The sequence below is a fragment of the Amedibacillus sp. YH-ame6 genome, from assembly GCF_053848845.1.
The window spans coordinates 287,843-345,513 of sequence record NZ_JBSPEZ010000001.1; the positions used below are offsets into that span (position 1 = coordinate 287,843).

The window sequence follows — 57,671 nt, forward strand, 5'->3', positions numbered from 1 at the left end:
CGAATAATCTGTAACTAAACAATCACAAGCACATAACAACATATATAAATCTTCATGACTCACATTCACAATGCGTTCTCCCTCTTTTAATGAGGCGTCCGCCAACAAAGGATGCATCTTATAGAACATCACATAGTCATCCGGAAGTTGAGACATCACACTTGCCAAGTCTAAATCATCATAACGTAGTCCCTTTATGATATTCCCACGAAAAGTTGGCGCATATAAAACTTTGTACTGATGTCTATACTGCGGATACCTTTCATAAAACTGTTCTTTATAGGAAGACACTACTTTTTCATCACAAAGTTTATCAACTCTAGGCATTCCTGTAATAATTACTTGCTCGTGTTTTACGCCAAAGGCCTCATGATAAGCATCTTTCCAATAGGCACTATTCGACAAAACTCCATCATAGTTTCTTACTGGATATTGGCGTTCTATTTGATTACCAAATCTTTTAATGGCACCACATGCATGCCATGTTTGTAATACATAAGTTCCCTCTCGTTTGAACGCACTTACCACAAAATTGTTATCGTTTAATATAATCAATTTTGAAACATTAATTTCATATAATTGTCGAATACAATTCAACATATACATAAAATCATCTTTTAATGTCTTTTTAAACACGATGAGATTATAGTGTAAATCATATTTATTATTTTCTCTTAAAAGCTTATCAATTTCTAGAAAATCTTGTTCTAAATGATCGGCAGTAAGTGAAATAAACGTAATTCTATTTTGTTTAATCGAGCACATGCGTAAGAAGAAATTGCATACCTGTAGTAGGCATGTAAGGACTGCTTTTTTTAATCCCATAAGTTTCCTCCTTATGAACACATAATATCAATGACCCGCTGTGCAGCGTGTCCATCTTCTCGATTATTGAAACGTTGATTAAAGGTTTCAAGTTTATCATAATCAAAAAGATGATTGGCTATTGCTTGTAACATTGCTTCTTCTATTTTGAATACTTCTCCAGGAAGATCTTTATGAATATCTAAATAAAATCCTCTTAATTCATCTGCGTACTCTTCAATATCGTACATATAAAAGTACATTGGTCGTTTTAATACAGCATAATCAAAGAATACACTGGAATAATCTGTTACCATCATATCAGAGATTACATACAAATCACTGATATCTGATTTAGCATCTATATCATAGACGAAATTTTCAAGTTCTGGTTCATGTTTATACGTAGAAGTAATTAGGTAATGAGGCTTAAATAGGATAACATACTCTTCTCCTAGGACTTCTTTCCACTTCATGAAATCCACCTTTAATTCAAAGGTATAACCTGCCATTGTAAATTGATTATCACGCCAAGTAGGGGCATATAGAATAATCTTTTTGTTATCTGGAATATATAACTTCTTACGAATCGCTTGTTTTTCTTCTTCTGTTACATTGCTTAAATAATCATTTCTAGGATAACCTGTTTCAATCAAACGTTCTCTATTGATTTGAAAGGCACTTTGAAATACCTCTGTACAAAACTTATTTGGTGAAATCATGTACGTATATTTCATTACATCGTTGTCATAGGTTTTACGCATTGCATCTGCGCTCATATGAGAACGATAGAAGGTTGTTCCTTCTGGAACAATGATATCATGCGCTAAACGCTTCAACGGTGTTCCATGCCATGTCTGTAAATACACTTGTTTCTTCTTGCGTACGATGTACTTCTGTAATTTACAGTTACATACCCAATATTTGCTACGTGCTAAATGAAAAAAATAGACAGGCGTAAAGTAAGGAATTACTTTCGCTCCCTCTATTTCTATCATATTTTCTTTTCTAAGCGCCCATACAAAGACATAATCTTTGAAACGCTCATCTTTTTTCATCTGTAGAAAGATTGCTTTGGGATTATCTGAATACCCTCTTCCATGAAAAGATATAAAGAGTACCATCTTCTTATGGATTGGCACTAATCGAAAGAGTACTTCAAATGTCCATCGCATACCATTCACAAGAATCTTTTTTATTTTATTGACCATAGTCGACTCCTAAATAATTCCATCTTTCTTCATGAATTCTATCAATCGTTGTGTATTGTGTCCATCATGATAGGTTACAAGATGTTGATATCGCTCTACATACTCCAAAACCTGTGAATCTTGTAAGCTCTTTGCTAAGATACGTTTTAGATTCCCTGCATCATAACAGATATCTCCAAATACATTCTCTTCATTTAACATCAATTTTGTAGTAGGCCCATAAGCTTCCATACATTCTTCTTTTTCTTCCCAATAGAAGATAACATTACTACCACGATAAAATGCATCATAGGCAATGGAAGAATAATCTGTAATCAAAACTTTCGTTTCTTTTAATACGTCGTCATACTTGCTTTCTGTGTTTAAATAAGGACGCAATTCAAAATCCGCATCTTTCACTGCATCCCAAAACAAAGGATGAGGTAAAATAACAACGCGTTCTCTATCTTTCTTAGGAATCGCATGAAATATACATTCAATCATTTGATAGTACTTTGTAGTACTAAAATCATATCTTGCTTCATTGTATTCCCATGGTCTCCAAGTAGGCATAATTGTAATTTTATTTGCATCTTCTTGTAAGACATTACGATCATATTTAGGTAGACCACTAATATAAATATATTCTGGTCGATAGTTTCCTAGTTCTGTAAAATGACGTGCTTCTTCTTTTGAAGATACGACTACACGATATTTCCCTTTGGTATGTTTAGGCTTAAAGAATCTTCTAGATTCACTATCAAGTGATACCATGTACATAACCCCATGTTGTAAAAAGACATAATCATTATCTTTTCTAGCAAGTTTCTTTTGTGCACAACGATTGGAAATTCTTAAATCAATCGCATGTACCATTGCTTCAGAACCCAAGAATGTCTTCGATTTAAAGAAATAGAAATAGTGTTTAAAACTCGTTTTATAAAGAAGGTTCTTCTTATATTTTGGATCGATACGATCGATATGTGGATAGTTTTTATCTAAGATAAAATACGTGTTGGTATATCCATTATCTATGAGTTCTTCATAAAGTACAGATGCACTTTCCTCATAGCGACTACCTTCTTTTTCAAATAGTAAGATACGCTTTGGAAAAGGCACGATTTTCGCTAAATAATAGGCCAAGTTCAATTTACATTGTTCCTTTGTCGCATCCGTTGCATTTTGTTTACGTACCGTAAGGTAGAGTACATTGTTTACTGTTTGGCGATAATATGCAGATGTTGAAGTTGCTGGAAAAACATGGATTGGTCCTCTTCTGTTTTTTCCTTTACGAAGGCTAAATAAATCAAATTTGATACCTGTACAAATTCCATATCCCTCTGTATCCGTAAATACAAGATTGACTTTGTTTTGTATTTCTAAAGTTTTTACATCTTCATAAGGTATGGTTAAGGAATAATGTGTCAAACGAACTCCTCTTCCAATATGTAATCCTTCTTTCAAATGTGCTTCATACACTTGCTGAGCAACTTGTATTTTTAAGTTCTTTAAGGAAAATGGCAAGACAGTGTACGCTAAGGCAATACCAGAGATATGCAATCCCTTTTTTGTATTAGATACATAGTAAAAGAGATTTCCCATCTTTAAACATTTGTTGTAATAGTTCTCTTTGTCTTCCCATAAGTGATGTACATCATCAAAACGATGATCAACTACTTTTGTATAATGCGCATTCATATATTTGTACATAATGAGATTAGAGGTTGCACGTGCCGAAATACCCATAACATTGTTATGATGTATATGCCCCTCTTTCTCACAAGAAAACATTGACATGATTTTATACATGTAATGTGGATTTCCTGAATAATACACCACTTTTTCTGGTGTTAAATGATAAAATAAACGCTGACGTTCTTCTTTAAAGAAATCTTTACTATGAGACGCAAATTTCTTTGCGAAATAGAAGTTACGCATAGCGATAGCAGATTTGATTTTCTCTTTTAAAGGGAATTCAAATTTTGTCACAATCGCATAATAATTGATACCTTCTGGTAAATCATTTAAGAATTCAACTTTTTTCGCAGTTATTTTCCCTCGGAATGCTAAAATAAGATTCTTTTTAGGATTTTCTTTCTGCAATTGTACTAGATATTCTCTTAATAGGATATTAAGTTGTGGATTTTTTAGTTTTCCACCATAAACAAGAATAGAAGCTCTTTTATTATCCAATCCCTTATGAATCTGCAAGCCCTTTGTTTTTCCATGCACCAAAAGATTTAAAATCTTTTCTGGCGTATGAACATCGGCATATGCACCATACGTTTGTAAGAGTTCATCATACGCTTTATGTTTTGTCTTCTTATTGATTTCTTTGATCAATTTATCCACAGTTTCCACGATTGGAAAAGGTAAATCACTCACCGCAAAATAAGTCCCACGATCTCTCATATAATCTTCTAGATCATAGGTAAATAAAATGATTTTCTTTTTTGATACAGCAAAATCAAAGAATACACTAGAATAATCAGTAACCAGCATATCACAGATTGCTAAAAAGTCATACGTTTCATAATCTGATGGAAAAGGTTTAATATGCTGATATTGACTATAGTCTAAAATATCTCCCAATAAGAAATGTAAGTTTACATAGAAGATTTGATCATCCTTTAGTTGTGCATCAATTGCAGAAAAATAGTGTTCCATTAGTTCTTTTTGGATACGTGTATCTGCTTCACGTCCACTTCCACGCCATGTTGGCATATAGGCAATTAGCTTTTTATCTTCAAGTCCTAATTTTGCACGAAGGTTTTGATTGGCTTGTTCATCAAGGAATACACGATTCCTTGGATAATCCGCAAGCACTACTTTACCCTTGTATATATTTTCTAACATATAGTCTTTCATAAAGACATTTTCTGTAAATTCATTTGGAAATAATGCATAATCACTCATCAAATAATTTTTCTGAATGTTTGCTAAACTAGCCGCATTCTTAAGATCACTTTTCCCAAGAGTTTTTAATGGCGTTCCGTGCCATGTATTTAAATATATTTGTTCATCTCTTTTATGAAAGTATGGTGGAAAAGAATTATCCGTTAACAAATATTTACAAGTTGCCAAATAGTCTTTATACACATCTGAATTTCGAATCACCAACTCTACATGATAACCATAGAACGCAAAACGTTTTTGTGCTGCTTCTTTTGTATCTTCAGTTACAACAAAAACTACTTTGTAGTCATGAAAAGATTCATTCTCACAAAGTTCTCGAACCATGGCAAACATATTCCCATTCAAATTTTTACCTTGTCCAGCTTCTAATAATATATGTTGTTCCCTAATCGCTTTTTCTTTACAAGAAAAATAAACATTCTTTTTTAACTTCTCAAAAAGCTTCCTAACCTTCATATAGCACCTCTTATTTTTTTAATTCTTTTTTTAATTGCGTTGTGCTAATACCTTCTGTACGAGGTAAATAAACAACATCGCAATATTCTTTTAGAAAATCAAACTTTCCTTCCCAGTCATCTCCCATAACAAATACATCAACATCGTATTTCACAACGTCTTGTACTTTTTGATCCCATCCTTCTTCAAGGATAACTTCATCTACGTAACGAATTGCCTTCACAATTTCCATACGATCAACATCACTGATTTGACATTTCTTCCCTTTTTCATTCCAGTTAAACGCATCACTTGAAACTGCGACAATCAAATAGTCCCCAAGTTCTTTCGCACGTTTTAAAATATTCAAATGCCCGATGTGAAATAAATCAAATGTTCCATAAGTAATTACTTTCTTCATAGTTCTATTCCTTTCTTACCAAAACAATTTCTTTTTATAGTTTTGTATAATTCGTTCTTGAAATTTCTCTTCACGCTGTTTCTTCTTATCTGCTTCACTTAAAGCGTTATATTCATCTACATAGGTAGAATAGTGATCGCATACAGTATCAATATCTCCTATTTCAACCAATTTTCCACCTTCAATCCACATACCAGTATGGCAGAAATCGCGTACCTGTTGAAGTGCATGTGAAATAAAGAAAATTGTTTTTCCTTCTTCATCACGTAGTTTTTGCATGCGTGTCATACATTTTTGTGCAAACCCTTTATCTCCTACGGACAAAGCTTCATCCACAATGAAGATATCAGGATCTAGTGCCAAAGAAATCGAAAACCCTAAGCGTGATTTCATCCCGCTTGAATACTTCTTCACTGGTTGATAAAGAAAATCTCCCAATTCTGCAAATTCAATGACACTCTGTTTGATATTTTCAATTTCTTTCTTCTTTAAACCCAACAATGCCCCTTTAAGTTCAATATTTTCTTCACCAGTTAACTGCATATTTAGTCCAGTGTTAATCGCAATAAGTGCTTGTTCTCCATTCACAAGGATACTTCCGCTATCTTTATCGGAAATACCAGAAAGGATTAGAGATAAGGTAGATTTTCCTGAACCATTGGTACCAAGGATTCCTACGCAATCTCCTTTTTCAATTTTAAAATTAATATTATGTAAAGCATAAAAATGTTCATCTGAACCTTTTACATTTTTTCTTGCTTTCTTCTTTAAACGATATATTTTGGAGACATCTTCCATAACAACTGCATATGGTTCATGTTCTTTTTTAATTTTAGCCATTCTTGTCTACCTCCTAGATCATATCGATAAACTTCGTTTTGAATTTATACATCAGATAACTTCCAATAGAGAATAATGCAATAATCAACAACCAGAAGTATAGTGTTAATGCAGGGTGTGCAAAGATAGATTTTTCAAACAATAAACAATCTCGATACCCCTGTACAATATAGTACACTGGGTTCAATTTCATAAACACATCCAAAATCGCAATCCCAAAGTTTTCCGCAAACAATACAGTTGATAGATACAATAACATACGCATCAAAGAAGTAACAAGCTTCTTTACATCACGCCATAACATAGTTAATACGGATGTAATTAAAGCCAAGGCTTCTAAAAGCGCAATTGCACAGATCATATAATAAATAATACCTAACCAGTAAATGTTTGGATAAAACCCAAATAACAACAGTACCACAAAACCAATACATAGCATACAAAAGTGATTGAACAACTCTTTTGCGATTACGGTCATTGGCAATACGCTTACAGGAAATTTCATCTTGGTAATCACATTGGTCTTCGCAAAGATTGCACTACACCCTTGGACAATACAAGGCTGAATAAACCACCATGCACAGAATCCAACGACAACCCATGGAAGGTACTCCACATTTTGTTGTCCCTTACGATGCAAAGCAACACCAAATACAAGGTAAAATGTTGCGACCTGTATAGCAGGAGAAGCAAAGTTCCAAAACAATCCAAATTTTGAATCTCGGATTTCCCCAAGCAATTCATATTTGGCAATACAGTAAATACGATATATATTGGTCACATTCTCTGTGATGACATAACGAATACTTTTAAACATGAAGATGTCTCCTTTACTGTCTTTTATAAGGCATAGCAATTTAGCTAGACCAGTCATATTATACAACAATTTATATTGGTTCACTAGTGTTTTCGATGATTCTACATATTTGACACCCTTTTTAAGCCATCATCAAAAAAAGGTGTGAACATAAATTCACACCTAAGGATTCTAAATTTATAATAAAGTTTACACAATTATTGGAATTCATGTAAACTCATTACAGAATCTCTTTGATACTCTTTTCCAAATCTTTTGCGCATAAATGAAACTCCCCCTGTAAAAACTCAGGAGTTCCTACTTGACCAAAGCGTTCCTTCACACCATGTCTTTTAAAAGGAACATGAATGTTGTTTTCCACCATCACTTCCGCAACTGCACTTCCCAATCCCCCAGTAATCGAATGGTTTTCAAAGGTAACGATGGCTTTCTTATCTTTGGCTTCTTTTACAATGAGTTCAACATCTAATGGTTTTATACAGAACATATCAATCACTTCTGTAGAAATCCCTTGTTCTTCCAAAGACATTGCACAATCATATGCATCACTTACAAGTTGTCCAGCTGAAATAATTAAAACATCATGCCCTTGTTTAATAACATTGCCTTTCCCTAGTTCAAAAGTAGATCCTTCCTCATAAAGATTACGAACACCTTTGCGATTTGCACGTAAGTAATGTACCCCTTCATGTTTTGAAAATTCACGAACAATCCATGAAGTTTGCACAGCATCCGCTCCATCACAAATTACAACGTTAGGAATTGCTCTTAGAATTGCGACATCTTCCCAAGTGGTATGTGTCCCTCCATTTGGTCCTGCACAAAAACCAGGATCTGAACCATAAATATTCAATGTTGTATTTGCATAAGCACCAGATAAGAAAATTTGATCATATATTCTTCTTGAAACAAATGGTCCAAAGCTGTGGATGTAAGGTTTATATCCCAAAAGAGATAAACCAGCGGCTGCACCTGTCATATTTGCTTCAGAAATACCACATTGAATAAAACGATCTGGATGCGTTGCTTGAATTTTTGTAAACCCACTTGCTCCACCTAAATCTGCTTCCATGGCGACCACTTTATCATCTGTTTTCATCAACTCCTGTAGTGTTTCTACTACCACTCCACGAAGTTCTTTTCCAACTACCTTTCGATTTTCTACTATCTTAAACATTTATGCTTCCTCCTTTGCGATAAAGGTTTCTAACTCTTCTATTGCAAGATGTGTGGCATTCTTTTCTTCTTCCCCAAATTTCACGGAGTGATTCGATAACATTTCTTCAAAGTATGGTATCCCTTGCCCTTTTATTGTATCTAACACTATACAAACGGCTTGATCTTGTACTTCTTTGGCACGGTTAATTGCGCTATCAATTGCCTCGACATCATCCCCCTTAACACATTGGGTATGAAAACCAAAAGCCTCCATTTTATCCACAATACTAAATGGATTTATAACATCTTTTGTGTAGCCATCCAGTTGTCGTTTGTTATCATCAATGAAGACGATACAGTTGTTTAATTTATAATGCGCGATGAATTGAAATGCTTCCCAACATTGCCCTTCATTTAGTTCTCCATCTCCAACCATCAAATACACATAACGATTACTTTTGTTCATTCTCAATCCCATAGCAATACCTGCCGCAGCACTTGTTCCTTGTCCTAGAGAACCCGTCGTCATATCTACACCAGGAGTCTTTAATCGATCAGGATGACTTGGTAATATGGTTCCTCCTTCATTTAAGGTATATAGCATTTCTTTATCGAAGTATCCCATTTGAGCGAGCACACTATACAAAGCTGGTCCTGCATGTCCTTTCGACAAGACCAAACGATCACGATCTTCCATCTTAGGCTGTTTTGGATTGATATGCATTTGTTTTCCATACAATACACTCAATACTTCTACAATAGACATAGCACCACCTAAATGGCCATACCCTCGATGTTCCAACATTTGTAGAATATGAATACGTATCTGTGCCCCTAACACTTGTAAATCTTTCTTCTCTTTTATCTCCATATTGCCCTCCTTTTATCTATTTTTATAAATTTTTTCGTAAAGAAAAAGAAGACAGAGCCTTCTTCTTCTGAATCTTACAGGTTGAATGCCTCTTTTAATTTTGTTTCGATTTCATTCATATCCATTAATTGATTTAAAATTATCTTACTTTTAAAATGCGTCAACTGTGGAGCTAAATCTGCACCGATAACAAATAGATCAGCATCACCTTCTCCAACTTCAGATAATGCAGTGTGTGATACACTTACACCTGTAATATTTAATTTTTTTAATACTTTTTCTACGTTCATACTAACGATCATGCTACTACCTAAACCTTGACCGCAACAACATACTATTCTTCTAATTTCCATGAGTTGCCTCTTTCTTTAAGCGTCTTCGCTTTTTTTAACTTTCTTTGGTGCTACATAGTTGTACACGATTGGTGCTAAGAATACGACAGCACATACAATGAGCAATCCGCTACCTTGTATAAATTGAGCGATGTTACCAAATACAATTCCCATCCATGAGAAGTCTGCATCTGAGAATGTACTGTTTGCGAAATTCAATGCACCCATAACTGGCATACAAATTGCAGGTAGGAATGTAATTAATAAACCATGCATGAAACTTCCAAATACACATCCTTTTAATCCACCTTCTGCATTGGCAAATACACCTGCTGTTGCCCCACAGAAGAAGTGAGGAATAACGCCTGGTAAAATTAGTGCTACACTTACCAAGTTTGCATCGATGAAGCCAAGAATAAATAATCCAACAACACCACCTAAGAAAGAAACTAGGAATCCAATCAATACGGCATTTGGAGCATATGGGAATACAACTGGACAGTCGATTGCTGGAACTGCACCAGGTACAAGTTTTTCAGCAATACCACGGAACGCTGGAACAATTTCTCCTACAATCAAACGAACACCACTTAAGATGATATATACACCACCTGCAAAGCTTAATCCACTTGTAATAGACCAAACAGCCCAGTGTGTTTTTGTTTCTGCACCTACATTTAATAATCCACTTAAATTTGGATGAATTTTTAAAATGGAAGCTGCATCTGCACTTAAGATACCTTTTGATACTGCTACTGCGGTTACAATTAGGAAGAATGCCATCATCGTAATCCCAATTGCTACTGTTGTATCGCGTAGGAAAGTTAATCGTTGAGGAAAGTTTACTTCCTCTGTAGATTTTCCTTTTCCTTTGAATAATTTTCCACATTGTGCTGCAAACCAATACCCTGCACCACCGAAGTGGCCAAACCCTAATTCATCTGTTTTAACAATCTTACGCATCGTCGGTTGACAAATAGCTGGTGAGAACGCCATGATAAATCCGAGCAATAACCCTCCACCTAACCATAATTGTACACCCTCAAGACCACCTACATTTAATAACACAGCTAACATACATGCCATATAGAATGTGTGATGACCTGTTAAGAAAATGTAATGTAATCTTGAAAAACGAGCAATTACAATATTTAGGATCATACCTAAACACATGATATATGCGGTATCTTTCGCAAAATCTTGAAGTGCGAGAGATACAATCGCTTCGTTGTTTGGCACAACACCTTGCATATTAAACGCATAGTTGAATAAATCTCCAAATGCATTTAATGAACCAGATTGTAGAAATGCCGCACCAGCGGATAGAACTAAGAACCCTACAATTGTTTTTACGGTTCCTTTCATTACGTCTTCAAGTGGCTTGCGCTGTAGCAACAATCCAATTAAAGCCATGAGACCTACAAGTATTGCAGGCGTCGATAGAATGTTTACAATAAATTCTAACATATGATAAAACTCCTCCCATTATTGTTAACGCTATATTTCACATGCATTAGAAACAAACAATTCGTATATTTGTTTTGCGCATGTTGCGTCCAGTATTTGTTGGACTTTGTTCTCATCCATGAAGATATTTGAAATAGCTTGAATACCTTCCATGTGTGATTCACTATCCTTTGCCACTAGTGTTACTAGAACTCTTACATCATAACCATCTGGTTTGAATTTAATTGGCTCTTTTAATATGGTGACACTCATCTGTGTCTCTACAACACCCTTTTCATTACTCGCATGTATCAGTGCTAAATTTTCACATATGACATAATAAGGACCAAACTTCTCTGTGTTTTCATATACCGCCGTTTCATAAGCTTCAGTACAGTAGTTTTGTTGTATCAGTGGAGCACAAGCAATATGAACTGCTTCTTTCCAATCGACAACACTTTGTCGTATATAACAGTTTTCTTCTTTTAATAAATGGCTCATTGACTTCATTTTATTTCCCCTTTACATGTTCATTATCCATTTTAATTGGCGCTAATACAAGGCCAATTCTTTTCTTGTTTATGTGCAATCCAATAGATGAATGTAACCAAATAATTGCACCAATTTGTGCAAGTTTTGGTTACACTGGCAACCTTTGCCTACTTATGTTCTTTATTCATCCTCTGCTTGCGTATGCGTTTGTATATAAGTTTGTATTTCTTTACTAGATGTAAGTGCAGCAATTTGTTCAATGCTTTTCTTCTTAGAAAATATGTTCAATACATCGTTTAAAATATGAATATGTTTTCGTTGATCTTCCGCACATAATACAATAATAATGCGTGCTTGTTTACCGTTTAAAAAGGTAACTGGATGTTTGAATGTACACATGGATACATCAAGCTTTCGAACACCCTTCTCTATTGCAGCATGCGCCAACACCAAACCATCCGCAAGGAACATCATAAGACCACGTTGCTTTTGATCTTCCAGAATTGCTTCTACATATTCTTGCGATATAGATTCATCCTCTAACAATGGTGTACAGGAATAGCGAATTGCCTCTTCCCAATCGCATTCTTCATCATACTGCTTAATATGGGAGAGTTTTAAATAATACAATAAGTTGTGTCCATAGTTGTGATGTGGTACTACATGAGATTGCATACTAGCATAATAATTTTGTAGATCTCTTTCAAATGCATTTAGTTTTGAACTAGGAATATAGTTAGTCGCAAGTCGAACAATTTCTTGTATTTGAAGGTTCGCATGAGGTTCACTTACCATACAGTTGCGTAGTATGGTTACTCTATCTTGATCTGTCAAAATCGGATGCACAACAATAAGCTTCTTCTCTTCCGCTAATACAACTGTAGATATGACTACATCAAACCCATGATCCTTCTGATATTGGCTCAACGGTAGATTGATAATTTCTGTTGCTTGTGGAACAAGTGAAGCTACTTCATTACGAAGCATATTCCCAGTTCCTATCCCATTTGGACAAATGATAAGAATACGAAGATTTCTACTTTTAGTTTCTCGCATCGTCATAAAAGCACCAAAATGTAAAGTTATATAAGCAACTTCTGCATCGGATATCAAGTATCCAAGTGTTCGTTCTAAATATTCACAAGATTTCTTCGTAATCTCATATAGCTCCTCATACTCTGTTTCAATACTATCCAACATTGGGTTTCCTAACTGAATTCCATAACGATAACGATATAAGGATGTTTTCAAATGTGCATTAATAGCATTGATCAACTCTTCTTCTTGATCAAAATAAACACACGTCAAACGTTCAAATTCATGCACTAAGTTTTTTGAAATTTCATACGTCTCATCTTGATCCTTCATTACATTTACAGGTATGGTTTGTAAACGCGACCCCAACAAATGCAAGGTCACATAAATTTTCTCTTCAGGCGCAAGACGTACAAACATTTGTGATACTAAATAATATTCTTTTGTTTCTACTATTTCTTCTTCATCCATATCATTAAACGTCAAACGATCATTTCTTTTATCTACGGAAGATAAGAAGAGTGCCAAGGAAGGCAAAATACCACTTACATATTCTGCTTGTAATTCTTGTTCAATTTGCTTTAGAAGATGTAAATTATGTTGCATACTCTCTTCATCTACCGCTGGGATAAGTTTTCTTTCATAGTATTCCCACAAAGATGGAAACAACATAAAGAACAATGCACGCTTCCTAATAATATCTCCAACGATTCGATATCCTCGTTTGATATCATAGGACAATGTTAGATTGTAGATTTCTAGAAACTGTGCAACACTCTTTAAATCATTGATAATCGTATTACGGCTTACCTGACAGGACTCCATAAAATCTTCTATATATAATGGATTGGATCGTATGATAATGGAACAAATTTGTATCTTTACTCGTTCATCACGTGTAAACAAATGATTTGTATCACTGCTCGTTTCAGATAATGCATCTTGAATAGCTTTAATCTGTGTGTGATTTACAATGATTCCTTTTCCTCTTTCTTGTATTAATTCTTCTATACCTCGCTCTTGAAGCCAGTCGTTGATTTTATTAATATCATAATATACACTTCGCTTTGAACTTTGCATTTCATCTGCTAGCTCTTGTATCTTTAAATAGCCACCAGCATACATGATTCTCTTTAATATGTCGTAGCAACGCTTATCAAGATTTGATACTGCATTCATGTAATTCCTCCCTTGTTTCAACTATAAAGTTGTTTTACTTTTTTGTAATAAGGTGTTCCCTTTAAATTCCCCTTTGCCTTATGTACATATGCTTCCATCATCTTACGATCTTTCTTATAAGAATATTGCAAAGCTAGTAGATACTGTAATAATCCCATTTGTACTTGATGATCAGCTTGATAATCCTTTTTTACTTTGGCTTGCTCCATATCTACAAGCATACGTTCTAATGGTTCTATATCCTCATACTTCTTTTCAATCATGACACGATAAAGCATACTATTATAACGAATCGTATTCTCATCCGCCTTATTCTTTATGAACTCTAGTATTTGAGAACATATCTCTTTATTACCTTTTTCTAAAAAATAAAAATACGTTTGACTGGCAACTTGATATGCCTGTTGTTCACTTAATTTCATCGCTAATAGTATCTTTGTTTGTTCTTCAATCTTTTTATTCTCTGATTTTGCTAGATATACTCGTAAACAATTGTATTGTCGATCATACTCACTAAAAAACAGTTTGAATGCGTTACTATGAAGATTCTTCAATACATCCTCATATTGTCCTTTATGCAAATATTTCAAAACACGATTCCATAATAAACTCCTAATAATGAATGGTATAGCAATCGCCATCATAACAATGGATATTAAAACTAGTAACATTGCGTTGTTCATTACATCACTCCCATTTCTAATGTTCCTTCTAGTATAAAATAACAATCCATCTAAGATAAATCAAATACAATTTATTTCACAACGTATAACATTATTTGTACAGGATACAAGAAAAGCACTCCAGTTTCTAGAATGCTTTATCCCTATATAAATATTACATATATAAAAAGGAGGAATACTTAGAAAATAATCCTCCTTACATTTCAGTTTTATATATGCATTTTATAAATTGATTTCCGTTTTCAAATCACGCAACATCAAAGTCTTTGCGGATTCACTTGGTTTTTCATCTTCAAATAACACACGATATATTTCATTTACAATTGGCATATCAATTCCTGCTTTTACAGCTGTTTCATGAACTGCTTTCGCAGTACGCACACCTTCTACAGTTTTTGTATTGTTATCCCAGAAATATTTCGCACTATCGTGTTCTCCTATTTCATAACCAGCTTGGAAATTACGTGAATGCTTACTTGTACAAGTAACAATTAAGTCACCTATACCAGTCAAGCCCATGAATGTTTCTTGACGTCCACCCATAGCAACTCCATAACGTGTCATTTCCATAAGACCGCGAGTAATCAAAGCAGCACGTGTATTATCTCCATAACCTAAGCCAGAAAGCACACCACTAGCAACTGCAATCGCATTTTTAATAGCGACTCCAATTTCACTACCGATTTCATCATTTCCTGTATAGATACGTAGATAATCATTAGAGAATGTCTCTTGAACAACTTTAGCGTCTTCTTCATTTAAAGAAATAGCACAAATGGTTGTTAACATACGAACCACTACTTCTTCCGCGTGACTTGGTCCAATAAGAGATACGACACTACTCAAATGTTCAGGACTGATATGTTTACGAATTACGCAAGACATACGTTCAAAAGTTTCTGGATGGAAACCTTTTGATGCATTGACGATGATTGTCTTCTTATCTAATAGAGGATCTATTTGTTTACAAACACTTTCTATCGCAATGGTAGGTACCGTTAATAACACAATATCTGCACCTTTGACCACTTCAATATCCATCGTTCCCTTTAAATCTGGATTGATATCTACATTCTCAAAGTATTTTGAATTTCTATGATTCTCATTGATGTCCTGTATTTCACTTTCACAGTTTCCATAAATGGTTACATCTACTTTGTTATCACATAACACTTGTGCTAGGCCAGTTCCCCAGCTTCCACTACCGATGACTACTACTTTCATAAAATCCCTGCCTTTCGCTTAAAGCATTTGCAATTATTATACACAGGTTGTGCTGAATTAGCAAACGATCATTTCTTAACATTCTTGGTAGCTTTAACAGCCGTTTTCTTTGTTGGCGTGGTCTTCTTTATTTTATACTCTAAAAGCACTCCACCAAAGGCTGGTACATCAACCGCAATACGATAAGGTTGTTTGTTACATTCTTCTTTCTCTGCTTTCACTTTTTGTAACCCTGTTATCTCTCCACCATAAATATCTAATTCGGTATTTAAGATTTCGTTGTAGGTTCCCGCAAAAGGTACACCAAACACATGTTTTTGGTAAGCATTTGGGGAGAAATTTAAAACAACTACATAATTTCGATCTTCATTTTTACGCAAGAATGAAAATAGATTCTCATCTGCATTATCCGCATCAATCCATTCAAAAGATGCACAATCATAATCTTTTTCATAAAGTGCAGGAATCGTTGTATATAATTCTCCTAGCTTTCCAAAGTACTTATTGAATGCATCATGCATTGGATATTTCAATAAATCCCAATCACATTGTTTCGTTTCATCCCATTCACGGAAATGTGCTAATTCATTTCCCATAAAATTCAATTTCTTTCCAGGGTGTGTGAACATATATAGGTAAAGAGTTCGTAATTGTGAGAATTTCTGTTCATAACTTCCCCACATTTTATCTACGATTGTTTTTTTACCATGTACAACTTCATCATGGCTAAATTCCACCATAAATCGTTCAGAATAGAAATATGCCATAGAGAACGTAATACTACTTTGGTGCCATTTACGATAAATTGGGTCTTTTTCAAGGTATTGCAAGGTATCATTCATCCATCCTAAATCCCATTTGTAATCAAACCCTAATCCGCCATCTAAGGTTGAGGCTGTTACTTTCGGGAAGTCACTTGAATCTTCTGCGATTAACATAACACCAGGATATTCTTGTGATAGGTTGTAATTCATTCGTTTGATAAAATGAATAGCTCCTTCGTTTTCTCCTAAATCTTTGTTACCATGCCAATGAATAACATTGGAAATCGCATCCATACGTAATCCATCAATATGATATTTATCAATCCAGAAAGATGCCGCAGACATGAGGAAAGAGCGTACTTCTTCACGCCAAAGGTTAAAGTTTGCAGTCCCCCATTGTGAATCCGCATCTACTGCTTTTTCATATTCATAAAGTGGTGTTCCATCAAAATATGATAAGGAGAAATCATCTTTTACGAAGTGCACAGGCACAAAATCTAAAATAACTCCTATATTAGCTTTATGTAAAGCATTGATAAGATACATTAAATCTTTCACGCTTCCATAACGAGAAGTAGCACTGAAATATCCACTACACTGATATCCCCATGAACCATCAAATGGGAATTCATTTAAAGGCATCAATTCCACATGTGTAAAGTTATGATCTTTTAAATATGCAATTAATTCCTTTGCGATAGTTTTATAATTCACCCATTCGATTGCTTCATCTTTTTTCCATGAACCAAGATGCATCTCATAAATATTCAAAGGTTTATCAAAGTTTTTTGTACGTGTGGACATCCATTTTTCATCTGTCCACTTCATACTGTCAATATCCGCTACAATACTTGCGGTGTTGGGACGTAACTCGCTATAAAAAGCATAAGGATCCATTTTATCCACAACACGATCGGTTGCTTGGGTGATACGATATTTATACATATCTCCCTCTTTTACATCTTTGATAAATAAAGACCATACCCCTTTATCATCTTTACGTTTCATTTCATGACCTTTACAACTCCAATCATCAAATGACCCAATGACTTGAATGCTCTTCGCATGTGGAGCATAGGTTGTAAATCGAACACCTTTACAATCTCTTTCTACACACACATGTGCACCAAATGTTTCATATGCATGAATATCATTCCCCTTGTAATATTCTTGTAAATTATGTTTTTTCATACGTAATCCTCCAGTTTCTTTATATCTTCTATTTTACTCTATTTTCCGTATAAAACATAGCGTTTTATGTCATATTTTACATTTATGTAAAGGGTTTCATTATAATATGTGGAAATTGTATGAAATAGAAAAAAGATGGTCAATAAATCGACCATCCCGAGTTCTATACAATACCGAAGAATGTTCCAATACAAGATATAATAATTAGAAACACTAATATTGTTGTTGTTTTAATATTCTTTCCTAATAACCAATACATAATACCAAACGCTAACACAGGTAGTAAGCATGGCATTATTTGATCAATGTACGTTTGAATAGGTTGTGTTGCACCTGCAACTCCTATCTCATAAGGAATTGTGATATTAACAGTAGTAGCAATCATCGCACCAATTACCATAAGCCCAAGAATAGAGGCTGCTTTAGTAATGTTTTGAATGATTGCATTATCATTTAAATCACTAAAGAATTTAACCCCATACTTGAATCCAGATTTTAAGCAATAATATCTTGCCAAAAAGCCAGGTATATTAATGATTAAGATAAATGCAATTGGTCCAATAATACTTCCTTCTTTTGCAAAAGAGACACCAATACCAATAGCAATCGTTAGTAGAGTTCCCCAGAAGAATGAATCTCCAATACCTGCCATAGGTCCCATAAGAGATGTTTTTACAGCACTGATACTAGCTGCGTCGAAATCGGGATTGTTTGCATTTTCCTCTTCCATCGCACCTGTAATACCTCCTAACAAAGTAACAATATGAGGGGTACATGACATAAACTCTAGATGTCTTTGAAGTGCATCCGCCATTTTTTCTTTATCATCTGAATAAAGTCGTTTCAAAATTGGAATCATCATGAAACAATACATTAGGTTTTGTTGACGTTCATAGTTCCATGCGGAATCTAAACAACATGAACGGCGAAATACTTTCCAAAAATCACCCTTTGTTATGCGAGAACCTTCCATCAATGTCTCAACTTTAGAATTCGTTTTCATCAACAAAAACCTCCTTTTGATTTTTACTGTCTTTAAAGAATATGATACTAGCAATCGCTAAACCTGATAATGCAACGCCGAATACAGGCACTTTTAAATATGCTGCCAATAAGAACCCTATCAATAAAAATGGTGATAATTCCTTTGAAACAATCATTTTCGCTAACATTGCAAAACCAATCGCAGGAAGAATACCAGCTGCAACATTCATTCCATCAATGATAAATTTAGGTACAAAGTCTAGAATATCTTTAATTACTGGAACACCGATATAAAATCCAATTCCAACAATAATAGCTTGTGCAAGTCGATACCCTAAGCTTGTCGCAATAGCAACCATATTTACTTTGTTGCAATCTCCATTTTTTGCATAGCGATCTGCTAAATGAACTGCTTCAGGAACCACAAACATCATGAATACATTACCAATTAATAAAACTAATGTAGCTACAGGGATTGCCAACGCAACTGCTGCACCAATTTCTTGTCCACTTAATATTACGAAAGATGTCCCTATAATCGCTCCTGATGTAGTATCAGGGGGATTACTTGCTCCAATTGGAACTGCTCCTAAGAATATTAATTCCAACGTTGCTCCTGTAATAATACCTGTTGTTAAATCTCCTAATACAAGTCCTGTCAAAGCTGAGACAACAATTGGACGATTCCACATAGTTGAACCCAACCAATTGTGCATGTAACCAAATAAAGCAACTAACGTTATTAAAACTGTTTGTAACATTAAATTATCTGTCATGATACTCTCCCTTTCTTATTTATTTTTTATCAAAGACATTACGTCTTGTTTTGTATCGCTTGGAACTAAACGAACTTCTAATTCGATATTACGTTGATGAAGCTCTTGAAACAAGCGAATATCATCTTCACTGACAAACACTGCTTTTGAAATTTGACGACGATCTTCTCTCATTTTCATTCCCCCTATATTTACTGATTTAATAGCATCAATTCCATTGCACAAACGATATGCATCTTCTACACTTTCAACTATAATAAATAATTTATATTTATCTGTTACTCCACTTTTTATCGCTTGAATTGAATCATCTAGAGATTTCATTACAAGTTTTACACCAACGGGTTTTGCTAAGCGCATGGCACTCATTTTCAACTCATCCTTCATCAATTCATCACTAGCAAGTAAAATACAATCTGCTTCAAGAAATTTCGTCCATGAAAACGCAACTTGTCCATGCAATAATCGATGATCTATTCTTACCGTTTTTATCATGTACTACACTCCTTTTTTCTTTCGTATATTATTTAATGCGTGCACCATATCTTGAATATGTGACAAATCCAAGTCACCATCATCCTTATATGTATCTTTAAAGTAACTTCCTACGATTGCAGCATCTGCTAATTCTAATTGTTTTTCACAATTATCAGGCGTCATTCCAGCACCGATAACTAATGGAAAATCTCCTAGAATTTTACGGAATTTTTCTATTTTATCAAGGCTTGTTTCTTGTCCAGTTGCATCTTGTGTAACCACAATGGCATCACATCTAGTTTTCCCTATATTCAAATCTTCCTCTAGCGTTCTTCCTGATTTATATGGTTGATATTTAAACCTAACTCCGCCCAATATATAACCATCATAACCTTTTTTACACAACTTAATAAATTCATCAAATCCCGGATCATCTCGTACTTTCAAATGTCCACAAACAGAGTCTAATTGAACAAAGCTAGCACAGTATTTCTTTGCCAAATAGAATCCCATTGGATCTACATGCAAGCAATTTACACCATAGATAATATCTTTTTTTGCATCAAGCAAATATTGAAGGATATTTTCCATATCATAGTAATTTCCAAAATAATTCTCTACAATGATTGCATCTACTCCTCCTTCTATATATAAGTCTATTTCATTTTTTGCTTTTTCAAAAATTTCATCATGAGTACTGCCTTTCAGATGTAACATACCGAATACTGGCTTTTCATTTTGAAATATACTCAAAAAATTCTTATTTTCCATCATTCATCTCCTGTTAGAAATCTTCTGATTCCGTATTTAATAAATCTATATTCTCTGTAAACATAATCCCATTTCTGCCTACCTCTAAGTAATGGTTTTCGTGACCTTCCATTACTTCTGTAGAAGTAACTATTTCTAGAGTCATAGCCAAATTCATCCCTGTAAATAGTTTGATGTTTTTGTTTCCTAGAATTTGAAGCATTGAGGTATGTACACTACCTCCTAGTACATCCGTAATCACAATATATTCTTCTTCTGGATGACTTTCTATTTCCCTTTTTAACTCTTGTGCGAATTCGATTGCATTTTCTCCAGGGTGTAAAGAGTATGTTCGTACATCTTTTACAATCTCTTCACCTGCAATCATTCTTAATGAATCTTTCATGCCTTCACACAATGCTCCGTGTGATGCTAGAATCACATTTCTCAATCTCATCAATCCTTTCTAAACTGGAATTCCATTCACAAATTAGTATCGCATAGGGTGTGCCAAACTTTAAAAAAAGTAGAATATTTATCTACTTTTTTACCATTCATCATTCATATTGGCACCATTTTGAATATAATCATATATATATCCGATTTCGTGTTCTGGTATTTCAATGCCATAATATTTTTCTGTATCTTCAAATGATTTTTTTACACATTGTATAAATTTATGTTCCATCTTCTTTAAATGATCAATATCCACATAGTTATCCAAAGGCTGTCGCATAACCAATCTTTCAATCATACAACATATATGTACATACAAGCCAACACAAGTCGTATTATGCAAATGTATACCGTATATTTTCTGAAGGTGATCCAAGGCTGAAGCAACATGCTCCAACAACATCGTTGGATTTAGAATCGTTAAGTAATTCATAACATTAGTCAATGAGAAGTTCTTCAATATATCTTGTTTGAATTTTTCTACCTCATCCTTGTTCATATAGTCTCGAAGGATATGTCCTAATTTTTCTATATCTTGTTCAACAATCAATTCTTCAATCGGTATGAATGCTACATTGTCAATCACTGGATCGAGTGTACCTATTACGCAAAGGACATTGTTTTTTTCAAATAATTCGCTATGTTCTTTTTGTGCCATAAGAAGATGATAATCATGTGTTACAACATGAATTTTGATATCTGAAGGAAAGGAAGAAATCAATAACTTTCTTAATTTCTCTGCGGTTCCCAATCCACTAGCACATGCGCAAACAATGATATCCTCTTTTTGTCTTTTTTCGATGATGTGAAAACGAAATTCATTCCCTTCGCACACCACTTGTAATAATTCATGCAAAGGAACATTATTTCTTAATCCATTCCCTACTTCTAATGCAAGCTTTGTTGTTATATTATTAACGATTCCTATATTCGCATGGATATTTTGATCAATTCCTGTATAGATTTGTTCTAGTGATCCCATATCAACTAATAGTACCAGTTCTTCAAAATTATTGTTGTTGTGCAAATATGTATTCAATTCCTCCACGATTTTTGAACTATCATCATCGATTGCCATATCGATAGATTCAAAAATATAATCATCTAATAATTTATTTGCTGCATCTGCAATTGAACTAGCAGTGGAATAGCCATGTGCCAAAATGATTCCAATACGTTTATGAAGATCCGTATTTCTATTAAACAATCTTATAATCAAAGCTAGTACATCTATATCAAAGGATTCGAATCTTAAATCAGTTTGGCGGTATAGTAATTGCATAATTTCATTTGACATGAGTTTCTCTTTAGGTAAAGCACTTTTTATAAATGTATGTAACTTATGCAACATCTCTTTGTTCTCTAATTGAAATTTCTTTACATTCATTGGCTGTCTTCGTATATCTTCAAACATATGAAACAAAGACAATAAATCGTTGTTGTTTATCTTACCTCCATATTTTTGAAAAGTCTTGCGAACAATCCCTTCCAGATTCTCAAAGATAAATTCGTGTTTATTACTAGTTGCATTTTGTGTATCAAAATTAACTTTATCGTAGTAAACTTGTAAACTATTCAAATAGTCATCTAACACATTACACTCTGTAGCAAATGATTCATATAGCAAAAGTAGAGGACTTTCCTTATTCCCTTGGTTTCTTAAATCATTGATGCGAATCATTCTTTCATCACTTTCACAAAGATTGGAACCTGTTTGCTTTGTTTGATCAAACATTTTATCTGGAAGATCTTCTAAATGTATTTGTAGACTTTCTTCATTTGATGTATGTAATGCATGAGCACAACATACTTGAATCGTATTTTTTAATTCACCTATGTTTCCAGTAAAGTGATAACTTAAAAACGCATTATACACTAGATTAGATATAGAAATAGGTCTTTGTATTCTCTTTTCTTCCTGCGAAAAAATTGTATACAGTAATTGTATTCTTTCATATATACCTCGTTCACTAAGAGCAGGTATATAAACGAGTACAGGAATACGCCGTAAAAATGTTTTCAAAAGAACTTTTTCAGGACTCTCTGTAGTTGCAAAAATCAAACGAACATGGGAAGTTTCCCATTTTTCATTTTCACCAATACGATGGAATTCACCTTTATCCATAAATAAGAATAGTTTTTCTTGGCATTCTGCTTTTAGACAATGCACCTCATCAAGAAATAAAATTCCTCCATGTGCTGCTTGAATAAGCCCTGGATTATCTCTATCTGCACCGGTGAATGCTCCTTTTTTATGCCCAAATAAATGTGCACTTAATAGTTCGGGATTATTCGCGTATTCGCTACAGTTCAAGGTTATAAATGGAGCGTCCTCAGCTATAATTCCACAACCACATGCATATTCGTACATAAGTTGTGCCATAAAACTTTTTCCTGTACCTGTTGGTCCATTCAATAAAACAGGAAGGGAATTCTGTGGATAAGAGATTGCTGCTTTACACATTTCAACACATGTTGCTAAACTGTCATCGAATCCTATTAACTTCTCAAAATCTCTTCGTTCTTCATTTCCTAATGCATCCCACAAAGACCTATCGCATTTAAACTGCGTTTGTGATAACGTCTGATGATACATTTCCTCTAGTAACTCCTTGTGATAATAGCATCGTTTTTCCCCATCGATACTTATAATTCTTCCCTGATCATACAATTCATGAACTGCCTTTGCAGTTAGATTTCTACTCATATGAATTGCTTCACTAATTTCATTGACCGTGGAGGAATGCTTCTTTTGTGTTTGCAGTAGAAGGAAACTTAATATTTCTTCATTCATACCTACACCAGCTTTCTATTTTTCAAAATAACAGTTCTTGATACATTTGTCAAGCATAGGCATATAAACAAAAAATGTAAATTAAAAAAATCTAATACTCTATATTTTTGGCATGAAAAATGCGAGAATATAGATATGGAGATGATAAGATGAAGCAAACTCTACAAAATAAGCAAACTCTAAAACAGAATTTGATGTTTAATACTGCTCTCTATGATTCTCTTGATATATTAAAACTATCAAGCAATGAACTAATAGAAAGTATTTTTGAGGCTGTTCAAGATAATCCATTACTAGAAATCGATGATTCATGGTCTACATCCTTTGAATATTTTGATATATGTAACACTTTCATAAAGCCTATTAATTTAAAGGAACATCTTTTTTCACAATTGCATACTTGTAATTTTAAATACGATGATACCGTTTGTACTTACATTATTGAATCTTTGGATCGACATGGATTCTTTGTGGAAAACCATGAGGATTGTTCATCTTTATTGAATATATCGATAGACGTACTGAGGAAACACATTGTTATCATACAATCATTAGAACCTTGTGGTGTGGGCGCCAAAAATAGTTTACATGCGATCTACCTACAAGCAAAAAAATCGCAAAACGTACTCGCTGAAAAAATACTGTTAGAACACACAGAAGATCTAGCAAAAAAAGACTATCGTAAGATAGCAAGATTATCAAACTGTAGTGAAAACGAGGTAAAAAGAACTGTCCAATTTATTCAATCTTTATCTCCTTATCCATGTAGTTCATTCTACAGTGAAAATGAGTTACAAATTCTACCAGATTTAAAACTAGAAATCGATGATAATAACCTCATACTTACTCCAATCAACAATTTGCAGTTGCACTATCATGATGAATATATGGATTTGATGAAGACAAACCCTGTCTTAAAAGATTACTTCGAGCAATCGAAGGTATTTATAGCAAACATAGAGAAAAGAAATGCTACGATGATGCTTGTGGCAAGCGAGATTATAAATCAGCAAAATAGCCATTTCCTTTATCAAAGTGAATTAAAGCCTCTTAAACAAAGCGATATTGCGAATACTTTAGGCATGAATCAAGCAACTGTCAGCCGTGCCGTTATGAACAAGTATTATGAATTTGAGAATGATATTTTTCCTCTATCCCACCTTTTTGTTACTTCTACAACGAAGGGTGATAGTAGTGACGCCATAAAGAAAGCAATTCGAGATATTATTTCAAATGAGGATAAACAACACCCTTATTCGGATTTACAAATAGTCGAGGAATTAAAAAACTATGATTATTCTGTGTCGCGTCGAACAGTTACAAAATACCGTGAAGCCTATGGAATTCAAAATACACGAGAAAGAAAAGTAAAAAGTAATGATTAAAATCAGCATAGTTAAAAGAGGTAAGATTCAGATGTGATATCTGCATTCCTACCTCTTGCTTTTAAATTGTAATTAAGAATTTTGAATTCTAATTATTTAATAAGCTCCTCCATCGCACTTTGGTATGCAACTGTTTTTTGATGTGCATCTTCTAAAGAAGTTCCTTTAATACAATAATAGAACTTACATTTTGGCTCTGTACCACTTGGACGAATTGCAATCCAGCTTCCATCTTCTAAGTAATACTTCAAGACATCAGATTTTGTAAATCCTTCTAACTCGCGTGCCTCTCCATTTTCGATGATTTTACTTTCTTTATAATCTTCAAAACGAGTTACAGTAGAGCCATTGATATTGCTTAGTTGAGTTTTACGTAGTGTTGCCAATATTTCTTGAATTCTTTGTGCACCTTCTTGTCCTTTTAAAGTAAGTGAAGTTTGGCTTTCTTCATAATAGCCAAGTTCTGCATATAAATCATAAAGTACATCGACTAAAGTTTTGCCTTTTTCTTTATAGTAGCACGCTGCCTCTGCCAACATTAAACAAGCTTGAGGAGCATCTTTATCACGTACGAATGGTTTGATCAAAGAACCATAACTTTCTTCATATCCAAATACATATTGTTTTTCATTTGTGATTTCATATTTTGCGACTTTTTCACCAATGAATTTAAATCCAGTTAATGTCTTTTCAGTAGCAACACCATATTTATCTGCAATCTTTTCACCCAAATCACTTGTAACTACAGTATTGAACATAACTGGTTGATTTGGCATACGATCTTTCGCAGTTAATTGAGAGAAAATGTATTCAATAAGAACAGCACCACTTTGATTTCCAGTTAGTAAGCGATATTCACCATCATGTTTTACACCAACACCCATGCGGTCAGCATCTGGATCACATACCAAAATGATATCTGCATCTTCGCGTTTCGCATATTCTAATGCTAAATCATATGCTCCTTTTTCCTCTGGATTAGGAGTAGGTGTATTTGAAAAGTCAGGATCTGGTGAGCATTGTTCTTCTACTGCCACAAAGTTGTAACCTGCTCTTGTATATACTTCTTTCACAGGAATGTTTGCTGTTCCATGTTCAGGAGTAAAGATTATTTTTACATTATCTTTCGCAATATTTGGATTTAATTGAATATCTAATACTTTTTCATAGTAGATTTCATCTACTTCTTTTCCAATAATATGAATCAATGCTTCTTGTTCACTTGTTGGTTCTGCCTTAATAGCAAGTTCATCTTCAACAGCATTCACGCGATCGATTACTTGTTGAGCAAGTGCTGGTACCAATTGGCATCCTTTGTCATCGTATAGTTTATATCCGTTATACTCTTTTGGATTATGAGATGCGGTTACCATAATTCCACCAAAACATTTGAAATAACGTACCGCAAAGCTTAATTCAGGAGTTGGACGTAAACTTTCAAACACATAAGATGTAATTCCATAAGTTGCTAGTAGTTTAGCTGAATCCATCGCAAATTCATAAGACATATGGCGATTATCATAACCAATCGCAACACCTGCTTTTCTTGCGTCTTCTCCATGCGCGCTAATATATTGCGCAAATCCTACATTTGCTTTACGAATCGTATGTAGATTGATACGGTTTGTTCCTGGACCTAATAGTCCTCTCATCCCGGCTGTACCAAATTCTATTGTTGTATAAAAAGCATCATTCATTTCTTTTTCATCCATCTTTTGAAGTACTTCTTTATAAGAAGGATCAAGGTTTGGATGACTACACCATTTTTCGTATAATTCTTTTACCATGATAAATTCTCCCTTTCCATAATTGTTGTTTTTATTATATCACATAACATAAAAAAAATCTGTAGATTGATGTAGAATGTAAGCGATTTCTAATTTGAATTAAAATTGAAATATTTACCAAATGAATATAAAAAAAAGACAAGTTACCTCATCTTTTTCTCCTTAGTCTTTTAATTAACCGATGATTTTTTGAGCGCGTAATACTTCTTCAATAGAAGCGATAGCTGCTTCTTCATCATCCCCATTACAAGAGATAGTAATCTCAGATTGTGTTGGGATTCCCAGTGACATAACACCCATGATTGATTTCATGTTTACTTCGCGTCCTTTGAAAGATACGTTTACTTCACATTTGAATTTGCTAGCTGCATTTACAGCAACAGTAGCTGGACGTGCGTGTAATCCAACTGGATCGATTACGGATACAGTAATTTGTTTCATTTTATATTCCTCCTAAAATTAACTTATTTACATATACTATTTTAACCCATTTTGATAACACTTACAATCTTAATTTGCCTTTTTTTAAAGAAAAATCATATTTTATCTGTAAATCCTCCATATTATAATAGTTTATTGCTCTTTTCTAGTGGATGCACTAAATTCTTCCCAAGTCATCGCAGGAATTCCCTCTTTCAACAGCATTTCCACAAAAATACCATTTCCATCTTTCAACCTTCCTTGAAATGCCCCATCATATATGTACCCAACTCCACAACTTGGACTTCTAGGTTGTAAGATTACGATATCCGCTTGATACTCTATAATTTGTTCTAATGCTATTCTAGCTCCTACATAAAAAGCCTCTGTACAGTCTTCATTTGCTGCATTTAAAATCTTTCCATCTACAATTTCACAACTCAATCTAGGTATTGGCAAACCTCCTAGCACTTCTGGACAAATGGTCATATATTCCTTATCCTTAATATATTCCATTAGTTCATTTTCTAGATTATTACCACCACTATATTTACAATTAACGCCTGTTAAACATGCACTGATTGCATAACGCATATCGTTTCCTCCTTTTCCTGGGAAATATTTACATATCTTTTACGAACACTAGTTTTCGATTGCTAGATAAAGCATCATGATATTTATACCCATCTTCTTGAAACGTTTTGACATCTTCTAAGTACTCGATATGATAATCCGCAAGAAAGCGCACCATCATACCCCTTGCTTTTTTTACTTGAGTCGAGTGCATTTTTATCTTGTGATCTTTTCTTTCATAGAATTCAATATCGATGAAGCTATCATCTTTTATATATGGTCGAATACATTTATCATATTCTTTACTTGCTAAGTTTAAGATATAAGGCTCTATATGATCCGCTTGTTCTTTTATGATAGCACTTGCTAAATCTTCCATCCAATATGCATAGAGATGTGCAGTATCATCAACACTCAACTTTGTTTGCATTTCTAATCTGTATGGATAAATAGAATCACTTGGTTTTACAATTCCATATAAACCAGAAAGAATTCTTAAATGCTTGTCTAAATAATTCCATTGTTTATCCTTACAAGTTTCTATGGCGATTGCTTTAAAGGCAATTCCATCGTAAATATCCAAGGCACTAAAACCCTTGTGATCAAACTTCATATCGGAGAACCTTTGTAAGGTCATGATTGCTATTTTATCATCTATTTTCATCAGCTTTTTTAGATCTTCAATATCATATATTTTTAGTTGTTCTACAATACTTTTTGTTTTAGACAAATATATTGGAAGCTGTGATGGCTCGTGTATACGTTGTTCCTTCATTATTTTTGCTGGGGATATTAGAATTATCATGTCATCACCTCTCTGTAAGCATTATAACGGATTTTAAAGTAGAATTCCATTTTTGTGAAAGAAAAGCTAATCTAACGATTAGCCCTCACTCACTTCTACTAGTTTTGCATTCTTTTCTTTTTCTTTTTTTAGTTTCACTCTACGATTAACTTCATCACGAAGTAGGCAATATATAACAGAGAATGTTGGTAAGCCTAATAGCATTCCCGCAAACCCAAACAATCCACCACCTACGGTAATCGCAAATAGCACCCATAAACCTGAGAGTCCAACACTACTTCCTACAACCCTAGGGTAAATTAGATTCGACTCAAATTGTTGTAGACAAATTCCAAAGATAACAAAGAACACTCCTTGTACTGGATTTACAAAGGCAACTAACAATGCACAAATCGCAACCCCAAAGATAGCTCCAAAGATAGGTATGATATTTGTACATCCAATGATCACCGCAAGAATAGGTGCATAAGGGAATTTCAGAATTAAACATCCAACATAGCACAACAACCCAATGATGATAGCTTCTACTAATTGACCTGCAATAAAGGAAGAGAATGTCTTATTCACAAGTGTTCCAACGCGTAATAGGTACGTATTGGTTTTTTCATTTGTAAATGCATAGATACAACGTTTGCATTGTGAAATAAGTTTATTTTTTGATACCGTTAAATACACCGCAATGACTAATGCCATAAAGATATTTGCGACACTACTCGCAAATCCCGTTGCCACATTTAACAATTGAGGCAATCCAGTTTTGATAACTGTCGCAATTGTACTTCCAATATTTTTTGTGATTGTATCGATTTGTTTAATTATATCTTCTGGTATATCACGATTTTTAATGATATCATCCAGCATTTTCCCAGCACTTTGTACATAGCCTGGCAATTGTTCCGCTAACGCTGTAATACTTTCGACAACTTGTGGTACCACAATCCAAAAGATAAATGTGAATATAAGTATAATTACTCCAACGGACAATAATGCCGCGACTATTTTTTTACTTTTACCTAAAGAAGATGGCAATTTACGCATAAAGAATTTAAGTGGCAAATTAAATACAAAGGCGATCATGATACCATATATAAATGGTTTACACATTGCGACAATAGAAAAGAATCCATCTACCACATCATTCATATGTAACAATACCCAAATCAACGCAATTGTAAATGTAATGATAAACAACACATTTTTCATTGTTAAGCGATTAAGTTTTTTATCCGAATCTTTAAACATAGGACCTCCTTATGAACTCTGTAATTCAATTAAGATATCACGAAGTTCTGCCGCACGTTCAAAGTCTAATACTTTTGCGGCTTCTTTCATCTCTTTCTGTAAACTTGTAATCAGTTTCTCTTTATCCTTCTTACTAACATTTGCTTTCTTATTCATATATTTCGCAGTCATTTCTTGTGTTTCTTTACTACGAACAACTTCATGAATTGGCTTAATAATTGTTTTTGGGGTGATGCCATGTTCTTCATTATATGCAATTTGAATTTCTCTACGTCGTGTCGTTTCACTTAATGCTTTTTTCATAGAGTCTGTCATTTTATCTGCGTACATGATAACTTTACCATGCGCATTACGTGCAGCACGTCCTATAATCTGAATCAAGGAACGTTCACTTCTTAAGAACCCTTCTTTATCCGCATCTAATATTGTAATCAGGGAAACTTCAGGAATGTCCAACCCTTCTCTTAACAAGTTGATTCCTATTAATACATCGTATTTTCCTTTTCTTAAATCACGTATAATTTCCGTACGTTCTATCGTTTTAACTTCATGGTGTAACCATGCCACCTTGAAATCCATTCCTTTTAAATAGGATGTTAAATCTTCTGCCATACGAACCGTTAGAGTGGTGATTAAGACACGTTCGTTTTGCTCTATGCGTTTTTGTATTTCATCTACGATATCATCAATTTGTCCTTGTGTAGGACGTACTTCTACAACAGGGTCTAATAAGCCTGTAGGACGTATAATCTGTTCTACGATTTCTCCATTGGTTTGTGTTAGTTCGTAATCACCAGGAGTCGCAGATACAAAGATAGCTTGACGAATTAAAGTTTCAAACTCTTCAAATCGTAAAGGACGATTGTCTAAAGCACTTGGTAAACGGAATCCATAATTTACTAAAGTTTCTTTACGTGCCCTATCTCCGTTGTACATACCTCGTACTTGCGGTAAGGATACATGAGATTCATCTACTACTAATAAGAAATCATCTGGAAAGTAATCCAGTAATGTATAGGGACGAACACCAGGCGCACGTCCATCAATATGACGAGAGTAATTTTCAATCCCTGGACATACTCCAAATTCTCGTAATGCTTCCATATCATAACGTGTTCTTTGTTCAAGACGTTGTTTTTCTAGTAGTTTGCCTTCTTCTTCAAAGGTTGCTAGTCTTTCTTCTAATTCTACTCCAATAGTATTTGCGGCACGGTTAATGATTTCTTGTTTTGTTGCATAGCCACTTGCCGGATACATTACATAAACTGTATACGCATTTAAGATTTTACCTGTTAACGGATCTACTTCGCAGATTCGTTCGATTTCATCATCAAACATTTCAATTCGTAAAATATATGCATCGGTGTGTCCAAGTGCTACTTCAATGGTATCTCCACGAACACGGAAGGTACCACGAGCTAAATCCATATCATTTCTTGTATACTGACGTGACACTAATTTTCCCATTAATTCTTTACGATCAATAATATCTCCAACTCTTATAGAGAAAAACATTTCACGATATTGCTCTGGATTACTAGCACCATATATACATGCTACAGAAGCTACAATGATCGTATCTCTTCTTTCAAGGATGGAATTGACGGCAGCCATTCGAAGCATGTCTAATTCCATATTGGTCGTTGCGTTTTTATCGATATATAAGTCTGTACTTGGAATATAAGCTTCTGGTTGGTAGTAATCAAAGTTTGAAACGAAGTATTCTACACGATTGTTAGGGAAGAATTCTTTGAATTCTGAGTACAACTGACCTGCTAGTGTTTTATTATGTACAAATACTAGAGTTGGTTTGTTTACTTGTTGTATTACATTAGATATGGTAAAAGTCTTACCAGTACCTGTAGCACCAAGTAAGACTTGTTGTTTTTTCCCACTGTGAATACCTTCCACAAGTTCTTTAATAGCCTTTGGCTGATCACCTTGTGGTTGATATTCAGAAACTAAGTCAAATAGTTTATTTTCCATTTGCTAACTCCACCGCCTTTGCAAGTTGTGTATCATAAGATGCGTCGGAATGCCATTTTAAGCTAGCCTGAGAAATTAGAGTAGAAATCACTTTTTCATTAATTTCACCAGTTACTTCTAAACCATTATCTTTTTGGAAAGCTTTTAAAGCGTTACTAGAGGCTGGTGAGAAGTATTCATCTGTTCGATCTACTGTGTATCCTAAAAATTTTAGATATGTTTGTACACTCTTTGCCGCAATATTTACAGTATCAGCTTTGAAAACTTCATCTTTTTCTAGAACAGGTGAAGATGTTGTGATTGCAGGATCTAGATTCACTTCAACATCTGGCGTAATTCCTTTTTTATCCACACTCTTCTCATTAGGACTCAACCATTTCGCTGTTGTATATTTCAATTGAGAAGAATCCTTAAATGGCATTGGAACTTGAATAGTTCCTTTTCCATAAGTTTTAGTTCCTACAACTTTCGCATTTAAATTTTCTTTCAAAGCCATCGCTAGAACTTCGGATGCACTTGCTGTATCTTCATTAACAAGAACGATGATTTGTTCAAAAGCATAACGTTTTGTATCTTCTAATACCTTATATTCATCAATATCTCCATTGCGTTGTTTTTCTTTAAATACAACACTATTCTCAGGTAATAAGTAACTAGCGATTTGTTGAGCAGCTGTCAAATATCCACCACCATTATTTCTAAGGTCAATCACAAGGCTCTTTGCTTTCTTGGATAGATCCTTTAAATGATTTCCAAATTCATCTCCACTGGTATCTGCAAACGTGCTAAGTTCAATGATTGCTACATCTCCTTGTAGAGAGCTAGTCACTGTTTTAGAAACTTCACGTCTTTCTACTTCTTTCATAACATGTTCATTATTGTGAATGATTTCAACCTTTACTTTCGTTCCAGATTTACCTGAAATCATTTCTTTCACTTCATCCGAATCCATATTCTCACAGAGCGTACCATTTACTGCATATATGATATCGCCAGCTACAATTCCTGCTTCTTCAGCAGGTGAGTTCTTAAATACTTTATCTACTAAGAAAGTATTAGAACCTACTTCATAATATTGAATTCCAATACCGACATAGCTTCCTGACATAGAACTAGTAAAATCCTTTGCCGTTTTTGGTGTCATGTAAGATGTATGCGAATCACCACCAGCATTCACCATTCCAGAGATAGCTCCATCGATAAGCGTCTCTTCAAAGTCTTTTTTATCTACACCAAAGTAAAACTTATCCTTCATAATTTCGTATACTGTACTAAGTTTCGCAAAAGTTTGATCTTCACTCACAACTTTTGTTGAAGTAAAATTGTTTACAAGAAAACCTGCACAAAAACATGCAATACAGAAGAAAACAATCGCAATTATTTTGATCCTGCGATCTCTTTGAGCCTTAATTTCATCCGGCCATTTATGCTTCACCAATTTATAGCGTTTGACATTCTTTTCAGCCATATATTGCTCACCTCATATCGTTATAAAATCTACCTCTTATAATACCATATTTTGTTTAAATATATAAGAGTTTCGCATATATTATTCCCCAATTATAGAAAAAGCGATCACTTAAGATCGCTATCTTTTCCATCGTAAATATTTTGTCGTTGACAAGAAACTTCCTATAAGACCTACTAACATTCCTGCAATAGTAATAATTCCACAGATTTGAAGTGCAAATGGATAAACTGGCTGCATGGTAAACATTCCAATCATAAGTTGTCCACTTACTGCTTTAAATAAATAGGAATAGCCAAAGTAGGTAAAGATACATGGTAGGATAGAACCAATAAATCCAATCAGCATCCCTTCAATCATAAAAGGAACTTTAATATAACCATTTGTTGCGCCTACATTTCGCATAATTGCAATTTCTTTATTACGTGCATAAATCGTCATTTTAATAGAATTGGATATCAAGAATATTGCTAATAAGGATAATAATACTACAAATACCAAGCCTCCCGTACGTACGATATTTAAAATAGAAATCATCTTCGATACGGAGTTTCCACCATATACAGCAGAATACACACTTGGTAACTCCTTGATTTTATCTGTAATAGAAGCTATTTTATCCGCATCTTTAACGGAAACAAAGTATGCGTTGCTTAGAGGGTTTTCATCCCCTTTAAACATCGCAAACTCTTCGCCTCTTTCTTTGATAAATAACTCAAGCTCATCGGCTTTACTTGAAAAAGTTGCGCGCTTTACACCAGAGATAGATTCAAGTTCATCTTTCACTTGATTAAGATCATTTTTTTCAGTAACATCACCATTTAATACTACATGTATTCTAAGATCATTTTCAATAGAATTTGTAAATAGAGAAACGTTTCCAGCAACAATCAAGAATGCAGAAAATAAAACAAGCGTTATAGTCACTGCACTTGATGCAGATAAGGACATAGCTAGATGTCTAGCAATGCTAAGAAATGCTGTCTTAATATGTTTAGGAAAGGCTTTGAAGAAACTAATCATGTTTCAGATAGCCCCCTTTCATAATATCCGCAACAATGTATCCTTCATCAAGGCAAATAGTACGTTTTTTAAATCGATCTACAATTGTTGAATCATGGGTAACCATAACAATCGTAGTTCCTTCAACTTCATTAATTTTCTCTAAAAGGTCCATAATTTCAGCAGATTTATCTGGATCTAAATTCCCTGTTGGTTCATCCGCAATTAAGACTTTTGGATGATTGGCGATAGCTCTACCGATGGTCGCACGTTGTTGTTGCCCACCAGAAAGTTCATTTGGGAATGCTTTGGCTTTGTCTTCTAAAGATACAAGTTCTAACACTTCTCTTACTCTTCGTCGAATATCTACTTTATTCATCCCAATAACTTCTAATGCAAATGCGATATTCTCAAAAATCGTAAGTCTTGGTAGTAGTCGAAAGTCCTGAAATACTACTCCAATATTTCTTCGATATACAGGAACTTTAGAATGTTTTAATTCACCAACGTTGATATTTTCAACCATCACAGTCCCTTGATTAGGAATTTCTTCCCCATCCAAAAGTTTGATAAGTGTTGATTTTCCTGAACCAGTAGGTCCAATGATATAGACAAATTCACCATTATCAATTGCTAGATTTATATCTCTTAACGCATGAACACCGTTCTTATATTCCTTTGATACATTCTCTAAAAGAATCATATGATCACTCCTACTCTTGCTTTACAAGTTATTTATTAAAATACTTCTTCAGGACGCATTCTACAAGGCGCACCTTTAATATTACAAACATTATTCACTGCGCCTGATCCCCAACCATTTCCCCATGCAAAATCTGCAGTTCTTTGAAATCTTGCAATTGCATCAGTAAGGCTCATATTTCCTAGATTGATAACTTCGATATGACAGTGTGCTCCAGAAGAGTTTCCACTATTTCCAGTAAGGGCAATCTGTTGACCAACGCTTACTCTTGTTCCTGCTGATAGCATGCCACCTTGTGATAGATGGAAGAAGGAAATCGCATATGTAATTCCATTTGCTTGTGTTAACAGTTGCATAGTGTTTCCACCACCTTGTGGATAACCAGACCAATTTCCAAGGTATCCTCCATTAGAACTAACTGGGGCACTCGCATAAAGTATAATCCCATCTGAAGGTGCAATCACTGGGGTTCCTATAGGAACTGCTTTATCCATTCCCAAGTGAGCTCCACCACCTGGATAATACCAAGTTCCAGCTGAAATGTATCCACCTTGCACGGGCATTGCTAATCCAGTGTTTCCGCTAAAATCCAAATCACCAGGATTTGTAATGGAAATAATATTATTTCTAATCGAATTGATATCTACTTGTACTGAACGCATTTTTTCAGCCAATGCTGCTTCTTGTTTTTGATATGTTGCAATCAAGTTTAGCTGCTCCGTTTTTAATGTTTCAACGATTTCTTTATTTTGAACATTCTCTTCTCTTTTAATTTCGACTTCCGATTTAAGGCGTTCTTGTTCGCCTTTATCAAGATCTAACTTTTCTTTTTCTTTTTGAAAGGTGTTAATTTCTTCTTTATCACTTTCTGTTATTTTTTGTAATCCGTCAACTTTACGAATCATATCCACTAGATCATCAGATCCCATGATGATTTCTACGTTCACATTTGTTCCTAACTGTGATTGTTCACTAATCATACGATCTTTTATCCGGTTGTAACGAACATCTATTTCTTTTTCTTTTCCAGCTATATTTACTTTTAGTTCTTCGATTTGTGCGGATATCGTTCGTATATTTGCATCATTTACTTCAATACTTTTTGTATAAAAATCTAGTGTAGAATTCAAATCTTTAACAACTTTCGATGCATTTTCGATATTTGTTTGAAGACTTTTCACTTGATCAGATATAGAAGCTAAATCATTGCTTAATGACTCTCGTTTTTGTATGTAATATTGACGAAATGCTTCGCACTGATTCTTTTCTTCTGCTGTGTCTTGTGCAACCTTACACTTATTGTTCCAATAATCTTCATTTCCTTCAAAATCCTCCGCATAAACAGGAGATGTAGGAACCAACGTAAAAGTTGCTAGAAGAAGGATCATAGTTATCTTTTTTATTTTTTTCATCGACTCCACCTCAAGTATTTATTAACAGCATGAAAGCTACCTATAATTCCAACGAGCGCACCTGCGACAAACAGTGCTAAACATATGACAAATGCAAAAGGGAATGGCTTTTGCAATACAAACATGGAGGATAAGAATACTCCATCTAATGATCGATATAAAACTGTATAACCAATTGCAGTGATAAGAATCGGTACTAAGGCACCAAGGATCCCTATAAACATTCCTTCAATCATGAATGGGGTTTTTATATACCAGTTTGTTGCTCCAACACTACGCATAATAGATATTTCTGTATGTCTTGTATAAATCGTCATCTTAATAGTATTAGATATCAGAAATATCGCTATAAAGCCAAGTCCTATCAAGAAGATTGCTCCACCATATCGTAAGGACGCAAAAGTGTTGACCATATTTTTTATGTCATCTCCACCATATTGGGCTTTTTGTATTCCATCTATTTTGTTCAATTTCTTCGTTACTGTATTGATATCCTTTGCTTGTTTCACTTCTACAATGAAAGCATTGTTCATTGGATTATGTTCTTCATAACGTTGAAACACTTCTCCGTTTTCTTTAATGAGGATATTTAATTCCTCTTCCTTAGAAGAATATTCAACACTCTTTATTTCAGAGATGGCCTTTATTTCTTTCTCAATTTTTCCGATATCATCTTGCGATTTCATATTATCGATAGTCGCATGTATTTTCAAGTCTTCTTCTACATTTTTCGTGAATCCATTTACATTTTCAGCAACAACAAAAAATAAAGACATTAATGTTAAAGTCACTGCGACCGCAGAAGCAGATGATAAAGACATAGATAAATGTCTTGTTATACTTTTAACTGCAGATAAAAAATGTTTTGGCATACTTTCTAAAAACTTAATCATGCTTGATATAACCGCCTTTCATCATATCTGCAACGATGAATCCATCCTCTAAAGCAATGGTTCTCTTTTTAAATTGGTTCACTAAAGAAGAATCATGAGTTACCATAAGTATTGTAGTATTTTCTACTTCATTTATCTTTTCAAGTAACGCAATAATTTCTTTGGATTTCTCTGGATCTAGATTCCCTGTTGGTTCATCCGCAATCAAAACTTTTGGATGATTAGCAATGGCACGACCAATAGTTGCTCTTTGTTGCTGTCCTCCTGATAACTCTCTTGGAAAAGCTTTTGCTTTATCTTGAAGAGATACCAATTCTAATACTTCTCTTACACGTTTTCGAATGGTCATTTTATCGATTGCAAGTACTTCCATAGCATAGGCGATATTCTCAAACACAGTCATACTCGGTAATAAACGAAAATCCTGAAATACAACACCTAAATTTCTGCGATAAAATGGTACTTTAGAATGACTCAATTTCCCGACATTTGTATTCTCTACGATAACTCTTCCTTTGTCAGGAATTTCTTCTCCATCCAAAAGTTTGATAAGCGTGGACTTACCACAACCTGTTGGTCCTATGACATATACAAACTCGCCATCCTTGATTTCTAAATTGATATCACGTAAAGCGTGTACTCCGTTTTTATAGGATTTCGATACATTTTCTAATAGAATCATATCATCACTCCTCATGGCTCTAATTATATCATAAAAAAAGCCTTATTCACATGAAATAAGGCTAGTAAATTCTTACAATTCGTTTACAAAATAGTTACAATTGTTGTAGATATGTGAAGCCTTCTCCATGCACTTCGTTCACATCACTTACAATCACAAATGCTTCTGGATCGACGTTGGAAATAATACGATTCAATTCTGCATATTGTCTTTTCACAAGAACCATCATGATGACTGGTTTTTCTTCTCTAGTATAACCGCCTTGTGCATGAAGGATGGTTGCCCCACGGTCAATATTTTGATAAATAACTTGCATAAGTTCTTCATGTTTCTCTGATATGATCATAACATTCTTAGCTTCGTGAGCACCAATCATAATGACTTTATCAATCACCTGACCACATACCCATACCGATACTAACCCAATCATGGACGCTTCTACACCATAGGTTAATGCCCCTAATAGAACAGTGGCCCCATCAATACAAACAACAAGTTTTGGTAAAGGAATCTTTGTATATTTATTGATGATGAGTGGAGGAATATCCATACCTCCAGTACTTCCCCCAACTCGATATACCATCCCTATTCCTACTCCAACACAAACTCCAGCATAAATAGAAGCAAGTAAAACATTATCTGTAATGTGTACATTATGAGAATATGCACTCAATATTGTAATAAAGAGTGGATAAACAATCGTAGAGACAACGGTTTTTAAGGCAAATCGTTTTCCAAGAAAGATCGCACCAGCAATATACAAACCTATGGTTAACACATTAATTACTATGGTAGGTTCCAAATGGAAAATAGGTTTTAACGCAATGGAAATTCCTGCGACTCCTCCTGACAAGATATTCAGAGGAAGGACAAAAAATGATACTCCTGCCGCAATGACTAAATTCCCTATAATGATTGTGATGATTTCTGTGATATTTTCTTTAAGATTTAGCTTCATATTGTCACCTTCGTATTCCATGCATGATTATAGCACAAAGAGATTTAAATATCATAAAAATATACGAAATATAACACATTCATATAAGCGACTACATAAAAGAAAATCAACCAAGATCCCTTGGTTGATTTGAATTTAACTTTCTAAAATGAATTACTCAGTTACAGTTGGTACTTCACCATTTTTCAATTGAGCAATCAATTGCTTTGCTTTTGTAACAGTATTTGTGTCAGGATACATTACATAGGCATTGAATCCATTTGCTGGTGTCCAATCTGTTCCTCCGGTACCTCCAACAGCATAATCCGTTATATTCCATCCACTCATATCTGACAATTGCATATTTACAAGTGAAGATATATCACTATCGCTCATATTTGTTTGGAAAGTTCCACCTACCGCGCCCATCAGCCCCATATAATTCCCAATTATAGAAGGTGATGTGGCTTTATTAATAATGCCAGTCAATACACGCGTTTGATTTTTAATTCTCTCATTATCTCCACCAGGCAAGGAGTATCGCTCTCTCGAAAATGCCAATGCTTGATCTCCATTCAAACCATTAACGCCTGCGACAAAATTATATCCTACTCCAGTGAATGCGTAATCTGAATTTACAGTGATCCCCCCTAAAGCGTCAACGATATCAACTAGACTTGAAAAGTTTACTCTTGCATAGTAGTTAATATCTTCACCGAAGAAATTGGAAACCGAGTCAACTGTACAACTCACACCAAATATTCCAGTATGCGTTAATTTATCTTTTTGATTACCTTGACATGTTTGAGGCACATAATAATCACGAGGAATATCTATTAACAGTATTTGTTTCGATTGTGGATTTACAGCCATTATTTTATTTACATCCGTACGAGATACTGTTGATATTGAACCATATGTATCGATTCCTGTTATATACACAAGGAAAGGCTCTTCCGTAACATCTACAGCTTTACTAGTATCTTTTGCTTTCTCTTCATACGTGTATGTTTTGATAATCTTTGTATCTTCTTCAAATGATGGATGATTATCTTCGAACATACCACGGTAACCTTCATTCAGTATAATCGCATCAACTTCTCCACTATATAACCCTTCAGCGAACACATCAAAACCATTATATGCTTGTGTTATTGCACTTGTTCCTAAATCAGTCTCTACTTTTGCTAAGGTCTGATCAGCATACTTACTATCACCGATTGAAACCATACCAAATGATTTGCCTTCTAAATCATTGATTTTTTCATATCCGCTAGACTTCATCACAACAATGGAAACCTGTATTTTTTCAGTATCTTCTCCTGCAATTTTATTAAACGTTGAATATGTTTTGAATAAATATAAATTACCAACCCCTAATAGTGCAGATAATAAAATGATTAAAATTTTGCCTAGAATTTTATTTACCTTGTTTGTACGTTTTCCATATTGGATAAAGTACATGCAAAGGAAAATGATAACCAAAACGATAGAAACTACTGCGATGTATTTCATCGGAATCATTTTAGCAATAATCATTTGAGCAATTACCAATATATTTAAAATCGCATAAATACTTATAAAATAGAATCTTAGTTCTTTAAACATTTTTTTCATAGAAATCATTTCCTCGCTTTTTTAAATTTCGTTAAAATTATAACACTTTTTGTGATAAATTCAAAATGTATATGTGTATTCTCGGCGATTGTAATAATTTCTTAAGAAACACAATCTATGTCCTCTGCAATATAAAAGAAGCAAAACAACAATATTAGTAGTCTTGCTTCTAACAATATTAAATTAAAGTTTTTAAATACGCAAATACAAAATTATCTAAATTTCCATCCATAACACCTTGTGTGTCACTGGTTTCATAATTTGTACGATGATCCTTTACCATAGAATAAGGATGGAACACATAGGAACGTATCTGCGATCCCCATTCATTCGCTTTTACTTCACCCTTGATTTCCGCAAGTTTTGCTTCTTGTTCTTCAATCATTACTTGATATAAGCGACTCTTCAAAATACGAAGTGCTTCTTCTCTATTTTCATGTTGTGAACGTCCATTTTGACACGTTGACACCAATCCAGTAGGTTTATGAACCATACGAACTGCAGAATCTGTTTTATTGACATGTTGACCACCTGCACCACTGGCACGCTTGGTTTCCACGATTATATCCTCAGGTTTGATATCAATATCAATCTCATCGTTGAACTGAGGCATAACATCTAAAGACGCAAATGATGTATGTCGTCTTCCACCAGAATCAAATGGAGAAATTCGAACTAATCTATGAACACCCTTTTCAGCTTTCAAGTATCCATACGCCATATCACCTTCAACTAAGAACGTAATAGATTTAATACCCGCAACATCTCCTGCTAAATAATCAAGCACACTGATTTTGTATCCCTTTTTTTCAGCCCAACGTGAATACATGCGATATAACATTTCAGCCCAATCACAAGATTCTGTTCCACCAGCGCCTGGATGTAATTCTAAAATCGCATTGGAATGATCATATTCATGAGACAACAACATTTTAAGTTCAAAACTTTCAAATTGTTCTTCCATTTCTTTATAATCTAGTTCCATAAGTTCAAATAAGTCTTCATCATATTCATCTTTTAAAATATCATGAGTTTCCTCTAGTCCTGACAATGCATTTTCTAGTGTTTCATAACTATCAACGATATCTTTTAAGCCATTTAACTGCTGTATCATCTTTTGCGCATGTTCAGGATTGTTCCAGAAGTTTTCTTCTAATGAAAGACTTGTTAATTCATCTATCTTATGTTTTTTTTCAGCTAAGTCAAAGTGACTCACCAAGTTGCGTTAGCTTATCTTGGTGAGATTTCACTCCTTGTTTTATTTCGTATAATTCCATTTACTTCGCCTTTCTTTCCACCTGCACCTTTAATGCAAAGAATACAACTTCACGTGCAATTCTTCCTTGCATTTCTTCGAACATTTCATATCCTTCTTCGATATATGCTTGAAGTGGATTGTTTTGTGCATAGGAACGTAAGTGAATACCGTTTCTTAATTTATCCATCATATCGATATGTTCAATCCAGTTACGATCCATATTTCTTAATACAATCGTTTTTTCAAACTGCTTGAATTCATTACGAATATCTTTGATTTTTTCATCATATAAAGCGAAAATTTTATCTGCACAGTACTGTGTCAAAGTAACAGCATCTTTTCCTTTGATTTCATCCACAGTTACATTATCATGTTCTTCAAGCCCTAACATCTCAAGACCTTGAATAACTGATTCGTAATTTACACTGTCATGACGTCCATGATCCACATTTGCATTCACAATATCACGAATTACACGATCAATCATATCGTGAACAATCCCATGTACATCTTCATTCTCTAATACATAGTTACGTTGTTCATACATGATTTCACGTTGTTTTCTTAAAACATCATCGTAATCTAACAATTGTTTACGGACATCATAGTTATATCCCTCAACACGTTTTTGTGCTTGCGTGATTGATTTTGTGACCATTTTAGATTCGATTTGTGCATCTCCAAGAGTTGAGAATAGTTTTTGGAACTTATCTCCACCGAAACGAATCATCAATTCATCTTGTAAAGATACATAGAATCTTGAGAAACCTGGATCTCCCTGACGACCACTACGCCCACGTAGCTGATTGTCAATACGTCTAGATTCATGACGTTCACTACCCAATACAGCCAAACCACCTAACGCTCTTGATTCTTCAGTAAGTTTAATATCGGTACCACGGCCCGCCATATTTGTTGCGATTGTAACGGATTTAACACGTCCAGCCTTTGCGATGATCTCTGCTTCACGAGCATGATTTTTCGCATTTAAGACTTCGTGTGGAATCTTTTCTTTATCTAGTAACATATCTACCAATTCACTGGTTTCAACAGAAATTGTACCAACCAATACCGGTTGTCCTTTTTCATACAATTCTTTTACTTCTTCTACCAATGCATTGAATTTTAATTCAGGATTTGCGAAAATTGCATCTGGGTAATCTTCACGAACAACAGGCATGTTTGTTGGGATTTCCACAACACGCATATTGTAAATATCTAAGAATTCTTCTTCTTCTGTTTTTGCAGTACCAGTCATACCTGCAAGTTTGTCATATAGACGGAAGAAGTTCTGGTAAGTAATCGTTGCCAAAGTAGATGTTTCTTCTTTGATAGAAACGCCTTCTTTTGCCTCAATTGCTTGATGTAATCCATCAGAATAAGCACGCCCTGGCATTGTACGTCCTGTAAACTGATCGACAATAACAACTTCATCATCTTGTACTACATATTCAACTTCGTTCTTCATGATGTAGTTTGCTTTTAATGCTTGTGTAATGTGATGTACAAGTTGTGTGTGTTCTACGTTATAAAGATTGTCAATTTTAAAGTGACGTTCCGCATTGGTAACGCCTTGTTCACTCAACATAATTTGTTTTGTTTTTTCATCAATTTCATAATCTTCACTACTTAAACGTTTTGCGAATGCATCCGCTTGTAAGTATAAGTTCGCAGTCTTCTTAGCGCCACCTGAAATAATCAATGGAGTTCTAGACTCATCGACTAAAATAGAATCGACCTCATCGACAATTGCGACATTCAACCCACGAAGAACACGATCCTCAACATCTGTAACCATGTTATCTCTTAAGTAATCAAATCCTAATTCTGAATTTGTTGTATACGTAATATCACATGCAAATGCTGCGCGTTTTTCTGCTGGTGATAAAGGACGAGAGTTTACACCAACGCTAAGTCCTAAGAATCGATAAATTTGCCCCATCCATTCTGCATCTCGACTTGCCAAGTAATCATTTACAGTTACTACATGCACACCTTTTCCTGCTAATGCATTTAAGTATACACACATAGTAGATGTTAAGGTTTTCCCTTCTCCAGTTCTCATTTCGGCAATATCGCCTCCATGCATCGCTGCAGCTCCCATTACCTGTACCTTATATGGATATTCTCCAATTGTACGACGTGCAGCTTCTCTAGAAGTCGCAAACGCTTCCACCATCATACTATCTAAGGTTTCACCATTTGCATAACGTTCTCTAAATTCTACTGTTTTTTCTTTTAATGCGTCATCACTCAATGCTTCCATTTGTCCAGCCAATGCTAAAACATCGTCTGCGATTTTTCCTAATTGTTTTAATGCTTTCGCTTCACCACTAATTAAGCGTTCAATATAATTGCCCATTGTGACCTCCATTTATACTATTATTTTTTATATTTTTCTCAAATATAACCTAGTTTATTGTATCATAAAAAACTAAGCGATACTATAAAAAAAACAGGCTTCCTGCCTGTTTTCATGTTTTTTACGCTTTTACAATATTATGCGCTTGTAATCCTCGTTCAGTTTCTACGACTTCAAACTCAACAGCGGCCTCACTGTCGATTGTTTTGAACCCTTCCATCATAAGTTGTGAGTAGTGAAAGAATACGTCTTTTCCATCCTCCAATGTGATGAAACCATACCCCTTCTCTTGGTTAAACATTTTTACTTTTCCTTGCATTCCGATACTCCTATACCTTTCTATGCTACATCATGCATATCTAAATTATAGACATCCGATATTTAAAAATCAACGATATCTATGTTTTATTTATGAAATTTTAACATCTTCTTTTCTCTTTGTTTTTCGTACGTGAACTTTCTTACATTTTTGTGCAATAAATGTAAACTTCTTTCATTTATCCTGTAAATTTTTGCACAAGATCTTAACACTTTTCTACATTTCTAGCTTGTAGACCTTTATCGGATTCTACTATTTCAAACGTAACTTCTTGTCCTTCGTCCAAAGATTTGTATCCATCCACTAATATTTGAGAATAATGCACAAATATATCTTTTCCATCTTCTCCACATATGAATCCAAATCCCTTCTCTGCGTTAAACCATTTCACTTTACCTTTCATTTTACTTCACCTTCCTTATTTATTTTCCTTTTAAGTATAGAAAATCTCTTATCTCTTTTCAAACCTTTTCCATCGCAAGATTCGACAAAAAGAGGATGTGCACTTAGCACGAGAGCTTCTATTTTAAATGTATGCTGCTTCAACAATTGATATGCATATTTTAAAGTAGATCCACTTGTACACACATCATCTACCAATAACAACTTTGTCTTTGGTAATTTATATCCTGGTTTCCTATGTATCACATCCTTGATATGTTCCCTATCCTTAAAGCTTTGTAGAGACTGTTTATGATTTTCACTCTTATAAAAAGGTTCAATGATAGGTAATTTGCATCGCGTAAGCATATCCTCTACAGGCACAAATCCTCTCTCACATAATTTCTCTTGTGAGGATGGCATAAGTACAATTGTGTAATGTCGATATTTGTCGTTCAAGACTTTTATGTCTTCATAAAAAAACACGTCTCGTAATGCTACATCATGTCCTTCTTTATATTGGAAAATCATATTTTCTAGAAAATCATTGTACTCATACAAGATTGTAAGAGGTATATTTTCTAAATGGGTTCTTCGATTGATTCTTTTTAATTGCATTTTACAACTTGTACAGAGCAGTTGATCTTGTTTCAAATAATCGAAAACAGATATCTTTTTATGTATCTCTTCCATACATAATCTACAATATTCCTCTTTCACGCATTCACCTTCTGTTCATCATTTGAATTGCTCTTTCACATCGTAAAATATCGTTCGTTTTCTTTGTGCATAAAAATATACCTTTACCAGTAGGCATTTCAATATTCCTTCCAACACGTCCGATAATTTGAGTCAGACTTGCTTCATTAAAAACCACATGATCTGCTTGCAGTACAATAATATAAATGCCTTTGATGGTAATCCCTCTCTCTAATATGGTTGTCGTAATTAGGCATTCATATTTTTTCTCATGAAACGCTCGTACAATGTCCTCCTTATTCTCACTCTTCGATGTAAATGAAACACATCGAAAAAGTGGTCTTAATGCTACGCTTAGTTTTCGTGCTAAAGCGATAGTAGGTACAAACACTAACGTTTGAATGTGTTCTTTCCTTTGTTTAAACAAGAACTTAACCAGATATAAAAACTGAAAACTCTTTGGCCTTGTAAGTATTCGTGGCTCTATCAATGGATACCCATGTGGTCTTTGAAACAATTCCACCATCTGTAAGCTTCCTTCTTCAACATCTTTTAGCATCTCTTCATCTGGTGTAGCGGTAAGGTATACGATCTCTCCAGTTGAGGCATGCATCGCGATTTGTTTTAAGATATTATTGCCTCTATATGGAAAAGCATCCACCTCATCCATAATAAGCAAATCAAAGGTTTGATGATAGCGATAGAGTTGATGCATCGTACATACAATGATATCTCCATCACATACATCCGTGTAGCCCTCACATACTGCAATGACATTTAAACCTTTAAAAGCCTTTTGCATTCTTTCTTTTATTTCCAAAACAACTTGTCTTCTTGATATCGCAAACCCGACCTTTTTCCCTTCGTTCAAATACTTCTTCATCACCTCCATAACCATCTCTGTTTTGCCAGCGCCACAAACTGCGTATGCCAATACGGACTGATGATGAGACGTATGATAACAAATTGCTTCCGATGCAACATGTTGTTTTGGCGTTAACCCATAGTCTAAGTCATATGTACAACTATGCTTCTTTCTTTCATAAACAGTCCGTTTGGGAACCTCATTTACATTCATCCTTCCAAATCCAATGCATTTTCTACAATACCAAACAGACTGATCTTTATAAAAAAATCTATGTTCGCTATTGCCGCAACGTAAACAACGCACAATATCACCTCCTACTATTTATATACGAGAAAAAGTTATAAAATTCCTAAAAAAAATACAGAAATTTAATTCTGCATTTTATCGTTCTTTCCAAAACTCATCATATATGTAACAAGCTTCAAAATAATCTCGCATTAAATTTACATCTCTAGCATACTTTCGATCAAGTTGATGTGCTTCTATAGGTATTTTTTTTGAAAGATTGAGTATTTCTTCTTCCCATTCTCGATGGTGATATCTTTTGATTTTTTCACTTATGTTTTCTTTGAAATATTCCTTTAAATGAACAGCGTCCTCTTTTGTCCAATAGGAAATACCTAACATTGTAGTAACTGCTTCTGGTCCAGCATACTTGTAAAAGTTTGTTATAACTCTAGATTTATTCACTTCCGGATGAAGTAAAGGAATCCCACGTGATTCTTTCAATATTGTATAGAAAAACGAATTATTATCTTTTTGTTTGAATACATTTTTAAAAATCGCAACATCTCCATGAATGATGAACGTATCTCCAACTTCGTCCAACACCAATTCCAATGAATGTAAATTATTGTTCATGGAGTATTTTTTATTATGCACCAATTTAACTTTATACTTCTCTTTAAGTGGAAGAAATAAGTCCTTCATGTGCCCTGTAACTATTGTAATATCACTTATTTGTGCTTCGTGTAAATATAGAATCAATCGTTCTATCATTGGAATCCTACCAATTGGTAAAAATGCTTTATGCCCTTGTAAAGCCACTTCGCGCATTCTCAAGCCAACTCCCGCCGCTAAGATAATTGCATTCATGTTGTATTTCCCTCTTTCTTCCCAGCCCTTTTCTATTTTAATACAAGATATTTGAAATTACAACAAAAGTAATGAACAGAGATAGAAAGATGAATTTTATTTCATTATGAACGAATATATCCACAAACAAAACAAAATATACAAATAAATGCTTGATTTTGTTTATATAAAGGAATATAATGCAACATATTGAACAAATTAACACTAATTTAATATTCCTAACGTTCAATTTATGAATTAAATGTTACAAAACGCAACATTTCTTATAATCAGGAGGAAACTTATGAAACAACGTGTATTACTAACACCAGGTCCACTTACCACATCTACTAGAGTAAAACAAGCCATGCAAGTAGATGCGGGTACAAGAGACAAAGACTACCAAGATATCGTTCAAAACATCCGTCATTCTCTATTACAGCTAGCTCATGCGAAGGAAGATAACTACAGTTGTGTACTTTTACAAGGTTCTGGAACCTATGGTGTAGAGAGTGTCCTTACAAGTACTATTCGTAAAGATCAAAAACTTTTGATTCTTGCGAATGGATCCTATGGACAACGTATGGAACAAATTTGTAAAAAGGCAAACGTACCATATGTATTAAAATCTTTTTCTATGATTGAAGCACTTCCAATAACAGATATAGAAAAAGAAATAGCGCGAGAAGATATCACACATGTCGCTTATATACACTGTGAAACAACGGCAGGAGTACTAAATGATATCAAAGCAATCCAAGCGATCATTCACAAACATGGCAAAATTAGCATTGTGGATGCTATGAGTAGCTTCGCAAGTGTTGAAATATCCATAGAGGAACTTGGAATTGATTATCTAATCACTAGTTCTAATAAGTGTATGCATGGGGTTCCTGGAATCGCCATCGTATTTGCGAGAAGAGAATTATTAGATACATGTAAAGACATTAGTCATAGTCTTTCTTTGGATTTATATGCGCAGTATTATGATATGGAAATTTCACCCGGATCTTTTCGTTTTACATCTCCAACGCATGTTATCTTAGCCCTACAAGAAGCAATCTTAGAGCTCGAAGAAGCTGGTGGAATTGTGAGTCGTTCAAAACGATATTATCACATTCAAAAAGAAATATATGACGCCATGTCTATGCATGGGTTTGATATATTGGTGGATAGATTCATACAGTCTCCTGTTATTACCACCTATTTAAATCCACAGGGATTTAATTTCGATGATTTTTATGCGTATTTCAAAGAACATGGATTCCTTCTATATAGTGGAAAACTTCCTGGCATTGATGCATTTCGTATAGGAAATATTGGTCACATTATGGATGAAGATATCGTACGCTTTAAACAACTATTGGACAATTACAAGGGGTATGCAAAATGAATATTGAAAAATTTATAAAAAATGTACAAAATCTTGGAATAGAAGACTTTATTGGTGTTCCAGATTCTACACTCAAGAGTTTTTGTGATTATTTGAATTTACATGTTTCCAATGAGCATCACTTTGTGCCTGTAAATGAGGGTGCTTGTGTAGCACTTGCTGCTGGATTGTATTTAGGTGATAAAAAAACAAGTTGCGTTTATATGCAAAATAGTGGAATTGGAAATGCTATTAACCCAATCGCTAGCTTAATAAATGAAAAGGTATATGATATTCCAATGCTATTTATCATTGGCTATCGAGGTGAACCAGGTATCAAAGATGAACCTCAACATAAGTTTCAAGGAGAAATCACTGAACCTTTAATGAAATGTCTAGAAATCCCTCATGCTTGCATTAGCAAAGAAAGCACAGAGGAAGAAATGAACGTGATTTTGAAACAAGCGAAATCACAGTTAGAGGCAAACAAACAATATGCAATTATTGTGAAAAAGGATACCTTTGATAAAGCAGAAGCTTTTCATTTTGAAAATCCTTATCCCTATAACAGAGAAGAAGCAATCAAAGATATTCTTACTTTTACAAATGAAGAGGATATTGTTGTTTCTACTACAGGTAAAATATCTCGCGAAGTATATGAACAATGCGATGCATTATTTGGAAATCATGAACGTGCATTTTTAACCGTTGGATCCATGGGACATGCAAGTATGATTGCGTTAGGAATCGCAATGAAGAATACAGAACGCAAAGTATATTGTTTAGATGGAGATGGAGCAGCATTGATGCATATGGGCTCTATGGCATTTCTTGCGAATCAACCATGTACAAACCTTATTCATGTTACATTGAACAATGAAGCACATGAATCTGTGGGAGGCATGCCTACCAATTGTCAACATGTATCTTTTGCGAAGATTGCACAAGCATGTGGATATAAAAGTGCAAGTTCTGTTACAAATCTAGATGAATTAACAAACACACTATCTAAATGTGTAAACGTAGATGGCCCTCACTATATTGAAGTACAGGTTGCATTAGGCGCTAGAGGTGATTTAGGACGTCCAAAAGAAACTGCAGTTGAGAATAAAATAAACTTTATGAATCACATAACGAAATGGAGAGATTAAAATGAAAAAAGTATACGCATGTATGAGTACTGATATTATTCATGAAGGCCATTTGAATATTATCAAGGAAGCACAGAAATATGGAGCATTAACTGTTGGGGTTTTAACAGATGAAGCGATGGTTAAATTCGATCGTTTCCCTACTATATCTCAAGAAGAACGAGTTGAACTAATCAAAAGTTTGGATGGAGTAGCTGAAGTGATCTTACAAGATAGTGTATCTTATACGTCTAATCTGCGTAAGCTTAAACCAGACTATGTTATTCATGGTGATAACTGGAAGGATAACCAACAACACATTATTCGTGAAAATGTAATTAAGACACTTAATGAATGGGGGGGAGAGTTAATTGAAATACCGTACACAAGAAGTGAATCCGTACTTCATACGGATAAAGTCATGCGTGATAAACTATCTATGCCTGAATTCAGAAGAAAACGTCTAAAACAATTATTAAAAATGCGTCCAATCGTGAAGACACTAGAAGTACACAGTGGTATCACTGCATTGATTGCGGAAAAAACAGTTGTTGAACGCGGAGATGAACTTGATCAATATGATGCTATGTGGATTAGTAGTCTTTGTGATTCAACCGCAAAAGGAAAACCTGATATTGAACTTGTGGATATGTCTTCAAGAATGCGCACAATCGATGATGTAATGGATGTTTCTACAAAGCCGATTATATTAGATGGTGATACTGGTGGTTTGATTGAACACTTCGTATACAATGTACGTACTTTAGAAAGAATGGGAGTTTCAGCTGTAATTATTGAAGATAAAACTGGACTTAAGAAAAACTCTTTATTTGGAAATGATGTAGAGCAAACACAGGATACTATCGAAAACTTCTCCGAGAAAATCAAAGCAGGTAAAAATGTACAATTAAGTGATGACTTTATGATCATTGCACGTATTGAAAGCTTGATTCTTGATAAAGGCATGCAAGATGCATTAGATAGAGCATTTGCTTATGTTGATGCTGGTGCAGATGGCATTATGATTCATTCTCGTAAAAAAGATCCAGCAGAAATCTTTGAATTCTGTGATAAGTTCCGCGCACAAGATAAAGATACTCCTATCGTTGTAGTACCTACTTCTTATAACACCGTTAGTGAAGAGGAACTTGCACAACATGGTGTGAATATCGTAATCTATGCCAACCAACTTACCAGAAGTGCTTTCCCTGCTATGCAGGATACAGCAGTAAACATCCTTAAAAATCATAGAGCAAAAGAAGTCGATGATACATTGATGTCAATAAAAGATATTATTACATTGATTGATGAACTATAAAAAGAGGAAGGGTTTCGTAATGAAGTCCTTCCTTTTCTATTCTTAAACGTTATAAATTGGATCTATTTGTTTCAATTCATTATAGGTATCAATTTCTATAATTTCATCTTTTTGTACTGGACGCACTAGAACTTGGTAATGATCGATACACTCTCTAAGCGCAACTTCATCCCAATATTTTTCTCTACCTCCTGGCATATGGAAGACTGCATCTATATCTGCAGAAAGCTTTTGAGCATCTTCACTCGTCCAATAAGATATACCGAACATATGATGAACGTTGTTTCCACCAACCTTCACTTTCGTAATGATCCCTTTTTTCGTTTCAAAACACCAATCATCCGTTACGTCTACTTTCATTCCCATATAGTTTGATGCATATTCATATTTTCTAATAAGTTCTGGGTTATATAACACAAGATCAGATTCTAAGACATATGCATTTGCTAGAATATCTTTTGCGACATAGGCACTCGAAATATTGTTCGCTTCGTTATAAATTGGATTTTCAAGAAATTTAATCATTGGATATTTCTTTAAAAGCACATCAAACTGTTCTCCTAAGTATCCTCGTACAATTGTAATATCATGAATACCCGCTGCAAGTACTGCGTCTAATAAAGTTTCAATGATTCGTTTTCCATGTACTTGGATAAGTGGTTTTGGTGTATTTAAAGTTACAGGAACCATGCGACTACCAAAGCCCGCTGCCATAAACACAGCTTTCTTAACACGATGTGGTTCTAACCACTCATATCCTTTTAATGTCACATCATAATGACTATTACCTAATGCTCGAATTAATTCTAATTCTGTAAGTTCGGCGATTGTTTTATTAACCACACCTAAAGAAAGGTCAAGAGCTGAAGCAAGAGTTCTTTGTGAATGTTTCATATCTTGATGACGCTCGATTTTTGTTAAAACTTCAAATTGAGTTAATGTTAAATTCATACTGTTTCCTCTTTTCCATTAAAATTCATATCATTTTGAATCATCTAATTTTCTAGCATAGCGTTTCACCACATAGATGCACAATTTCAAAATGCCGTTTACAAATAAAATTATAACTGAAATAAATGCAGTGGCTTCAATTAACGATTGAGAATCAAACTGTGGTATCAATAATGCAAGTGGCATATTTCTAAAGTTTGCTAAGAAAGAAATAGCTGAAATAGTTACCATACTATTTACAAATAAATAGGAAAACATTTCAATAATTGTCTCTTTCGTACATGGAACATATACATCTAACAACATTCTTATCTTACTGATTCCCATACTCACCGAAATATCTTCCAAATTTTCGTTGAACTTACTTAAGGAATTATATGCAACTAAATACGGAGAGGCAAAGAAGTGAATGGTATTGACTAAAATCAATATCATGATTGTACCATATATGAAACTGCCTTTAAAGAATATAACATAACAAAGACCAAGCACAACACCTGGTATCGCGAGCGATACCATAGCAATCAAATGTAATGCAGCATTTGAAAATGTTCTTTTTGATCGTGCTGTAATATATGCTGTAAAATAAATAACACACACACCAAACAGTGATGTAACAAGAGCAATCGCTAATGAATTCTTCAAATACATACCTACTCCAAGATTAAACGCATCCTGTACATTTGCTAAAGAAAAACTCATATCAATAGGATATTGTTTTACAAATGATAAAACAATAAATGCAATAATTGGAAGAGATACCAAGAATACAGTCATAGCACAAACAATATAACTAAAAAGATCCCTTTTCTTATTCTTTTGTATTTGATAAGCCTTCGTAACAGTACTGCTATTTCCACCATTTTCATTTTTAAAATCTAAAATAAATGCAATGAACGCTGGTACTAATAATATGACACCAATGATTGCTCCTTTTGAGAAATCTAACAATCCAATTACTTCTCTATACATATAGACTGGAAGGGTCATAATTTTACCGCCAACAACAAGAGGAACACCATAATCTGTAAAAATCATTGTAAACACTGCAAAGATAACAGAAATCAATGCACCTTTCATATTAGGCAATGTTATGGTAAGCAACTGTTGTTTTTTGCTCAATCCTAATACTTGAGCTGCCTCATATGTAGTATAATCTTCATATTTAAATATATCTGTAAGCATTAAGAATGCCACAGGAAATGAATATAGAACTGATCCAATGATAATTCCTGGAAAACCATATAGCCCAATATTCACACCTAGAAAATTTGTAATTAAGCCATTATCTCCAAACAACAATACCAACCCCATCCCATGTGAAATAGATGGAATTAACATAGGTAATGTAAAAAGCATAGAAAAGATAGATTTATAACGTATATTACTACGATTTACACACCAAGCAAGTGCAAAAGCGATAGAGACTGAAAAAATTGTAGCAATGGTAGTCGCAATCAATGAATTCGTTATCATTCCTCCAAACTGTGCTGATGAAGTAACTTCTTTGATATCATTGATATTGATGTTAAGTAATAATGTAACAAGTGGAAAAACAACACTTAATAATAGAAATACACAAATGAGTATCTTTAATCCATTGAATCCCCTATTTTTCATAAGTATCCTTCCCTGTACACTTCAATAAGGATTCAAACTTCTGATCAAGGTGTGCAATCACAAAATCTTTTATATATTGATTTGCCGGATGGTCATATATATTCTTTGGAGTATCTAATTGTTCTATATTTCCTTCACTCATTACCATAATACGATCTGATAAATAAAACGCTTCTTCTTGTTCATGCGTAATAAAAATCATTGTGGAGTTAAATTTTCTTTGAATTTCTTTTAATTCTCTTTTCATAATTTCACGATTAGTAACATCCAATGCCGAGATTGGTTCATCTAAAAGAATTACTTTAGGGTTTAGTGCCAATGTACGCGCAATGGCAACACGCTGTTGTTGTCCTCCAGATAATTGACTAGGTTTTTTATCTTTATGCTCCATCATTCCAATTTGTTCAAGAGTTGTTTCAGCTATCGCTTTGCTCTTATTTCGAAATTCTGGTTTTAGTTTTAAAGCATACTCTACATTTTCAAAAACAGTCATATTTGGAAATAAAGCATAGTTTTGAAATATTATGCCCATTCCTCTTTCATTAGGCTTTAAATTTGTAATGTCTTTTCCATCCAATAGAATCATGCCATCAGTTTGCGTCTCCAAACCTATTAATATACGTAGCAAAGTTGTTTTACCACAACCGCTTGGTCCTAGGACACTTAAAAATTCTCCATTTTTCACATCGAAAGATATATGTTTTAGAACATCTTTTCCATCATAGTTTTTGTGTAACTGTTGTACGGATAATTTTATTTCATTATTTAATATTTCCATTTGCTTAATAACCTCTCTTTTTCACTAATTTTTTGAATCCCATCCATATTTGCATACGGTATATCAGTAGGATAATTCTTGATATTATTTTTTTGTTTTACTAATACTTGCTCAGGTGAAAAATTTTCTTTATCATAAATGAAGAAATCATTTGTGATGAAATCGAATATTTCTCTAACTTTCTCACTATCTTTCCCTTTTATCATCGCAGTACCTGTTAATGAATATGGAGAACCTTCAGGAGGAAATACAACTTCAAATGGTGAGCCGTTATTTATTTCATTCATCGCTTGAAAAGTTAGACCCAATCCAACAGCAACTTCACCCTGGATTAGTAACTTAACTGGACCAGAACCAGATTCAGTAAATGATTTTATGTTTTTTTCTAATTTATCAAAGTATGCAAGTGCTCCTTCATCACCTCGTTCATTCACGAGGCTCTTATAGAAGAAATATCCTGTGCCACTTGTCTTAGGATCTGGCATTGAAATCAAATTTTTATATTTAGGATCTAATAAATCATCATAAGTTTTTGGAGCTGGCAAATTATACTTTTTCAATACCTCTTTATTCACAATAAATGCACCTGCTTGGCGCTCCCATGTCAAATACTTGTTATCATGCTTACCCATTGTTAGGTCTGGTAGGTAATTTTGCTCCTTAATACCAGATAGATCTTGTAAGCTATCCTTAACTTTTTCTAAATAGGAAGTTTCTAAGCCTACGATTATATCAGCGTCACTATTTTCTTTCTCTACTTTTACTTTAGCGGCTGCCTTTGCAGTAGATACATACATAACCAATATATCTTCACTTGGAAATCTAGTACTTAGTTGTTTTTGGAGTTCTTCTGTCCTATATTGCTCTAAGCTTGAATATATAATAATGCTTCCTTGTTCTGATTTCACTACATCAAATGTCAATAGCGAAGCTAAGATCAGTAAGAAAATAACGATTTTTTTCATTTTTATCCCTCTTTTGTTATATACAACAAATATATTAGCATATAAATGAACAATTGTGTACTTATATTTTATTAAGAAATAGGATAAAAAAGAAGAAATTATTATCTTGGCATAATTTCTTCTCTCGAACTAATTAATTTTTATTGATTATCTTTTATCAAATTTACTTTTTTCCCATCTTCCATTAGTTTGATATTCTTTTGAATTTTTTTCAAAGAATCTTCGTCTGGAATAGAAACATAAATTGAACTTCCCTTCATACTGTAGCTTTCCGTAGATTCAGATGGTTCCACTAATAATATTTCATTTTGAATGTCCCAAGTTGCCATATCTGACAATTGCATTTGAATGAAAGATCTTATCTGTGATTCTTCTAAATTTGTTTCGAATGCCCCAGAAATAGAATCTAATATTTTAGAATAACGTGTGATAATTGCAGGAGAACTTGCTTTATGTATAAGCGCTTTTAGAACTCGTTGCTGATTTTGACCACGCATATTATCTCCATCAGCAAAAATTTTGCGTTCCCTTGAATAGATTAATGCTTTTTTTCCATCTAATTCAATTGGTCCTTCAGCAAAATGGTGAAACCCATACCCACTAGAAGATTCATATCCATTAGTAAATTCTACAGGATTATCAACAGTAACACCACCAACGGCATCAACCACTTTCATCAATGAAGTGAAATTTATTCTTACATAGTAATCTATTTTACAATCCAAGAAATTATTTAATGTATTGATACTTTCATTCATACCATAAATACTTGCATGAGTCAATTTGTCCATTTCTTTAAAAGATGCTAATTCAACATATGTATCGCGAGGTATCGTAGTCATCAAAATCTGTTTCGTTTTAGGATTGACAGTCAAAATAATATTAACATCCCCATGTTTTACTTCTTCAACTTGTCCTTCGAAAACATCAGCACCACTAATGTATATATTTATTGTTTCTTCTGTTATGTCGGTTTTTGAATCTGTATTGCCAATTTTTTCTTTTATTTCCGTTTTGTAAATGACTTTTGTCTTTGATGTGAAATCACTCATTTCCTGCAAAATTAGATAACGTGTCGATTCATTCAATATAATCGATGAAACTTTTCCTTCATACAATGCATTTGCTAATTCTGCATTGGATTTGTAGGCTTTGGTATTAATTTCACCTTCTACTTCATCTTCAATGGTATCTATGGCATTCGCAATAACTCCACCCCCACCGATTGTAGTTATTCCAAAATTTTCTGATTTCAAACTATCCAAAGATTCTATATTGCTATCTGCTAACACAATTACGGAAACGACATGCGTTTCAAAATTTGAACCAATACTATTCAAAAAGCTATTTCCTTTAAACACCATAATGTTCATAATTAGTAATAGTATACTTAATACAATGCTAATGATTTTACCAATTGCAATCCTTGATCCCCCTTTATTTTTTTGCTTTTTTTTCCGCATCATATAAAATGGCAATAAGAAAAGGAGTAAAACTATTGCTACAAAGATCATAAAATATAACATAGGAAGCATGTTAAGTCGATAGACTGAGAATATCAACAATAAAGAAACCACTGCTTGGATGATTCTCAAAAATCGTCTAGATGTTAATCTTTTAAATGCTTGA

51 protein-coding genes (2 of these 51 running past the window's edge) are annotated in these 57,671 nt (G+C 34.1%); 4 read left to right on the plus strand and 47 right to left on the minus strand.

Annotated features, from left to right (window positions below; genetic code table 11):
* The 21 genes from ACWG0P_RS01375 to ACWG0P_RS01475 form a co-directional block, all read right to left on the minus strand.
* Nucleotides 1-825, minus strand: the 5' portion of a protein-coding gene (locus tag ACWG0P_RS01375; RefSeq protein ID WP_455800141.1) for a CDP-glycerol glycerophosphotransferase family protein. Its footprint begins 273 nt before the window's first position; the window shows 825 of its 1,098 coding nt (coding positions 1-825); its start codon is at nt 823-825; its stop codon lies off the left edge, out of view.
* 11 nt (nt 826-836) lie between these two features.
* Entirely contained in the window at nt 837-2,015 is a 1,179-nt protein-coding gene (locus tag ACWG0P_RS01380) for a CDP-glycerol glycerophosphotransferase family protein (RefSeq protein WP_455800142.1), read from the minus strand.
* A 9-nt stretch (nt 2,016-2,024) separates the two neighbouring features.
* Nucleotides 2,025-5,366 carry a CDP-glycerol glycerophosphotransferase family protein gene (locus ACWG0P_RS01385; RefSeq protein WP_455800143.1) on the minus strand — a complete coding sequence of 1,114 codons (3,342 nt, stop codon included), beginning with the start codon at nt 5,364-5,366 and terminating at the stop codon, nt 2,025-2,027.
* A 10-nt stretch (nt 5,367-5,376) separates the two neighbouring features.
* A complete protein-coding gene (gene tagD, locus ACWG0P_RS01390; RefSeq protein WP_455800144.1) occupies nt 5,377-5,766 on the minus strand; it encodes a glycerol-3-phosphate cytidylyltransferase in 390 nt (129 codons plus the stop codon).
* Nucleotides 5,767-5,781: 15 nt separating this feature from the next.
* Nucleotides 5,782-6,606, minus strand: coding sequence for an ABC transporter ATP-binding protein (locus ACWG0P_RS01395; RefSeq protein WP_455793068.1), 825 nt, complete (start codon nt 6,604-6,606; stop codon nt 5,782-5,784).
* 13 nt (nt 6,607-6,619) lie between these two features.
* Complete coding sequence (locus tag ACWG0P_RS01400) at nt 6,620-7,423, minus strand: ABC transporter permease (RefSeq protein WP_455793067.1); 804 nt, start codon at nt 7,421-7,423, stop codon at nt 6,620-6,622.
* A 220-nt stretch (nt 7,424-7,643) separates the two neighbouring features.
* Nucleotides 7,644-8,600, minus strand: coding sequence for a transketolase family protein (locus ACWG0P_RS01405; protein WP_455800145.1), 957 nt, complete (start codon nt 8,598-8,600; stop codon nt 7,644-7,646).
* On the minus strand, nt 8,601-9,452 hold the full coding sequence (locus ACWG0P_RS01410) for a transketolase (protein ID WP_455800146.1): 852 nt from the start codon (nt 9,450-9,452) through the stop codon (nt 8,601-8,603).
* 74 nt (nt 9,453-9,526) lie between these two features.
* Nucleotides 9,527-9,805, minus strand: a complete 279-nt coding sequence (locus ACWG0P_RS01415) for a PTS sugar transporter subunit IIB (protein WP_455793064.1) — start codon at nt 9,803-9,805, stop codon at nt 9,527-9,529.
* Nucleotides 9,806-9,820: 15 nt separating this feature from the next.
* The gene (locus tag ACWG0P_RS01420) at nt 9,821-11,251 is read right to left on the minus strand and encodes a PTS ascorbate transporter subunit IIC (RefSeq protein WP_455793063.1); all 1,431 of its coding nucleotides are present in this window, start codon (nt 11,249-11,251) and stop codon (nt 9,821-9,823) included.
* Nucleotides 11,252-11,281: 30 nt separating this feature from the next.
* Nucleotides 11,282-11,740 carry a PTS sugar transporter subunit IIA gene (locus ACWG0P_RS01425; RefSeq protein ID WP_455793062.1) on the minus strand — a complete coding sequence of 153 codons (459 nt, stop codon included), beginning with the start codon at nt 11,738-11,740 and terminating at the stop codon, nt 11,282-11,284.
* Between the two features lie 162 nt (nt 11,741-11,902).
* A complete protein-coding gene (locus tag ACWG0P_RS01430; protein WP_455800147.1) occupies nt 11,903-13,936 on the minus strand; it encodes a BglG family transcription antiterminator in 2,034 nt (677 codons plus the stop codon).
* A gap of 17 nt (nt 13,937-13,953) precedes the next feature.
* Nucleotides 13,954-14,619, minus strand: coding sequence for a hypothetical protein (locus tag ACWG0P_RS01435; protein ID WP_455800148.1), 666 nt, complete (start codon nt 14,617-14,619; stop codon nt 13,954-13,956).
* Between the two features lie 222 nt (nt 14,620-14,841).
* Nucleotides 14,842-15,843, minus strand: coding sequence for an NAD(P)H-dependent glycerol-3-phosphate dehydrogenase (locus ACWG0P_RS01440; protein ID WP_455800149.1), 1,002 nt, complete (start codon nt 15,841-15,843; stop codon nt 14,842-14,844).
* Nucleotides 15,844-15,911: 68 nt separating this feature from the next.
* Nucleotides 15,912-17,798 carry a 1,4-alpha-glucan branching protein GlgB gene (gene glgB, locus ACWG0P_RS01445; RefSeq protein WP_455800150.1) on the minus strand — a complete coding sequence of 629 codons (1,887 nt, stop codon included), beginning with the start codon at nt 17,796-17,798 and terminating at the stop codon, nt 15,912-15,914.
* A gap of 163 nt (nt 17,799-17,961) precedes the next feature.
* Nucleotides 17,962-18,801, minus strand: a complete 840-nt coding sequence (locus ACWG0P_RS01450; protein WP_455800151.1) for a PTS system mannose/fructose/sorbose family transporter subunit IID — start codon at nt 18,799-18,801, stop codon at nt 17,962-17,964.
* Nucleotides 18,785-19,558, minus strand: a complete 774-nt coding sequence (locus tag ACWG0P_RS01455) for a PTS mannose/fructose/sorbose/N-acetylgalactosamine transporter subunit IIC (protein ID WP_455800152.1) — start codon at nt 19,556-19,558, stop codon at nt 18,785-18,787. Before ACWG0P_RS01455 ends, ACWG0P_RS01450 begins: the two co-directional genes overlap by 17 nt.
* A gap of 15 nt (nt 19,559-19,573) precedes the next feature.
* Nucleotides 19,574-20,053: a PTS sugar transporter subunit IIB gene (locus tag ACWG0P_RS01460; RefSeq protein ID WP_455800153.1), complete on the minus strand. Its 480-nt coding sequence runs from the start codon at nt 20,051-20,053 to the stop codon at nt 19,574-19,576.
* 3 nt (nt 20,054-20,056) lie between these two features.
* The gene (locus ACWG0P_RS01465; RefSeq protein ID WP_455800154.1) at nt 20,057-20,806 is read right to left on the minus strand and encodes a BtpA/SgcQ family protein; all 750 of its coding nucleotides are present in this window, start codon (nt 20,804-20,806) and stop codon (nt 20,057-20,059) included.
* A gap of 13 nt (nt 20,807-20,819) precedes the next feature.
* Entirely contained in the window at nt 20,820-21,242 is a 423-nt protein-coding gene (locus ACWG0P_RS01470; protein WP_455800155.1) for a PTS sugar transporter subunit IIA, read from the minus strand.
* A gap of 90 nt (nt 21,243-21,332) precedes the next feature.
* Nucleotides 21,333-24,035: a sigma 54-interacting transcriptional regulator gene (locus ACWG0P_RS01475; protein WP_455800156.1), complete on the minus strand. Its 2,703-nt coding sequence runs from the start codon at nt 24,033-24,035 to the stop codon at nt 21,333-21,335.
* Between the two features lie 149 nt (nt 24,036-24,184).
* On the opposite strand from ACWG0P_RS01475, the gene rpoN reads away from it, so the two are divergent.
* On the plus strand, nt 24,185-25,420 hold the full coding sequence (rpoN, locus tag ACWG0P_RS01480; RefSeq protein ID WP_455800157.1) for an RNA polymerase factor sigma-54: 1,236 nt from the start codon (nt 24,185-24,187) through the stop codon (nt 25,418-25,420).
* A gap of 92 nt (nt 25,421-25,512) precedes the next feature.
* On the opposite strand, the gene ACWG0P_RS01485 is transcribed toward rpoN, so the two are convergent.
* The 21 genes from ACWG0P_RS01485 to ACWG0P_RS01585 form a co-directional block, all read right to left on the minus strand.
* Nucleotides 25,513-27,207 (minus strand): phospho-sugar mutase, encoded by a 1,695-nt coding sequence (locus tag ACWG0P_RS01485; RefSeq protein ID WP_455800158.1) that lies wholly within the window; start codon nt 27,205-27,207, stop codon nt 25,513-25,515.
* 174 nt (nt 27,208-27,381) lie between these two features.
* Nucleotides 27,382-27,648, minus strand: coding sequence for a phosphocarrier protein HPr (locus ACWG0P_RS01490; RefSeq protein ID WP_455791773.1), 267 nt, complete (start codon nt 27,646-27,648; stop codon nt 27,382-27,384).
* A 132-nt stretch (nt 27,649-27,780) separates the two neighbouring features.
* A complete protein-coding gene (locus ACWG0P_RS01495) occupies nt 27,781-28,221 on the minus strand; it encodes a DUF523 domain-containing protein (protein WP_455800159.1) in 441 nt (146 codons plus the stop codon).
* Nucleotides 28,222-28,249: 28 nt separating this feature from the next.
* Nucleotides 28,250-29,005 carry a peroxide stress protein YaaA gene (gene yaaA, locus ACWG0P_RS01500; RefSeq protein ID WP_455800160.1) on the minus strand — a complete coding sequence of 252 codons (756 nt, stop codon included), beginning with the start codon at nt 29,003-29,005 and terminating at the stop codon, nt 28,250-28,252.
* Between the two features lie 78 nt (nt 29,006-29,083).
* Nucleotides 29,084-30,247, minus strand: coding sequence for an AI-2E family transporter (locus ACWG0P_RS01505; protein ID WP_455791767.1), 1,164 nt, complete (start codon nt 30,245-30,247; stop codon nt 29,084-29,086).
* 9 nt (nt 30,248-30,256) lie between these two features.
* Nucleotides 30,257-32,233 carry an excinuclease ABC subunit UvrB gene (uvrB, locus tag ACWG0P_RS01510; RefSeq protein ID WP_455791766.1) on the minus strand — a complete coding sequence of 659 codons (1,977 nt, stop codon included), beginning with the start codon at nt 32,231-32,233 and terminating at the stop codon, nt 30,257-30,259.
* Complete coding sequence (locus ACWG0P_RS01515; RefSeq protein ID WP_455800161.1) at nt 32,223-33,701, minus strand: S41 family peptidase; 1,479 nt, start codon at nt 33,699-33,701, stop codon at nt 32,223-32,225. Before ACWG0P_RS01515 ends, uvrB begins: the two co-directional genes overlap by 11 nt.
* Nucleotides 33,702-33,821: 120 nt before the next feature.
* Nucleotides 33,822-34,724: a permease-like cell division protein FtsX gene (ftsX, locus tag ACWG0P_RS01520; protein WP_455800162.1), complete on the minus strand. Its 903-nt coding sequence runs from the start codon at nt 34,722-34,724 to the stop codon at nt 33,822-33,824.
* A complete protein-coding gene (gene ftsE / locus ACWG0P_RS01525) occupies nt 34,717-35,406 on the minus strand; it encodes a cell division ATP-binding protein FtsE (protein ID WP_455800163.1) in 690 nt (229 codons plus the stop codon). Before ftsE (ACWG0P_RS01525) ends, ftsX (ACWG0P_RS01520) begins: the two co-directional genes overlap by 8 nt.
* Nucleotides 35,407-35,441: 35 nt before the next feature.
* The gene (locus ACWG0P_RS01530) at nt 35,442-36,818 is read right to left on the minus strand and encodes a murein hydrolase activator EnvC family protein (protein WP_455800164.1); all 1,377 of its coding nucleotides are present in this window, start codon (nt 36,816-36,818) and stop codon (nt 35,442-35,444) included.
* Nucleotides 36,815-37,711 (minus strand): permease-like cell division protein FtsX, encoded by an 897-nt coding sequence (gene ftsX, locus ACWG0P_RS01535; RefSeq protein WP_455800165.1) that lies wholly within the window; start codon nt 37,709-37,711, stop codon nt 36,815-36,817. The genes ACWG0P_RS01530 and ftsX (ACWG0P_RS01535) overlap by 4 nt, the downstream gene beginning before the upstream one ends.
* Complete coding sequence (ftsE, locus tag ACWG0P_RS01540) at nt 37,704-38,393, minus strand: cell division ATP-binding protein FtsE (protein WP_455800166.1); 690 nt, start codon at nt 38,391-38,393, stop codon at nt 37,704-37,706. Before ftsE (ACWG0P_RS01540) ends, ftsX (ACWG0P_RS01535) begins: the two co-directional genes overlap by 8 nt.
* Nucleotides 38,394-38,487: 94 nt before the next feature.
* A complete protein-coding gene (locus ACWG0P_RS01545; RefSeq protein WP_455800167.1) occupies nt 38,488-39,351 on the minus strand; it encodes a YitT family protein in 864 nt (287 codons plus the stop codon).
* A gap of 153 nt (nt 39,352-39,504) precedes the next feature.
* Entirely contained in the window at nt 39,505-40,947 is a 1,443-nt protein-coding gene (locus ACWG0P_RS01550; RefSeq protein WP_455800168.1) for an LCP family protein, read from the minus strand.
* 178 nt (nt 40,948-41,125) lie between these two features.
* Nucleotides 41,126-42,224 (minus strand): peptide chain release factor 2 gene (prfB, locus tag ACWG0P_RS01555; RefSeq protein ID WP_455800169.1). Its coding sequence is split into 2 segments (ribosomal slippage): nt 41,126-42,151 and nt 42,153-42,224, totalling 1,098 coding nucleotides; the frame shifts between segments, so codons are not numbered across the junction.
* Nucleotides 42,225-44,567: a preprotein translocase subunit SecA gene (gene secA / locus ACWG0P_RS01560; RefSeq protein ID WP_455800170.1), complete on the minus strand. Its 2,343-nt coding sequence runs from the start codon at nt 44,565-44,567 to the stop codon at nt 42,225-42,227. It lies immediately after the preceding gene.
* Nucleotides 44,568-44,688: 121 nt separating this feature from the next.
* A complete protein-coding gene (locus ACWG0P_RS01565) occupies nt 44,689-44,886 on the minus strand; it encodes a cold-shock protein (protein WP_455791751.1) in 198 nt (65 codons plus the stop codon).
* A gap of 205 nt (nt 44,887-45,091) precedes the next feature.
* Nucleotides 45,092-45,289: a cold-shock protein gene (locus ACWG0P_RS01570; protein WP_455791749.1), complete on the minus strand. Its 198-nt coding sequence runs from the start codon at nt 45,287-45,289 to the stop codon at nt 45,092-45,094.
* Nucleotides 45,286-45,960: a ComF family protein gene (locus tag ACWG0P_RS01575; protein WP_455800171.1), complete on the minus strand. Its 675-nt coding sequence runs from the start codon at nt 45,958-45,960 to the stop codon at nt 45,286-45,288. The genes ACWG0P_RS01570 and ACWG0P_RS01575 overlap by 4 nt, the downstream gene beginning before the upstream one ends.
* A 31-nt stretch (nt 45,961-45,991) precedes the next feature.
* Entirely contained in the window at nt 45,992-47,137 is a 1,146-nt protein-coding gene (locus ACWG0P_RS01580; RefSeq protein ID WP_455800172.1) for a DEAD/DEAH box helicase family protein, read from the minus strand.
* A gap of 78 nt (nt 47,138-47,215) precedes the next feature.
* Nucleotides 47,216-47,929: an NTP transferase domain-containing protein gene (locus ACWG0P_RS01585; RefSeq protein WP_455800173.1), complete on the minus strand. Its 714-nt coding sequence runs from the start codon at nt 47,927-47,929 to the stop codon at nt 47,216-47,218.
* Nucleotides 47,930-48,212: 283 nt separating this feature from the next.
* Here ACWG0P_RS01585 and phnW point away from each other — a divergent pair, with 283 nt between their 5' ends.
* Genes phnW through aepX form a run of 3 tightly spaced genes read left to right on the plus strand, consistent with a single transcriptional unit; the run spans nt 48,213 to nt 51,728 of the window.
* On the plus strand, nt 48,213-49,301 hold the full coding sequence (gene phnW, locus ACWG0P_RS01590; RefSeq protein ID WP_455800174.1) for a 2-aminoethylphosphonate--pyruvate transaminase: 1,089 nt from the start codon (nt 48,213-48,215) through the stop codon (nt 49,299-49,301).
* The gene (gene aepY, locus ACWG0P_RS01595; RefSeq protein WP_455800175.1) at nt 49,298-50,431 is read left to right on the plus strand and encodes a phosphonopyruvate decarboxylase; all 1,134 of its coding nucleotides are present in this window, start codon (nt 49,298-49,300) and stop codon (nt 50,429-50,431) included. Before phnW ends, aepY begins: the two co-directional genes overlap by 4 nt.
* 1 nt (nt 50,432) lies before the next feature.
* Complete coding sequence (aepX, locus tag ACWG0P_RS01600) at nt 50,433-51,728, plus strand: phosphoenolpyruvate mutase (RefSeq protein WP_455800176.1); 1,296 nt, start codon at nt 50,433-50,435, stop codon at nt 51,726-51,728.
* 42 nt (nt 51,729-51,770) lie between these two features.
* On the opposite strand, the gene ACWG0P_RS01605 is transcribed toward aepX, so the two are convergent.
* The 5 genes from ACWG0P_RS01605 to ACWG0P_RS01625 form a co-directional block, all read right to left on the minus strand.
* Complete coding sequence (locus tag ACWG0P_RS01605) at nt 51,771-52,679, minus strand: sugar phosphate nucleotidyltransferase (RefSeq protein ID WP_455800177.1); 909 nt, start codon at nt 52,677-52,679, stop codon at nt 51,771-51,773.
* A gap of 30 nt (nt 52,680-52,709) precedes the next feature.
* A complete protein-coding gene (locus tag ACWG0P_RS01610) occupies nt 52,710-54,299 on the minus strand; it encodes an ABC transporter permease subunit (RefSeq protein ID WP_455800178.1) in 1,590 nt (529 codons plus the stop codon).
* The gene (locus ACWG0P_RS01615) at nt 54,289-55,077 is read right to left on the minus strand and encodes an ABC transporter ATP-binding protein (protein WP_455800179.1); all 789 of its coding nucleotides are present in this window, start codon (nt 55,075-55,077) and stop codon (nt 54,289-54,291) included. The genes ACWG0P_RS01610 and ACWG0P_RS01615 overlap by 11 nt, the downstream gene beginning before the upstream one ends.
* Nucleotides 55,065-56,042 carry an extracellular solute-binding protein gene (locus tag ACWG0P_RS01620; protein WP_455800180.1) on the minus strand — a complete coding sequence of 326 codons (978 nt, stop codon included), beginning with the start codon at nt 56,040-56,042 and terminating at the stop codon, nt 55,065-55,067. Before ACWG0P_RS01620 ends, ACWG0P_RS01615 begins: the two co-directional genes overlap by 13 nt.
* Before the next feature lie 140 nt (nt 56,043-56,182).
* On the minus strand, nt 56,183-57,671 hold the 3' portion of the coding sequence (locus tag ACWG0P_RS01625) for an LCP family protein (RefSeq protein WP_455800181.1). 11 nt of this gene lie beyond the right edge of the window; only the last 1,489 of its 1,500 coding nucleotides appear in the window; the start codon falls outside the window, past its right edge; it ends in the stop codon at nt 56,183-56,185.

Coding starts and splice junctions, on each gene's coding strand:
- ACWG0P_RS01380 (WP_455800142.1), bottom strand. CDS start 2,015: ATGGTCAATAAAATAAAAAAGATTCTTGTGAATGGTATGCGATGGACA.
- ACWG0P_RS01385 (WP_455800143.1), bottom strand. CDS start 5,366: ATGAAGGTTAGGAAGCTTTTTGAGAAGTTAAAAAAGAATGTTTATTTT.
- tagD (WP_455800144.1), bottom strand. CDS start 5,766: ATGAAGAAAGTAATTACTTATGGAACATTTGATTTATTTCACATCGGG.
- ACWG0P_RS01395 (WP_455793068.1), bottom strand. CDS start 6,606: ATGGCTAAAATTAAAAAAGAACATGAACCATATGCAGTTGTTATGGAA.
- ACWG0P_RS01400 (WP_455793067.1), bottom strand. CDS start 7,423: ATGTTTAAAAGTATTCGTTATGTCATCACAGAGAATGTGACCAATATA.
- ACWG0P_RS01405 (WP_455800145.1), bottom strand. CDS start 8,600: ATGTTTAAGATAGTAGAAAATCGAAAGGTAGTTGGAAAAGAACTTCGT.
- ACWG0P_RS01410 (WP_455800146.1), bottom strand. CDS start 9,452: ATGGAGATAAAAGAGAAGAAAGATTTACAAGTGTTAGGGGCACAGATA.
- ACWG0P_RS01415 (WP_455793064.1), bottom strand. CDS start 9,805: ATGGAAATTAGAAGAATAGTATGTTGTTGCGGTCAAGGTTTAGGTAGT.
- ACWG0P_RS01420 (WP_455793063.1), bottom strand. CDS start 11,251: ATGTTAGAATTTATTGTAAACATTCTATCGACGCCTGCAATACTTGTA.
- ACWG0P_RS01425 (WP_455793062.1), bottom strand. CDS start 11,740: ATGAAGTCAATGAGCCATTTATTAAAAGAAGAAAACTGTTATATACGA.
- ACWG0P_RS01430 (WP_455800147.1), bottom strand. CDS start 13,936: ATGAATGCAGTATCAAATCTTGATAAGCGTTGCTACGACATATTAAAG.
- ACWG0P_RS01435 (WP_455800148.1), bottom strand. CDS start 14,619: ATGAACAACGCAATGTTACTAGTTTTAATATCCATTGTTATGATGGCG.
- ACWG0P_RS01440 (WP_455800149.1), bottom strand. CDS start 15,843: ATGAAAGTAGTAGTCATCGGTAGTGGAAGCTGGGGAACTGGCCTAGCA.
- glgB (WP_455800150.1), bottom strand. CDS start 17,798: ATGAAAAAACATAATTTACAAGAATATTACAAGGGGAATGATATTCAT.
- ACWG0P_RS01450 (WP_455800151.1), bottom strand. CDS start 18,801: ATGAAAACGAATTCTAAAGTTGAGACATTGATGGAAGGTTCTCGCATA.
- ACWG0P_RS01455 (WP_455800152.1), bottom strand. CDS start 19,558: ATGACAGATAATTTAATGTTACAAACAGTTTTAATAACGTTAGTTGCT.
- ACWG0P_RS01460 (WP_455800153.1), bottom strand. CDS start 20,053: ATGATAAAAACGGTAAGAATAGATCATCGATTATTGCATGGACAAGTT.
- ACWG0P_RS01465 (WP_455800154.1), bottom strand. CDS start 20,806: ATGGAAAATAAGAATTTTTTGAGTATATTTCAAAATGAAAAGCCAGTA.
- ACWG0P_RS01470 (WP_455800155.1), bottom strand. CDS start 21,242: ATGAGATTGAGAAATGTGATTCTAGCATCACACGGAGCATTGTGTGAA.
- ACWG0P_RS01475 (WP_455800156.1), bottom strand. CDS start 24,035: ATGAATGAAGAAATATTAAGTTTCCTTCTACTGCAAACACAAAAGAAG.
- rpoN (WP_455800157.1), top strand. CDS start 24,185: ATGAAGCAAACTCTACAAAATAAGCAAACTCTAAAACAGAATTTGATG.
- ACWG0P_RS01485 (WP_455800158.1), bottom strand. CDS start 27,207: ATGGTAAAAGAATTATACGAAAAATGGTGTAGTCATCCAAACCTTGAT.
- ACWG0P_RS01490 (WP_455791773.1), bottom strand. CDS start 27,648: ATGAAACAAATTACTGTATCCGTAATCGATCCAGTTGGATTACACGCA.
- ACWG0P_RS01495 (WP_455800159.1), bottom strand. CDS start 28,221: ATGCGTTATGCAATCAGTGCATGTTTAACAGGCGTTAATTGTAAATAT.
- yaaA (WP_455800160.1), bottom strand. CDS start 29,005: ATGATAATTCTAATATCCCCAGCAAAAATAATGAAGGAACAACGTATA.
- ACWG0P_RS01505 (WP_455791767.1), bottom strand. CDS start 30,247: ATGTTTAAAGATTCGGATAAAAAACTTAATCGCTTAACAATGAAAAAT.
- uvrB (WP_455791766.1), bottom strand. CDS start 32,233: ATGGAAAATAAACTATTTGACTTAGTTTCTGAATATCAACCACAAGGT.
- ACWG0P_RS01515 (WP_455800161.1), bottom strand. CDS start 33,701: ATGGCTGAAAAGAATGTCAAACGCTATAAATTGGTGAAGCATAAATGG.
- ftsX (WP_455800162.1), bottom strand. CDS start 34,724: ATGATTAGTTTCTTCAAAGCCTTTCCTAAACATATTAAGACAGCATTT.
- ftsE (WP_455800163.1), bottom strand. CDS start 35,406: ATGATTCTTTTAGAGAATGTATCAAAGGAATATAAGAACGGTGTTCAT.
- ACWG0P_RS01530 (WP_455800164.1), bottom strand. CDS start 36,818: ATGAAAAAAATAAAAAAGATAACTATGATCCTTCTTCTAGCAACTTTT.
- ftsX (WP_455800165.1), bottom strand. CDS start 37,711: ATGATTAAGTTTTTAGAAAGTATGCCAAAACATTTTTTATCTGCAGTT.
- ftsE (WP_455800166.1), bottom strand. CDS start 38,393: ATGATTCTATTAGAAAATGTATCGAAATCCTATAAAAACGGAGTACAC.
- ACWG0P_RS01545 (WP_455800167.1), bottom strand. CDS start 39,351: ATGAAGCTAAATCTTAAAGAAAATATCACAGAAATCATCACAATCATT.
- ACWG0P_RS01550 (WP_455800168.1), bottom strand. CDS start 40,947: ATGAAAAAAATGTTTAAAGAACTAAGATTCTATTTTATAAGTATTTAT.
- secA (WP_455800170.1), bottom strand. CDS start 44,567: ATGGGCAATTATATTGAACGCTTAATTAGTGGTGAAGCGAAAGCATTA.
- ACWG0P_RS01565 (WP_455791751.1), bottom strand. CDS start 44,886: ATGCAAGGAAAAGTAAAAATGTTTAACCAAGAGAAGGGGTATGGTTTC.
- ACWG0P_RS01570 (WP_455791749.1), bottom strand. CDS start 45,289: ATGAAAGGTAAAGTGAAATGGTTTAACGCAGAGAAGGGATTTGGATTC.
- ACWG0P_RS01575 (WP_455800171.1), bottom strand. CDS start 45,960: ATGGAAGAGATACATAAAAAGATATCTGTTTTCGATTATTTGAAACAA.
- ACWG0P_RS01585 (WP_455800173.1), bottom strand. CDS start 47,929: ATGAATGCAATTATCTTAGCGGCGGGAGTTGGCTTGAGAATGCGCGAA.
- phnW (WP_455800174.1), top strand. CDS start 48,213: ATGAAACAACGTGTATTACTAACACCAGGTCCACTTACCACATCTACT.
- aepY (WP_455800175.1), top strand. CDS start 49,298: ATGAATATTGAAAAATTTATAAAAAATGTACAAAATCTTGGAATAGAA.
- aepX (WP_455800176.1), top strand. CDS start 50,433: ATGAAAAAAGTATACGCATGTATGAGTACTGATATTATTCATGAAGGC.
- ACWG0P_RS01605 (WP_455800177.1), bottom strand. CDS start 52,679: ATGAATTTAACATTAACTCAATTTGAAGTTTTAACAAAAATCGAGCGT.
- ACWG0P_RS01610 (WP_455800178.1), bottom strand. CDS start 54,299: ATGAAAAATAGGGGATTCAATGGATTAAAGATACTCATTTGTGTATTT.
- ACWG0P_RS01615 (WP_455800179.1), bottom strand. CDS start 55,077: ATGGAAATATTAAATAATGAAATAAAATTATCCGTACAACAGTTACAC.
- ACWG0P_RS01620 (WP_455800180.1), bottom strand. CDS start 56,042: ATGAAAAAAATCGTTATTTTCTTACTGATCTTAGCTTCGCTATTGACA.